This window comes from Metabacillus sp. RB-C-LZQ-3-1 (assembly GCF_058315175.1).
This window is the reverse complement of sequence record NZ_JBZFLI010000013.1, coordinates 1-57,671: the sequence shown is the minus strand read 5'-3', so window position 1 is coordinate 57,671 and position 57,671 is coordinate 1. Positions and strand designations below refer to the sequence as shown.

Annotated in this window: 57 protein-coding genes and 2 pseudogenes (1 of these 59 running past the window's edge); 56 read left to right on the top strand and 3 right to left on the bottom strand. The window is 36.1% G+C overall.

Annotated features, from left to right (window positions below; translation table 11 throughout):
* The 3 genes in view from cobA to AC4GZ8_RS18595 are tightly spaced (each overlapping or abutting the next) and all read left to right on the top strand, a layout consistent with a single transcriptional unit that may run on beyond the window.
* Positions 1–494, top strand: partial view of a uroporphyrinogen-III C-methyltransferase gene (cobA, locus tag AC4GZ8_RS18605; RefSeq protein WP_491083388.1) — the 3' portion only. It extends 286 nt beyond the left edge of the window; 494 of the gene's 780 nt are visible here — the last part of the coding sequence; the start codon falls outside the window, past its left edge; it ends in the stop codon at positions 492–494.
* A complete protein-coding gene (locus AC4GZ8_RS18600; RefSeq protein WP_491083387.1) occupies positions 491–1,279 on the top strand; it encodes a sirohydrochlorin chelatase in 789 nt (262 codons plus the stop codon). The genes cobA and AC4GZ8_RS18600 overlap by 4 nt, the downstream gene beginning before the upstream one ends.
* The gene (locus AC4GZ8_RS18595; RefSeq protein WP_491083386.1) at positions 1,260–1,760 is read left to right on the top strand and encodes an NAD(P)-dependent oxidoreductase; all 501 of its coding nucleotides are present in this window, start codon (positions 1,260–1,262) and stop codon (positions 1,758–1,760) included. Before AC4GZ8_RS18600 ends, AC4GZ8_RS18595 begins: the two co-directional genes overlap by 20 nt.
* 44 nt (positions 1,761–1,804) lie before the next feature.
* Here the strand turns inward: AC4GZ8_RS18595 and AC4GZ8_RS18590 are convergent.
* Positions 1,805–2,667 (bottom strand): annotated as a pseudogene (locus tag AC4GZ8_RS18590) (DMT family transporter).
* Positions 2,668–2,879: 212 nt separating this feature from the next.
* Positions 2,880–4,595 (bottom strand): Rqc2 family fibronectin-binding protein, encoded by a 1,716-nt coding sequence (locus AC4GZ8_RS18585; protein ID WP_491083385.1) that lies wholly within the window; start codon positions 4,593–4,595, stop codon positions 2,880–2,882.
* Positions 4,596–4,834: 239 nt separating this feature from the next.
* On the opposite strand from AC4GZ8_RS18585, the gene AC4GZ8_RS18580 reads away from it, so the two are divergent.
* The 19 genes from AC4GZ8_RS18580 (at position 4,835) to spoVM (ending at position 23,056) form a co-directional block, all read left to right on the top strand.
* Entirely contained in the window at positions 4,835–7,510 is a 2,676-nt protein-coding gene (locus AC4GZ8_RS18580) for a calcium-translocating P-type ATPase, SERCA-type (protein ID WP_491083384.1), read from the top strand.
* Between the two features lie 129 nt (positions 7,511–7,639).
* Positions 7,640–8,515, top strand: a complete 876-nt coding sequence (locus tag AC4GZ8_RS18575; protein ID WP_491083383.1) for a YicC/YloC family endoribonuclease — start codon at positions 7,640–7,642, stop codon at positions 8,513–8,515.
* 74 nt (positions 8,516–8,589) lie between these two features.
* Complete coding sequence (gene remA / locus AC4GZ8_RS18570) at positions 8,590–8,853, top strand: extracellular matrix/biofilm regulator RemA (RefSeq protein ID WP_026559405.1); 264 nt, start codon at positions 8,590–8,592, stop codon at positions 8,851–8,853.
* Between the two features lie 15 nt (positions 8,854–8,868).
* A complete protein-coding gene (gene gmk / locus AC4GZ8_RS18565) occupies positions 8,869–9,483 on the top strand; it encodes a guanylate kinase (protein WP_491083453.1) in 615 nt (204 codons plus the stop codon).
* A gap of 1 nt (position 9,484) precedes the next feature.
* Positions 9,485–9,685, top strand: coding sequence for a DNA-directed RNA polymerase subunit omega (rpoZ, locus tag AC4GZ8_RS18560; protein ID WP_102229649.1), 201 nt, complete (start codon positions 9,485–9,487; stop codon positions 9,683–9,685).
* 184 nt (positions 9,686–9,869) lie between these two features.
* Complete coding sequence (gene coaBC, locus AC4GZ8_RS18555; protein ID WP_491083382.1) at positions 9,870–11,084, top strand: bifunctional phosphopantothenoylcysteine decarboxylase/phosphopantothenate--cysteine ligase CoaBC; 1,215 nt, start codon at positions 9,870–9,872, stop codon at positions 11,082–11,084.
* The gene (gene priA / locus AC4GZ8_RS18550) at positions 11,081–13,498 is read left to right on the top strand and encodes a primosomal protein N' (protein WP_491083381.1); all 2,418 of its coding nucleotides are present in this window, start codon (positions 11,081–11,083) and stop codon (positions 13,496–13,498) included. The genes coaBC and priA overlap by 4 nt, the downstream gene beginning before the upstream one ends.
* A gap of 42 nt (positions 13,499–13,540) precedes the next feature.
* Complete coding sequence (gene def, locus AC4GZ8_RS18545) at positions 13,541–14,023, top strand: peptide deformylase (protein WP_491083380.1); 483 nt, start codon at positions 13,541–13,543, stop codon at positions 14,021–14,023.
* A gap of 7 nt (positions 14,024–14,030) precedes the next feature.
* Positions 14,031–14,990: a methionyl-tRNA formyltransferase gene (fmt, locus tag AC4GZ8_RS18540; protein WP_491083379.1), complete on the top strand. Its 960-nt coding sequence runs from the start codon at positions 14,031–14,033 to the stop codon at positions 14,988–14,990.
* A complete protein-coding gene (gene rsmB, locus AC4GZ8_RS18535; protein WP_491083452.1) occupies positions 14,965–16,311 on the top strand; it encodes a 16S rRNA (cytosine(967)-C(5))-methyltransferase RsmB in 1,347 nt (448 codons plus the stop codon). The genes fmt and rsmB overlap by 26 nt, the downstream gene beginning before the upstream one ends.
* 1 nt (position 16,312) lies before the next feature.
* Positions 16,313–17,410, top strand: coding sequence for a dual-specificity RNA methyltransferase RlmN (gene rlmN / locus AC4GZ8_RS18530; RefSeq protein WP_491083378.1), 1,098 nt, complete (start codon positions 16,313–16,315; stop codon positions 17,408–17,410).
* A 5-nt stretch (positions 17,411–17,415) separates the two neighbouring features.
* Positions 17,416–18,171, top strand: a complete 756-nt coding sequence (locus tag AC4GZ8_RS18525; protein WP_491083451.1) for a Stp1/IreP family PP2C-type Ser/Thr phosphatase — start codon at positions 17,416–17,418, stop codon at positions 18,169–18,171.
* Positions 18,165–20,168 (top strand): Stk1 family PASTA domain-containing Ser/Thr kinase, encoded by a 2,004-nt coding sequence (gene pknB, locus AC4GZ8_RS18520; protein WP_491083377.1) that lies wholly within the window; start codon positions 18,165–18,167, stop codon positions 20,166–20,168. The genes AC4GZ8_RS18525 and pknB overlap by 7 nt, the downstream gene beginning before the upstream one ends.
* 109 nt (positions 20,169–20,277) lie before the next feature.
* A complete protein-coding gene (gene rsgA, locus AC4GZ8_RS18515) occupies positions 20,278–21,162 on the top strand; it encodes a ribosome small subunit-dependent GTPase A (RefSeq protein ID WP_491083376.1) in 885 nt (294 codons plus the stop codon).
* A gap of 1 nt (position 21,163) precedes the next feature.
* A complete protein-coding gene (gene rpe / locus AC4GZ8_RS18510; RefSeq protein ID WP_491083375.1) occupies positions 21,164–21,820 on the top strand; it encodes a ribulose-phosphate 3-epimerase in 657 nt (218 codons plus the stop codon).
* 74 nt (positions 21,821–21,894) lie between these two features.
* Positions 21,895–22,071 (top strand): hypothetical protein, encoded by a 177-nt coding sequence (locus AC4GZ8_RS18505; protein ID WP_491083374.1) that lies wholly within the window; start codon positions 21,895–21,897, stop codon positions 22,069–22,071.
* Between the two features lie 82 nt (positions 22,072–22,153).
* Positions 22,154–22,243 carry an SWIM zinc finger family protein gene (locus AC4GZ8_RS18500; RefSeq protein ID WP_491083373.1) on the top strand — a complete coding sequence of 30 codons (90 nt, stop codon included), beginning with the start codon at positions 22,154–22,156 and terminating at the stop codon, positions 22,241–22,243.
* Positions 22,203–22,829 carry a thiamine diphosphokinase gene (locus tag AC4GZ8_RS18495; protein ID WP_491083450.1) on the top strand — a complete coding sequence of 209 codons (627 nt, stop codon included), beginning with the start codon at positions 22,203–22,205 and terminating at the stop codon, positions 22,827–22,829. Before AC4GZ8_RS18500 ends, AC4GZ8_RS18495 begins: the two co-directional genes overlap by 41 nt.
* A gap of 146 nt (positions 22,830–22,975) precedes the next feature.
* On the top strand, positions 22,976–23,056 hold the full coding sequence (gene spoVM / locus AC4GZ8_RS18490; protein ID WP_003328987.1) for a stage V sporulation protein SpoVM: 81 nt from the start codon (positions 22,976–22,978) through the stop codon (positions 23,054–23,056).
* A gap of 103 nt (positions 23,057–23,159) precedes the next feature.
* On the opposite strand, the gene rpmB is transcribed toward spoVM, so the two are convergent.
* The gene (gene rpmB, locus AC4GZ8_RS18485) at positions 23,160–23,348 is read right to left on the bottom strand and encodes a 50S ribosomal protein L28 (RefSeq protein WP_491083372.1); all 189 of its coding nucleotides are present in this window, start codon (positions 23,346–23,348) and stop codon (positions 23,160–23,162) included.
* Between the two features lie 275 nt (positions 23,349–23,623).
* On the opposite strand from rpmB, the gene AC4GZ8_RS18480 reads away from it, so the two are divergent.
* The 34 genes and pseudogenes from AC4GZ8_RS18480 to codY all read left to right on the top strand — a co-directional run bounded on the left by AC4GZ8_RS18480 (position 23,624) and on the right by codY (position 57,627).
* The gene (locus tag AC4GZ8_RS18480) at positions 23,624–23,986 is read left to right on the top strand and encodes an Asp23/Gls24 family envelope stress response protein (RefSeq protein WP_491083371.1); all 363 of its coding nucleotides are present in this window, start codon (positions 23,624–23,626) and stop codon (positions 23,984–23,986) included.
* A gap of 17 nt (positions 23,987–24,003) precedes the next feature.
* Positions 24,004–25,677: a DAK2 domain-containing protein gene (locus AC4GZ8_RS18475; RefSeq protein WP_491083370.1), complete on the top strand. Its 1,674-nt coding sequence runs from the start codon at positions 24,004–24,006 to the stop codon at positions 25,675–25,677.
* Between the two features lie 231 nt (positions 25,678–25,908).
* A pseudogene (locus tag AC4GZ8_RS18470) lies at positions 25,909–26,107 on the top strand (L-serine ammonia-lyase, iron-sulfur-dependent, subunit alpha); the annotation flags it as partial.
* Entirely contained in the window at positions 26,107–28,158 is a 2,052-nt protein-coding gene (gene recG, locus AC4GZ8_RS18465) for an ATP-dependent DNA helicase RecG (protein ID WP_491083449.1), read from the top strand. The pseudogene AC4GZ8_RS18470 and the gene recG, both read left to right, overlap by 1 nt.
* A gap of 131 nt (positions 28,159–28,289) precedes the next feature.
* A complete protein-coding gene (fapR, locus tag AC4GZ8_RS18460) occupies positions 28,290–28,862 on the top strand; it encodes a transcription factor FapR (RefSeq protein WP_491083369.1) in 573 nt (190 codons plus the stop codon).
* An 8-nt stretch (positions 28,863–28,870) separates the two neighbouring features.
* Positions 28,871–29,851 (top strand): phosphate acyltransferase PlsX, encoded by a 981-nt coding sequence (plsX, locus tag AC4GZ8_RS18455; RefSeq protein WP_491083368.1) that lies wholly within the window; start codon positions 28,871–28,873, stop codon positions 29,849–29,851.
* An 18-nt stretch (positions 29,852–29,869) separates the two neighbouring features.
* Positions 29,870–30,814: an ACP S-malonyltransferase gene (fabD, locus tag AC4GZ8_RS18450; protein WP_491083367.1), complete on the top strand. Its 945-nt coding sequence runs from the start codon at positions 29,870–29,872 to the stop codon at positions 30,812–30,814.
* Entirely contained in the window at positions 30,814–31,554 is a 741-nt protein-coding gene (fabG, locus tag AC4GZ8_RS18445) for a 3-oxoacyl-[acyl-carrier-protein] reductase (RefSeq protein WP_491083366.1), read from the top strand. The genes fabD and fabG overlap by 1 nt, the downstream gene beginning before the upstream one ends.
* 136 nt (positions 31,555–31,690) lie before the next feature.
* Complete coding sequence (acpP, locus tag AC4GZ8_RS18440) at positions 31,691–31,924, top strand: acyl carrier protein (protein WP_026559383.1); 234 nt, start codon at positions 31,691–31,693, stop codon at positions 31,922–31,924.
* A 255-nt stretch (positions 31,925–32,179) separates the two neighbouring features.
* Positions 32,180–32,923, top strand: coding sequence for a ribonuclease III (gene rnc / locus AC4GZ8_RS18435; protein WP_491083365.1), 744 nt, complete (start codon positions 32,180–32,182; stop codon positions 32,921–32,923).
* 240 nt (positions 32,924–33,163) lie between these two features.
* Complete coding sequence (gene smc / locus AC4GZ8_RS18430) at positions 33,164–36,727, top strand: chromosome segregation protein SMC (protein ID WP_491083364.1); 3,564 nt, start codon at positions 33,164–33,166, stop codon at positions 36,725–36,727.
* 21 nt (positions 36,728–36,748) lie between these two features.
* A complete protein-coding gene (gene ftsY / locus AC4GZ8_RS18425) occupies positions 36,749–37,747 on the top strand; it encodes a signal recognition particle-docking protein FtsY (protein WP_491083363.1) in 999 nt (332 codons plus the stop codon).
* A gap of 280 nt (positions 37,748–38,027) precedes the next feature.
* Positions 38,028–38,360: a putative DNA-binding protein gene (locus AC4GZ8_RS18420; protein WP_491083362.1), complete on the top strand. Its 333-nt coding sequence runs from the start codon at positions 38,028–38,030 to the stop codon at positions 38,358–38,360.
* Between the two features lie 12 nt (positions 38,361–38,372).
* Positions 38,373–39,716 (top strand): signal recognition particle protein, encoded by a 1,344-nt coding sequence (gene ffh / locus AC4GZ8_RS18415; RefSeq protein ID WP_491083361.1) that lies wholly within the window; start codon positions 38,373–38,375, stop codon positions 39,714–39,716.
* Positions 39,717–39,864: 148 nt separating this feature from the next.
* Positions 39,865–40,137 carry a 30S ribosomal protein S16 gene (gene rpsP, locus AC4GZ8_RS18410; protein ID WP_121661385.1) on the top strand — a complete coding sequence of 91 codons (273 nt, stop codon included), beginning with the start codon at positions 39,865–39,867 and terminating at the stop codon, positions 40,135–40,137.
* 11 nt (positions 40,138–40,148) lie between these two features.
* Positions 40,149–40,379: a KH domain-containing protein gene (locus tag AC4GZ8_RS18405; RefSeq protein ID WP_491083448.1), complete on the top strand. Its 231-nt coding sequence runs from the start codon at positions 40,149–40,151 to the stop codon at positions 40,377–40,379.
* A gap of 200 nt (positions 40,380–40,579) precedes the next feature.
* A complete protein-coding gene (locus AC4GZ8_RS18400; protein WP_491083360.1) occupies positions 40,580–40,960 on the top strand; it encodes a YlqD family protein in 381 nt (126 codons plus the stop codon).
* 5 nt (positions 40,961–40,965) lie between these two features.
* Positions 40,966–41,487, top strand: coding sequence for a ribosome maturation factor RimM (gene rimM / locus AC4GZ8_RS18395; RefSeq protein WP_491083359.1), 522 nt, complete (start codon positions 40,966–40,968; stop codon positions 41,485–41,487).
* A complete protein-coding gene (gene trmD / locus AC4GZ8_RS18390) occupies positions 41,487–42,221 on the top strand; it encodes a tRNA (guanosine(37)-N1)-methyltransferase TrmD (RefSeq protein WP_491083358.1) in 735 nt (244 codons plus the stop codon). Before rimM ends, trmD begins: the two co-directional genes overlap by 1 nt.
* Positions 42,222–42,357: 136 nt before the next feature.
* Positions 42,358–42,702: a 50S ribosomal protein L19 gene (gene rplS, locus AC4GZ8_RS18385; protein ID WP_072580071.1), complete on the top strand. Its 345-nt coding sequence runs from the start codon at positions 42,358–42,360 to the stop codon at positions 42,700–42,702.
* A gap of 188 nt (positions 42,703–42,890) precedes the next feature.
* Positions 42,891–43,442 (top strand): signal peptidase I, encoded by a 552-nt coding sequence (lepB, locus tag AC4GZ8_RS18380; protein WP_491083357.1) that lies wholly within the window; start codon positions 42,891–42,893, stop codon positions 43,440–43,442.
* Between the two features lie 20 nt (positions 43,443–43,462).
* Positions 43,463–44,323 carry a ribosome biogenesis GTPase YlqF gene (gene ylqF / locus AC4GZ8_RS18375; RefSeq protein WP_491083356.1) on the top strand — a complete coding sequence of 287 codons (861 nt, stop codon included), beginning with the start codon at positions 43,463–43,465 and terminating at the stop codon, positions 44,321–44,323.
* Positions 44,324–44,444: 121 nt separating this feature from the next.
* Positions 44,445–45,215 (top strand): ribonuclease HII, encoded by a 771-nt coding sequence (rnhB, locus tag AC4GZ8_RS18370; RefSeq protein ID WP_491083355.1) that lies wholly within the window; start codon positions 44,445–44,447, stop codon positions 45,213–45,215.
* A 19-nt stretch (positions 45,216–45,234) separates the two neighbouring features.
* On the top strand, positions 45,235–46,473 hold the full coding sequence (locus AC4GZ8_RS18365; RefSeq protein WP_491083354.1) for a hypothetical protein: 1,239 nt from the start codon (positions 45,235–45,237) through the stop codon (positions 46,471–46,473).
* Positions 46,470–46,763: an EscU/YscU/HrcU family type III secretion system export apparatus switch protein gene (locus tag AC4GZ8_RS18360; protein WP_491083353.1), complete on the top strand. Its 294-nt coding sequence runs from the start codon at positions 46,470–46,472 to the stop codon at positions 46,761–46,763. The genes AC4GZ8_RS18365 and AC4GZ8_RS18360 overlap by 4 nt, the downstream gene beginning before the upstream one ends.
* A 222-nt stretch (positions 46,764–46,985) precedes the next feature.
* Complete coding sequence (gene sucC / locus AC4GZ8_RS18355) at positions 46,986–48,146, top strand: ADP-forming succinate--CoA ligase subunit beta (RefSeq protein ID WP_491083352.1); 1,161 nt, start codon at positions 46,986–46,988, stop codon at positions 48,144–48,146.
* 18 nt (positions 48,147–48,164) lie between these two features.
* The gene (gene sucD, locus AC4GZ8_RS18350; protein WP_491083351.1) at positions 48,165–49,067 is read left to right on the top strand and encodes a succinate--CoA ligase subunit alpha; all 903 of its coding nucleotides are present in this window, start codon (positions 48,165–48,167) and stop codon (positions 49,065–49,067) included.
* A gap of 64 nt (positions 49,068–49,131) precedes the next feature.
* Positions 49,132–50,043, top strand: coding sequence for a DNA-processing protein DprA (gene dprA, locus AC4GZ8_RS18345; RefSeq protein ID WP_491083350.1), 912 nt, complete (start codon positions 49,132–49,134; stop codon positions 50,041–50,043).
* 286 nt (positions 50,044–50,329) lie between these two features.
* Positions 50,330–52,405: a type I DNA topoisomerase gene (gene topA / locus AC4GZ8_RS18340; protein ID WP_491083349.1), complete on the top strand. Its 2,076-nt coding sequence runs from the start codon at positions 50,330–50,332 to the stop codon at positions 52,403–52,405.
* Between the two features lie 136 nt (positions 52,406–52,541).
* The gene (gene trmFO, locus AC4GZ8_RS18335; protein WP_491083348.1) at positions 52,542–53,852 is read left to right on the top strand and encodes an FADH(2)-oxidizing methylenetetrahydrofolate--tRNA-(uracil(54)-C(5))-methyltransferase TrmFO; all 1,311 of its coding nucleotides are present in this window, start codon (positions 52,542–52,544) and stop codon (positions 53,850–53,852) included.
* A 71-nt stretch (positions 53,853–53,923) separates the two neighbouring features.
* The gene (gene xerC, locus AC4GZ8_RS18330) at positions 53,924–54,826 is read left to right on the top strand and encodes a tyrosine recombinase XerC (RefSeq protein ID WP_491083347.1); all 903 of its coding nucleotides are present in this window, start codon (positions 53,924–53,926) and stop codon (positions 54,824–54,826) included.
* Between the two features lie 23 nt (positions 54,827–54,849).
* Positions 54,850–55,392: an ATP-dependent protease subunit HslV gene (gene hslV, locus AC4GZ8_RS18325; RefSeq protein ID WP_491083346.1), complete on the top strand. Its 543-nt coding sequence runs from the start codon at positions 54,850–54,852 to the stop codon at positions 55,390–55,392.
* Positions 55,393–55,412: 20 nt separating this feature from the next.
* On the top strand, positions 55,413–56,810 hold the full coding sequence (gene hslU, locus AC4GZ8_RS18320) for an ATP-dependent protease ATPase subunit HslU (protein ID WP_491083345.1): 1,398 nt from the start codon (positions 55,413–55,415) through the stop codon (positions 56,808–56,810).
* 37 nt (positions 56,811–56,847) lie between these two features.
* A complete protein-coding gene (gene codY, locus AC4GZ8_RS18315) occupies positions 56,848–57,627 on the top strand; it encodes a GTP-sensing pleiotropic transcriptional regulator CodY (protein WP_491083344.1) in 780 nt (259 codons plus the stop codon).
* The last annotated feature ends 44 nt before the right edge of the window (positions 57,628–57,671 follow it).

Below are 57,671 nucleotides of genomic sequence, written 5' to 3'. Positions count from 1 at the left end.
GAGGAGAAGAGGCCGAAGCGTTAAGAAACCATCATATACTATATGAAATTGTACCGGGAATTACATCGGGTGTTGCAGCTTCAGCTTATGCTGGAATCCCTGTAACCCATCGAGACTTAAGTGCAAGTGTTGCTTTTATAACCGGACATAGAAGAGAAGGCATTGATGAGGAAATAAAATGGGGAGCCTTAGCAAAAGGAATTGATACCATCGCTATTTATATGGGTGTTAGCAATTTGCCATATATTTCTGAACAGCTTATCAAACATGGGAAAAATAGACATACACCAGTCGCTGTTATACACTGGGGCACTACAAATGATCAAAGAACCGTGACAGGAACTCTTGATGATATTTATGATCGAGTCATCAAAGACAATGTCACAAATCCAAGTATGATTATTGTTGGTGAGGTTGTTTCGTTAAGAGAAAAACTCAGTTGGTTTGAGGAAATAGTTGTAAATAATGAACAAAGTGAGGCTCTAATACTATGAAGCAAGCTGTTTTATATGTTTGTCATGGAAGTCGAGTTCCAAAAGCACGTGAAGAGGCAGTTGAATTTATTGAAAAAGTAAAACCAAGAATTCAGGCTCCCATTCAAGAAGTATGCTTTCTAGAATTAGCAGAACCTTCGATCGAAAAAGGCTTTAAAATATGTGTGGAGAAGGGGGCTACGAATATCGCGGTTATTCCGCTTTTACTATTAACAGCTGCACATGCTAAAATTGATATTCCGGAAGAGGTTGCACATGTATCAGGCGCTTTTCCGAATGTACAAGTTACTTATGGTAGACCTATTGGGGTTGATCCGATCCTTGCCGATATGTTAATTGATAAAATGAGTGAGAAATCACCTATTACGAATTCTTCCACAGCAATTCTCGTAGGTAGGGGAAGTAGTGATATGGATGTTGTTCGGGACTTAAACGAAATTTCTTCTTATTTACAAGAAAAATCAAATTTGAAACAAGTGCGAACTTGCTTTTTAACAGCTGCAGAACCTCGTTTTAAACAAATAATTGTGGATGTTCATCAATCAAATGAGAAATCTATTTTCATCATTCCTTATTTAATTTTTACGGGTTTATTAAAAAGAGAGATTGATCAAACAATAAAAGAATTTAAGTGGGGAGATCGTCATATCGAGGTATGTTCGTATCTTGGACCACACCCTATATTACTTGATCTATTTACAAATCGCGTGCAAGAAGCAATCGAAAATAAAAATGGATCCTATTCATTTGATGGGGGAACATTCAATGCTGCCTCTTCACATTAATGTAAAAAATCGTCCTGTATTAGTTGTTGGTGGAGGGAAAATAGCGTATCGCCGTCTTATACTTTTTTTAGAAGAAGGGGCAAAGGTGACCGTTGTTAGCCCTAACATTATCAAAGATATTGAAGACTTATATTATAAAAAGCTAATTTCTTGGCAGCAAAAAAAGGTCGAACTCTCAGACCTGCAAAATGCCTTTATTATTATCGCAGCTACTAATGATCCTGCCATAAACGAGTGGGTGGCAGCAAACGTAAATGATTTTCAACTGGTAAATGTTGCAAGTAATATGACAAAAGGGAATTTTATTGTTCCAAAATCAGTGAAAAAGGGGAGGCTTTCTATTTCTGTTTCAACGAATGGAGCAAGCCCTAAGCGTGCAAAAGAAATTTGTGAACAGCTTTCAAGTCAATTTGATGAAGAACAAATTGAAGAACTTGATCGATTATTTGAACAAAGACAACAAAAAAAGCAACAAAAATAACGAGGGTATGAATGTTTTAGATTCATGGGTTCCTCGTTTTTTTGTTAAATCACTTCTTTTTTGGTAAAAAGCCTGTTATCTTTATTTGTCTTCTGTTTTTCTTGAACAATAAATACTGCTAATATAACAGCTATAATTCCGATATATTGCCATAAGTTTAAGGTTTCATGAAAGACAAAAAAACCAACTAAAGTTGCAACAACAGGTTCGACTGTTGCCATGATTGATGCGCGGCTTGATTCAACACTTTCTAAGCCTTTTGTGTAAAGCAAAAACGCTAATAGAGTTGAAAAAAACCTAACCCAATAATAGAAAACCAAACTTCTAGTTTTGTAAAGAGAATTCCAACATGCCATAGACTACTAAAAGGGGTTTTGGCAATAGCTGCAAAAACAAAAGTATAGGTCGTGACAGTAACTGATGAGTATTTTGCTAAAGCAAATTTGCCAAAAATACTATATAAGGCATAAAAGAAACCTGAACCTATTCCAACAAGCAGACCATATACAGACACTGCTTCTTTTGTATTAGGGAAAATTCCAATGACGAGTATACACCCAATAAATGTGATAATGAGCGCTGAAACTTTTTTATAAGTTAAAGGTTCCTTAAAAAAAATTTTTGAAAAAATCATAACAAATGCTGGTGCAGTATAAAGTAAAATACTTGCTATTGAGATGGATGTTTCATTAATTGCCTCAAACATATACCAATTAAAGAAAACAATACTAATTATACCTGTTCCTACAAAATAATTACTATCAGAAAGCTTAATCTTTATCGCCTCTCTCTTTTTCCAGGAAACGAAGATGAAAAGAAATATAGAGGCGGATATGGCACGAACAGCAACCACTTGCGTAGGGGTAAAGCCAGCCTCATAAAGAAACGTAACAAATAAACCGATCATTCCCCATAAAGCTGCACCAGATAGGATATATGCATAAGCAATCTTTTTGCTCAATCTAGATTTCCCTCCTTTTCGTAATTTGTTTTGTTACTCTGTATTTTTGTATGAATTGTAGTTATTGAATAGTCTTAAATTTGATCTTTCCAGACGAAAGAATGAAAAAAATAAATATACATAAAACACCGTTTTTAATTAAAAACGGTGTATATACTTTAAGCCTTTCGTAAACGAAAGACAAGATCTTCGTTTGGAGTTACATATACAGTTTGCTGATGATCATAAATGACATATCCAGGTTTAGATCCACTAGGCTTTTTAACATGTCTTATAGCAGTATAGTCAACAGGAACTGAACTGGAATTTTTGGCTTTGCTAAAATACGCTGCGATATTCGCAGCTTCTGCAATTGTTTGTTCAGAAGGGGTGCTGCTGCGAATAACAACATGAGAACCTGGAATATCTTTTGTATGAAGCCAAATATCATCACGAGCAGCAAGTTTATTAGTTAAGTACTCATTTTGTTTATTATTTTTACCTACGATCATTTCTGTCCCATCTGAGGAGAGGTAATGTTCGAGGGTAGGCTTAAGGCTTTTTTTCTTTTTAAAGTTTCTAGACTGTCTTTGTTTTAAATATCCACCTTCGATTAATTCCTCACGAATCTCCTCAATATCTTTTGGAGAGGCTGATTCAATTTGTTGAATTAACCCTTCAAAATAATCGATTTCGGCTTGTGCTAACTGGATTTGTTCATGAACTACCTCAACTGAATTTTTTGCTTTTTGATATTTTGAAAAATATTTTTGGGCATTTTCAGAAGGAGTTTTTTGAACATCTAGCGGAATCGTAACCGTTTCGTTATCTTCATCATAATAATTAATGACTTCAGCGACTTTATCACCTTTTTTGATCGCATAGATATTGGCAGTTATTAACTCACCATATAGTTGAAATTCATTTGCCTTTTCAGCTTGATCTAATGTTGCCTTTAATTTTTTAATTTTCTTTTCATTTTTTTTCTTTTCATTTACCATAAATCGTTCTAAATCATTGCCTTGTTGCTTTACACGATCTCTTTCTGCTTTACCATAATAATAGCGATCCAATAACTCGGAAATCGTTGAAAAGTTTTTTTTGTTTGCGTTTGATAAATGAGAAAGGTGAATCATATAAAATAGTTCTTTTTGATTTTGCTCATAGATGCCAGGAGATATTGTGTTTTCCTTAACTTCCCTTATTAGGGATAAAAAAGCGTCTGGAATCGTTTTACGATTAACAAGACCAGCGCGGTGAATAACTTCACGAGCAAATAATGGAGAAATACCAGAAAATTGCTGTACAATTTGTTGGTCGATTTTCCCCGAATTAAAATCCAATTTCCTAAGTACAAGCTCTTCGTCTGCTTCAAATGGATTTGTTTTTCCTTGTTCCGGTGGTAAAACATAGGGGTGGCCTGGTAATACTGTTCTATGTCGGTTAACAGCTGGTGACAGATGTTTCACACTATCTAATATCATATCCCGTTCTTTATCGACCAAAATAATATTACTGTGTCTCCCCATGATTTCGATCATTAAACGTTTAATAGTCACATCACCTAGCTCATTACGGCTTCTTACATCGATGATCATGATTCTTTCTAAGCCGGGCTGTTCAATACGTTCAATCACACCGCCTTCTAAGTGCTTTCTGAGCAACATACAAAACATAGGAGGCTCACTAGGGTTTTCGTAGCTTTCGTTCGTTAAATGAAGCCGGGCATAACTAGGATGTGCCGAAAGGAATAGTTTATAATTTTTTCCCCCAGATCTCACCTGAAAAATCAGGTCGTATTTGTATGGTTGATGTATTTTTGTGATTTTTCCATTTAAAAGAGATTTTTTCAATTCCTCTGTAATTGTATATGTAAATAGACCATCAAATGACATGGCAATAACTCCTTCTGTTAACAGGCATAATGTTGATAGAAAAGTCATGAACATGTATAACCTGCTATTTGCGGTGCATTGAATAGCTAGGATTCATAACTTTTCTACATGATTATAGCATGTTTTAGGACGAGTCTGAATAAATTGTCTTATAGGCTTGGCAACTACAAGGTCATTCAAAGAAAAAAGAATCCTTGCAAGTAAAAATCTTCGTTTTAAAAGGGGTGTGTAGGTGATTCATGAAGTGGCATGAAATGAGATCAGACGAAGTAATGGATACCATTCATTCAGATCGTGATGTTGGATTAACAAATAAGGAGGTACTAAAGAGAACGGAGAAGTTTGGATTAAATGAACTGAAAGAAGCTGACCGGCCTTCAGCTATGATTATATTTCTTAGTCAATTTAAAGACTTTATGGTGCTTGTTTTATTAGCAGCAACATTAATTTCTGGTCTTTTAGGTGAATATATTGATGCCATTGCGATCATAGCTATTGTGATTGTGAATGGTGTTTTAGGTTTTTTTCAGGAGAGGCGTGCTGAGCGGTCCTTAGAAGCGTTAAAAGAACTATCTGCTCCACAGGTAACAGTATTACGTGAAGGAAAGTGGGAAAAAATTCTCTCAAAGGAACTAGTTCCTGGAGATATCGTTAAGTTTACGAGCGGTGACCGAATTGGAGCAGATATGAGATTAATAGATACAAAGAGTTTAGAGGTAGAAGAATCAGCTCTTACAGGAGAATCCTTGCCTGTTCAAAAATCAACGCAGCCTATAGCAGGAGAAAATGTTGGCCTTGGTGATTTAACAAACATGGTTTTCATGGGAACATTAGTTACAAGAGGTTCCGGTATTGGGGTTGTCATTGGAACAGGAATGAATACGGCCATGGGTCAAATTGCTGATCTTCTTCAAAATGCTGAAGCAATGGAAACACCGCTTCAAAGACGTCTAGAGCAATTGGGGAAAATATTGATTGTTGTTGCACTGTTTTTAACTTTACTTGTTGTCAGTATTGGTGTACTTCAAGGGCATGATCTATATAGCATGTTTTTAGCTGGAGTATCATTAGCAGTTGCAGCGATTCCGGAAGGACTTCCAGCTATAGTAACAGTGGCTTTATCTCTTGGTGTTCAGAGAATGATTAAGCAAAAATCCATCGTACGAAAATTACCTGCAGTAGAAACGCTAGGATGTGCCTCCGTTATCTGTTCAGATAAAACAGGTACAATGACACAAAATAAAATGACAGTTACACATGTATGGGCGGGAGAACAGATTTGGAATGTTACGGGAACAGGATATCATCCTCATGGAGAATTTTTGCGAAATGGTGAGACTGTTGAAGTCGCAAAAACTAAAACCTTGCAACAAATCTTAACCTTTGGCTCTTTGTGTAATACAGCAACTATTAAAGAGACAGATGGGCAATACCAACTTGATGGTGACCCTACTGAAGGAGCTCTATTAGTTGCTGCAATGAAAGCCGGGTTAAGAAAAGAATCATTACTGAAAAATTTTGAAGTAATTGAAGAATTTCCGTTTGATTCAGCACGAAAAATGATGAGTGTGATTGTTCGTGATAAAACCGGAAATCGATTTGTCGTGACAAAAGGAGCACCAGATGTTTTAGCGGGGATTTCAAAATATATCTTATGGAATGAACGGCAGGAGAATTTTGATAACAAGTACGAGGCTAAAGTAAAACAAGCAATTGAATCACTAGCATCACAAGCATTACGGACAATTGCTGTTGCTTTTAAGCCGCTTAAGTCCACTGAAAAAGTAAATACAAGCTTTGAAGCGGAAAAAGACTTGGTATTTATAGGATTGCAAGGTATGATTGATCCACCTCGTCCTGAGGTAAAACAAGCTGTTAAAGAATGCCGTGACGCGGGAATCAAAACGGTGATGATTACTGGAGATCATATTATTACTGCCAAGGCAATTGCACAACAACTTAATATCATTCCTCAAAACGGAAAAGTAATGGAAGGTAAAGAACTATCAAACCTTTCTGTTGATGAGTTAGAGGATATTGTAGATGATGTATATGTGTTTGCCAGAGTTTCGCCTGAACATAAACTAAAAATTGTAAAAGCACTTCAGAACAAAGGTCATATTGTTGCCATGACTGGTGATGGTGTCAATGATGCACCGGCAATAAAGGCTGCAGATATTGGAATTTCTATGGGAATTACCGGTACAGATGTGGCAAAGGAGGCATCCTCATTAGTATTAGTAGATGACAACTTTGCGACAATAAAATCAGCCATTAAAGAAGGTAGAAATATTTACGAAAATATTCGTAAATTTATTCGATATCTTCTCGCATCTAATGTTGGAGAAATTTTGGTGATGCTTTTCGCTATGTTGCTAGCCCTTCCGTTACCGTTAGTTCCTATTCAAATCCTTTGGGTTAATTTAGTAACAGATGGTCTTCCTGCAATGGCTTTAGGATTGGATAAGCCTGAAGGGGATCTAATGAAGCGGAAACCGAGACATCCTAAAGAAGGGGTTTTTGCTAGAGGATTAGGTTGGAAAGTCGTATCTCGTGGATTCCTCATTGGAATCGTCACATTAGCGGCGTTCATGATTGTCTATTATCGAAATCCAGATGAACTTGCTTATGCTCAAACCATTGCTTTTGCAACATTGGTTATGGCACAATTAATTCATGTTTTTGATTGTCGGAGTGAGAAGTCAATTTTTGAACGGAATCCATTTGGCAATTTGTATTTAATTGGTGCGGTTATTTCGTCAATCTTACTCATGCTTGTTGTGATCTATTATCCGCCGCTGCAACCAATTTTCCATACGCTTCCAATATTAGCTCGAGACTGGTTGTTAATTCTTGGGTTATCAGCAATTCCAACTTTTTTACTTGCGGGATCACTTTTAACAAGAAAAAGCTAAAAGACTATGATATAATCCTAAAGGGGGTGACCCAAAAAGTCATCCCCTTTGCTTGTTTGCCATCTTACATGCTATTTTATATATTACAAACATGTTGCTTCCGCCTTTTTAGAAAGAGAGTGATACATAATGGTACAAAGTATGACTGGCTTTGGCCGTGCTAGCGAGCATATTCATTCCTGTCTATTTACAGTAGAAATGAAATCTGTTAATCATCGATTTTTAGATATTCAGTTGAAAATGCCAAAACAGCTTACGAATATGGAAGATAAAATTAAAAAGCTCATATCAAAGTCCATAAGCCGAGGTCGTATTGAGGTATATCTTAATATAGAAGGTGAATTTCTTACAACAAAATCGATACATGTTGATTGGAGTTTATTAGATCAATATATTTCTTCCCTTCAACAAATTAAAGAACGTTTTTCATTGAATGATCACCTTTCATTACATCATATACTTGCTTTAGACGGTGCTATCGATATAAAAGAAGAAGCAATTTCTAGTCATACTTATGAAAATGGTATTCTAGAGCTGGTTAGCGAAGCGGTAAAGGAATTGTCAACAATGAGAAATGTTGAAGGTGAGCAATTAGTTGCTGACTTGAACCAAAGATTAGCATCGCTTAGTCAGATAAATCATCAGCTGGAAAAATTGGCTCCAATCGTTGTTGAAAATTACCGTGAGCGAATAACCAAACGTGTATCAGAATTCGTATCAGGAAAAATAGATGAAAATAGAATTCTGACTGAAGTAGCTCTTTTTGCTGATAGAGCAGACATAAATGAGGAGATTACAAGAATACATAGCCATATTCATCAATTCATAGATACGCTAACATCAAATGAACCCATTGGTCGTAAGTTAGACTTTCTTGTTCAAGAATTAAATCGGGAAGCCAATACAATTGGGTCAAAAGCAAATGACAGCGAGATTGCGAAAAATGTTGTTGAATTAAAAAGTATTATTGAAAAATTGAAAGAACAAGTTCAAAATATTGAATAAGCATCAAAAACCATTGATTATAAAAGAGCTTATAAGGCAAAAATAGTTTTGTCCTGACTAGGGGGAGCATTTGAATGAGCATTAAATTAATCAATATCGGTTTTGGGAACATTGTTTCTGCAAACCGTATTATATCTATTGTTAGTCCTGAATCAGCTCCAATTAAGAGAATCATTCAAGACGCAAGAGATAGAGGAATGTTAATCGACGCTACATATGGGCGTCGTACAAGAGCAGTTGTAATTATGGACAGCGATCATATTATCCTATCTGCTGTTCAGCCAGAAACAGTTGCTCAAAGGCTTTCAAATAAAGATGAGCTATCAGATGAAGGGTAGGGAACAGAAGCATTGATAAAAGAAAGAGGATTATTAATCGTCCTATCAGGACCTTCAGGTGTAGGAAAAGGAACAGTTAGAAAAGAGCTATTTTCACAAGAAGATACAGCATTTGAATATTCCATCTCGATGACAACTAGAAAACCGCGTGAAGGTGAAGTCGACGGTGTTGATTATTTCTTTAAATCAAGAGAAGAATTTGAAGCTTTAATTGAACAAAATAAATTGTTAGAATGGGCAGAGTATGTAGGGAATTATTATGGCACTCCTGTTGACTATGTTGAAAAAACGTTAAGTGAAGGAAAAGACGTTTTTCTTGAAATCGAAGTACAAGGTGCTCTTCAAGTAAGAAATGCATTCCCGGAAGGACTTTTTATTTTTTTAAGTCCTCCTAGTTTAAATGAACTGAAAAATCGAATTGTAACTAGAGGAACTGAGTCAGAAGAATTAATAAATAATCGTATGAAGGTTGCTAAAGAAGAAATCATTATGATGGATGCCTATGATTATGTTGTAGAAAACGACAATGTTCTTTTAGCTTGCGAACGTATTAAAGCAATTGTAATGGCGGAACATTGCCGCCGTGAACGTGTTGCACCAAGATACAAAAAAATGCTGGAGGTTGAATAAGATGTTATACCCTTCTATTGATGTACTTATGAATAAATTAGATTCTAAATATACACTTGTAACAGTTGCTGCAAAGCGTGCCCGTGAAATGCAGGAACTTAGTGATCAACAAATTCAGAAGCCTGTATCATACAAGTATGTAGGTAAAGCACTAGAAGAGATCAATGCTGGCCTTCTAAATTATAAACGTGCTGAAAAATAATGTGCAGTATTAGAGGATGACTAGTAGCTTAAGGGTCAGATCCCACTAAGACAATATATAGAATTTCCTTTAGGAAAAAACCTATATATTCTTGTGTTATGTGGGGTCTGACCCTATTGTGTCATCCTCTTTCTTTATAGTTTCAACAAATTAGTAAAAGTTTATGAAAGTTGGTGGGGAAAGAGTGATATCAGGTAAGAATATATTATTATGTGTGAGCGGTGGAATTGCTGTTTATAAAGCAGCGGCACTAACAAGCAAACTAGTACAAGCTGGTGCAGAGGTAAAAGTGATCATGAGTGATTCAGCGATGGAATTCGTTTCACCATTAACCTTTCAAGCACTTTCTCGTAACGATGTTTTTTTTGATACCTTTGATGAAAAGAACTCAAAAGTCATTGCACATATTGATTTAGCCGATTGGGCTGATCTTGTTTTAGTAGCACCTGCCACAGCAAATGTCATTGGAAAACTAGCGAACGGAATTGCAGATAATATGTTAACAACAACATTGTTAGCTACAACAGCGAAAGTATGGATTGCTCCTGCTATGAATGTCCATATGTATGACCATCCTGCTGTTCAAAAAAACATTAAAACACTATATGAATATGGGTACGAATTTATTGAACCAAGTGAAGGGTTTTTAGCATGTGGTTATGTAGGAAAGGGACGGTTAGAGGAGCCTGACAAAATTCTATCTCTCGTAACAAATTATTTTGAAAAGCTAGAACTTGGTGAACCACTTAAAAATATTAAAGTGTTGATTACAGCTGGACCAACTCGAGAAAAGCTGGACCCTGTCCGTTATTTTACAAACCATTCATCTGGCAAAATGGGGTATGCCATTGCTGAGGAAGCAGCGAAATTAGGAGCAACTGTGACATTAATAACTGGTCCAACGTCTATTTCTCTACCTGATTCAGTTCATGCCATCACTGTTGAATCTGCTGAAGAGATGTATCAGCAAGTAATGAATTATTTTCCTAAAGCTGATGTTGTCATAAAGTCTGCTGCAGTAGCGGATTATCGTCCAATTACAACATATGAACAAAAGATGAAGAAGAGTCATGATCACTTAGTCATTGAAATGGAAAAAAACATAGATATCTTAAAAGAATTGGGAAGGCAAAAAACAAACCAAATTTTAGTAGGATTTGCTGCAGAAACGAATAATCTTGAGCAATACGCTAAAAAGAAAGTTGAAAATAAAAATCTAGATTTGATCGTTGCCAATAATATAACAACTGAAGGTGCAGGTTTTGGAACAGACACAAATATTGTGACAATTTATGATCGGAATTTAAATAAATCTGAGCTTCCTCTTATGTCTAAAAAAGAAGTCGCAAGGAAACTTCTTAAAAAAGTTCATAGCATGTTAAAGGGTGTTAAAGAATGAAGTTTGCAAGTGTCATTGTCGATGTACCTTCTATGCAAACAGACAGGACCTTTGACTATAAAATACCTGAACAGTGGCAAGACTTTTTACAACCTGGTATGCGTGTTATAGTCCCTTTTGGCCCTAGGAAAGTACAAGGCTTTGTTATAGAGACGAAGGAATCTTCTGAATTTGATCGTTTAAAGGCTATATCCGAGTGTTTAGATTTAACTCCTTGCCTTACACCTGAATTATTAAAGGTTGGTCATTGGTTAACGGAAAAAACACTTTGCTTTAAAATTTCAGCATTTCAAGCCATGCTTCCAGCAGCAATGAAGGCAAAATATGAAAAAGTCTTAACGCTTATTTCTGAACAATACCTAGACAATATTTCTGATCAACTTAAGCCTTTTTTTAACAAGAAAAGTCAAGTCGAAATGAAAGAGATTGAACAATCTGTATCACTTCGAACGATTCAAAAGGACATTGAAAAAGGTTATTTAGAACTGATTTATAAGGTGAAGCAAAAAGGGAATAAAAAGAAAGTTAGAATGGTGAGGCTTGATTGTTCATTTGAGCAGTTGGCAAAGCAAATAGAAGGATTTAATGCGAATGCTAAGAAACAGCTAGAGGTAATTAAATATTTAAACGAAAATCAAATTTCTGTTATATCTGTTGCTGATTTATTAGCGGTGACGAATACATCAGATGCATCAATAAAGGCATTGATTTCTAAAGGAATATTAGTGGAAGAATACAAAGAGGTGTATCGAGATCCTTATCAGGATCGGCACTTTGAAAAAACAAAAGCCTTAACTTTAAATAATGAACAGCAGAAAGCAATAGCTCCTATCCTTTCATCAGTTGAAAATAAGGAACATCATGTCTTTCTTATGTATGGAGTAACAGGTAGCGGGAAAACAGAGGTATATCTTCAATCAATTGAAGCTGTTTTAAATAATGGGAAGGAAGCAATTGTGTTAGTACCTGAAATTTCTCTTACTCCGCAAATGGTCAATCGCTTTAAAGGACGTTTTGGTTCAAAGGTTGCAGTCCTTCATAGCGGTCTATCAACAGGAGAAAAATATGATGAATGGCGGAAAATTCAACGAAAAGAAGTTCAATTAGTTGTTGGAGCAAGATCAGCAATATTCGCACCATTTGAAAACCTGGGAATGATCATTATCGATGAGGAACATGAATCTAGCTATAAACAAGAAGAAAATCCACGTTACCATGCCAGGGATGTGGCTATATATAGAGCTAAGCTTCATCAATGCCCTGTTGTTTTAGGAAGTGCAACCCCTACTCTAGAAACATTTGCACGTGCTCAAAAGGATGTGTACAAGCTCTTAACATTAAAAGAACGTGTGAACAAAAGGTCAATGCCTTCTGTTGAAATTGTTGATATGAGAGAAGAGCTAAGAAGCGGAAACCGGACAATGTTTTCGACCTCATTAATTGAAAAGCTAACAAATCGATTAGAAAAAAGTGAACAATCTGTCTTGTTTTTAAATAAACGAGGATATTCATCCTTTGTTATGTGCCGGGATTGCGGGTTTGTTATTCAATGTCCTCATTGTGATATTTCATTGACATATCATCGTTTTGGCCAACAGCTGAAATGTCACTATTGTGGACATGAGGAACATATGCCAAATGTATGTCCAGAATGTCAAAGTGAACATATTCGTTTCTTTGGAACGGGAACACAGCGTGTTGAAGAGGAATTACTAAAAGTATTACCAGAGGCACGAATTATTAGAATGGATGTTGACACGACCGGCCGAAAAGGAGCCCATGAAAAGCTGTTAACGAAGTTTGGAAATAAAGAAGCAGATATCTTACTTGGAACACAAATGATTGCCAAGGGACTTGATTTCCCTGATGTTACATTAGTTGGTGTGTTAACTGCAGATACAATGCTTCATTTACCTGATTTCCGAGCAGCTGAAAAAACATTTCAACTTCTTACACAAGTAAGCGGAAGAGCAGGAAGACATGAATTGCCAGGAGAAGTTATCATTCAAACGTATACTCCTGAAAATTATAGTATTCAATTAGCAAGTATGTATGATTATGATGCTTTTTATGAACAGGAAATGTTTTTAAGAAGGTCACATTCATACCCACCCTACTATTTTCTTGCCCTTGTTACTGTTTCCCATCCTGAAATAACAAAAGTGGTGTCAGTTACTGACAAGATCGTTCAATACTTGAGAAGAAATGTTTCCAATGAAACGAAAATTCTTGGACCAGTCGCATCACCTATTCCCCGTATCAAAGATAGATATCGTTACCAATGCATGGTAAAATACAAACGGGAAAAAAACTTACATGAAACGCTAAGAAAGATTATTGAGCATTTCCAGCAAGAAATGAGCTCAAATGATTTGATGATTACCATTGATTTAAGTCCTAATACAATGATGTAATTGGTTAATTAATATAGAAGTTATTTGTTTGGAGGAATTTTTTTGGCAGTAAAACCGATTGTGATGTATCCGGCTGAAGTTTTAGAGGTGCCATGTGAAAAGGTCACTGTATTTGATAAAAAGCTTTCAAAACTTTTGGCAGACATGTATGATACGATGATTGAGAATGATGGTGTAGGATTAGCAGCTCCGCAAATAGGGCTTTCTAAGCAAATCGCCATTGTTGATATTGATGATCATCATGGAACGATTGAATTAATAAATCCTGTTATCCTAGAACAGCGTGGGAAACAAACCGGCCCAGAAGGCTGTTTAAGCTTTCCCGGTTTATATGGTGAAGTTAGCAGGGCTGATTATGTAAAAGTAAGAACCTTTAATCGCAAAGGAAAAGTGAGAATAATAGAAGCTGAGGGATTTTTAGCAAGAGCCATTCAGCATGAGATTGATCATTTAGAAGGTATTCTTTTTACATCTAAAGTAGAAAGGTACATAAAGGAAGATGAACTAGAAAGTACGGAAGGATGACACACATATGACAAAGATTGTGTTTATGGGAACACCAGATTTTTCAGTTCCTATTTTAAGGAGCCTTATTGAAGAAGGCTATAATATTGTCGGGGTAGTAACACAACCCGATCGCCCAAAAGGAAGAAAAAGGATACTAACGCCACCTCCTGTAAAGGTAGAAGCGCAAAAACATAACCTAAAAGTGCTTCAACCTGAAAAAATTCGTCATGAAATTCAAGATGTATTGGCGTTAGAACCGGATCTAATTGTTACAGCGGCGTTTGGACAAATTTTACCATTAGAGCTTCTAGAAGCCCCAAAACATGGTTGTATTAATGTTCATGCTTCCCTTTTACCAGAATTAAGAGGCGGTGCACCAATTCATTATTCAATCCTTCAAGGGAAGACTAAAACAGGTATCACCATTATGTATATGGCTGAAAAGCTTGATGCAGGTGATATTTTGACGCAAATCGAGGTTGAAATTGATGAAAGAGATACGGTTGGTACTTTACATGACAAGTTAAGTGCAGCAGGCGTGAAATTATTATTAGAAACGGTGCCTGCATTATTAGATGGCAAATTAATACCTCAAAAACAAGATGATGCAAAAGCAACATTTGCTTCAAATATTAAAAGGGAACAAGAACGAATCGATTGGTCTAAGTCTGGTGAGGAAATATACAATCAGATTAGAGGACTAAATCCTTGGCCAGTTGCTTTTACAACCTATCAAAATCAATTGATAAAGATATGGTGGGGTGAAAAACTACAAAGTAATCAAGATGCCCCTTCAGGTGCGATTCTCCGCTTTGACGATGATGGAATAGTTGTTTCAACTGGGAATGCTACGGCAATCAAAATTACGGAACTTCAGCCCTCAGGTAAAAAGAAGATGACGGGAGAAGAATTTCTGCGAGGTACAACCATGAATGTGGGTGAAAGATTTGGCGATGAAAATGAAAAAACAAATGACCGTACGTGATGTTGCGGTAGAAATATTATTGCAAATAGAAAAAAACCAAGCCTATAGTAACTTGTTATTAAATTCTATGATAAAAAAACATCAAGTAAATGCAAAAGACATTTCTCTCTTAACTGAGATTGTGTATGGAACACTTCAAAGAAGAGATACACTTGATTTTTATTTAGAGAGTTTTTTGAAAAAGGCAAAGAAAATTGAGCCTTGGGTAAGAGTATTGCTTCGGATTTCGATTTATCAAATGGTGTATTTAGATAGAGTTCCAGAGCGTGCTATTTTCTTTGAAGCAGTAGAAATTGCTAAGAAGAGAGGACATAAAGGAATTTCATCCTTTGTAAATGGAGTGCTAAGATCTGTTCAACGAGAAGGGATTCCTGATATCAACCAAATTAAGGACCCGGTAGAAAGACTGTCAATTAGAACTAGTCATCCTAAATGGATGGTAGAAAAATGGATAAATCAATTTGGTTATGATGAAGCTGAAAAGATGTGTGAGACAAATTTAATTCCACCTTCTCAAACTGCCAGAGTCAATCAAATGAAAGCATCGGTTAATGAAATAATTGAAGAGTTACAAAACAGCGATATAAGCGTTGAGCATGGAGATTTAGCTGTTGATGCTATTAAAGGATTGAAAGGAAATCTTGCCCTTACAGAAGCTTTTGCGCAAGGATTTTTAACGATTCAAGATGAAAGTTCTATGTTAGTTGCTCGTGCCCTTAATCCTAAGGTTAATGAAACTATTTTAGATTCCTGTGCAGCACCAGGTGGGAAATCCACCCATATTGCGGAATTAATGAATGGTACCGGCACTATCCATTCCTTGGATTTACATGAGCATAAAGTGAAGTTAATTAAACAGCAGGCTGAGCGTTTAGACCTAACAAATATTCAAGCAGAACCACTAGATAGTAGGTTGGCAGGGGATCGATTTGCAAAAGGGAATTTTGATCGAATACTAGTAGATGCACCATGTTCAGGATTTGGTGTCATTCGAAGAAAGCCAGACATTAAATATACAAAATCACCAGAAGATGTATTAAAGTTAGCGGAACTACAAAAGAAAATTTTAACATCTGTTGCGCCTTTATTGAAATCTGACGGTGTGTTAGTTTATAGTACATGTACTGTAGATATAGAAGAAAATCAAATGGTAGTTGAAGCATTTTTAAACGAAAACCCTGAGTTTGAACGAGATGAATCAGCAAAAAATAATTTTCCTGAAAAACTTCATTCTTATGTACAAAATGGAGAGGTACAATTACTCCCACATTACTTTGGAACGGATGGATTTTTTATAGCATGTTTACGAAAGAAGGGTTAAAATGGAACAGATAAAAACAACAAGAACAAAAAAAGACAGCGTGGAGACGGAAACGAAACCCTCCATTTATTCATTAGAGCTACATGAACTTGAGAACTGGCTAAAAGAACAAGGAGAAAAGGCATTTCGAGCAAATCAAATCTTTGATTGGCTCTATTCAAAGCGTGTAACTAGCTTTGAAGATATGTCTAATTTATCCAAAAGTCTTCGCACACTCTTAAATAATCATTTTACATTAACAACACTGAAGACGATTATTCAGCAAACATCTAAGGATGGTACGATTAAATTTTTATTTGAACTTCATGATGGATATTCGATCGAAACGGTTTTAATGAGGCATGATTATGGCAATTCTGTATGTGTAACCACTCAAGTAGGCTGTCGAATTGGTTGTACATTCTGTGCTTCAACACTAGGTGGACTTAAAAGAAACCTTGAAGCAGGAGAAATCGTTGCACAAGTCGTAAAGGTACAGCAAGCACTTGATGAGTTTGATGAGCGTGTTAGTCATGTTGTTATTATGGGAATCGGCGAACCGTTTGATAATTATGATGAAATGATGTCTTTCTTGAAAATTATCAATCATGATAAAGGTTTAAACATTGGGGCAAGACATATTACCGTATCGACAAGTGGAATTATTCCGAAAATCTATAAATTTGCCGATGAAAAGCTCCAAATCAATTTTGCGGTTTCATTACATGCTCCAAACACAGAATTACGATCAAAGCTAATGCCAATAAATAGAGCATATAAACTTCCAGACTTGATGGAAGCAATAAAATACTATGTAAACAAGACAGGAAGACGTGTTAGTTTTGAGTACGGTTTATTTGGTGGAGAAAATGACCAAGTCGAGCATGCTGAAGAGCTTGCAAAGTTAGTAAAAGGTTTAAAGTGTCATATTAATCTTATTCCAGTGAACTATGTACCTGAAAGAAACTATGTGCGTACTCCGAAAGAACAAATTACATTATTTGAAGATACGCTTAAAAAGCACGGTGTAAATGTCACGACAAGAAGAGAACAAGGGCATGATATAGACGCTGCGTGTGGGCAACTTCGAGCGAAGGAGCGAAAAGAGGAGACGAGGTGACCAAGTTGGAGTTTGTTTATCTGTCAGATAGGGGAAAAGTTAGGCAGCAAAACGAAGATTCTGTTGGTGTATTTGAAAACAAATCCGGATTACTAGCCATTGTTGCAGATGGAATGGGTGGTCATTTGGCAGGTGAGGTTGCTAGTCAAATGACAATTTCAACCTTTAAGAAATTCTGGGAGGAAGGTCCAGTTATTAATGGGCCGAGTGATGCAGAAAACTGGTTGACTGAGAAAGTAATTGAAGTAAACAAAGCTGTTTACGAGCACTCTTTATCCCATCCAGAATGCCAGGGGATGGGGACAACAATTGTGACTGTATTAGTTACATCAACGTATGCCACAATTGGTCATATTGGTGACAGCCGCTGTTATCTATTTAATAATAGTGGCTTCAACCAAGTCACACAGGATCATTCTCTGGTTAATGAACTTGTTAAATATGGACAAATATCTAAGGAGGATGCAGAGCATCATCCTCGTAAAAATGTCCTTATACGATCACTGGGAACAGAGGAAACTGTTGAGTTGGATGTAAGGACAATAGAATTGGACGATCATGATCTATTATTGTTATGTTCTGATGGATTGTCGGATAAAGTTTCTGATGAAATACTAGAAAAAGAGCTTGTATCAGCAGATAACCTTGAACAAACAGCTAATAAATTGGTGCAGCTAGCAAATGATAATGGTGGAGAAGACAATATCTCTTTAATCATGATAAAAAAGACAGCACATGAATTAGGTGAAGACTCGTGCTAATAGGTAAAAGAATTAGTGGCCGTTATAAAATTCTAGAAGTAATCGGTGGAGGCGGGATGGCGAATGTCTACCTTGCACGCGATATGATTCTAGAAAGAGAAGTGGCAATGAAAGTATTGCGCTTTGATTTTTCTAATGATGATGAATTCATTAAGCGGTTTAGAAGAGAGGCCCAATCAACAACAAGCTTGGCTCATCCCAATATCGTAAGTATTTATGATGTAGGTGAGGAAGATGGCATTTATTATATCGTCATGGAATATGTAGAGGGTCAAACACTAAAGCAATACATACAGCAATTTGCTCCTGTTCACCCTAGAAAAGCTGTTAGCATTATGGTCCAAATTGCATCTGCCATTCAACACGCACATGATAATCAAATTGTTCATCGTGATATTAAACCTCATAATATTTTGATTGATCATCATGGGAATGTAAAAGTAACAGACTTTGGAATTGCTATAGCATTAAGTGCAACAACCATCACACAAACAAACTCTGTTTTAGGATCTGTCCATTACCTATCACCTGAACAAGCAAGAGGCGGTTTAGCAAATAAAAAATCTGATATCTATTCTATCGGAATTGTGTTATTCGAATTATTAACTGGAAGATTGCCTTTTGACGGTGAGTCTGCTATTTCTATTGCACTAAAGCACCTGCAATCTGAAACACCATCACCTAAGAGATGGAATCCGGATATCCCTCAGAGCATCGAAAATATTATTTTAAAATCAACAGCTAAAGACCCTTTTCATCGGTACGATTCTGTTGAAGAGTTGGAAAAGGATTTGGAAACAGCTTTTGATGTTAATCGAATTTCAGAGCCGCGTTTTGTTATTCCTGATGATGATGAGGCAACAAAGGCTATTCCAATCATTACAAATGAAAATATGGAAAACTACAAGGTCGATGATACGATTATAAGAAATACTGCAAGTGAACCTGTTCTTACCCAACAAAATAATGATTTTGAAAAAGGAAAAAAGGGTAAAAAAGAAAAAAAGCCAAAAAAGAAAAAGAGCAAACTTGCTACTTTTATTATTACCACTTTTATCATAATCATTATGGCAATAATTGCTGCATTTACAATTGTTCCTTCCTTCCTATTACCGAAAGATGTTGAAGTGCCGGACCTAACAGGAGAATCATATGAAGAGGCTGTTACAATCCTGCTTGAACAAGGTTTTGATGTAGGAGAAGAACCAATTCTACTATCTGACGAGGAAATAGAAGAAGGTCATGTTATTAAAACGGAACCAGAAGCAAATTCTGTTGTCAAAGAAGGTTCTGTTGTTACAATTTATGAGAGCACTGGTAAAGAAAAAATTGTTTTAGACGACTATGTTGGCCGTTCAATAGATCGGGTTCGAACAATTCTTCAGTTAAAGGGATTTAAGAATATAAAGGTGACAGAAGAAACACATGATACTGAAGATCCTGGTAGGATCTTATCTCAGGATCCAGAAGTAGGTGAGGAAGTCGTTCCTTCTGAAACAGAGATTGAATTCATTGTTAGCAAGGGCCCTCCTCAAGTGAAAATTGAGGACTTAATTGGGAAAAATAGATCTGAAGTTGATGAATATGTATCAAAATATGGCTTTATTCCAAACGTATCAGAAGAAAATTCTGACACAGTTCCAGAAGGAAAGCTAATTTCTCAATCACCAGAGCCAGGGACTGAAGTTGTTCCGAAAGATACAACATTAAAATTAGTCTATTCATCTGGTCCAAAAGCTAAACCACCAAAAAAAGTAACAAAAACAGTTGAAATTCCATATGAACCAGAAGTAGAAGGAGAAGAATTAACAGTAGATATTTTGATTGATGATGCAACACATTCAATTTCCGACGTGTTTGCTTCATTCCAAATTACAAGTTCACAAGAGAGAACTTTAGAATTCACCATCAATCCAGAAGATGTAGCATATTATCAAATTATTGTTGATGGAAAAGTACGCTCATCTGAAAAAATTGAGTACCCTGCTGATGAGTAACATACAATTCCTAAAACTCTATTTTAAATAATGAACGATTAGTTAAGTAAAACTCCCTAAATGGGAAAAATAATGAGAAATTTGATGACAATCATCAAGGAGGTTTTCCATGCCACAAGGGAAAATTGTGAAGGCTCTTAGTGGTTTTTACTATGTGCAAGACGATGAAAAATTGATTCAATGCCGAGGAAGAGGTGTGTTTCGAAAAAATAAAATTACACCTCTTGTAGGCGATGAAGTTGAGTATCAAGCAGAAAATGATCTAGAAGGTTATATTTTAGAGGTTTTTGAACGCAAAAATGAATTAGTCCGACCGCCGATTTGTAATGTTGATCAAGCAATTCTTGTTTTCTCAGCTGTTGAGCCTGATTTTAGTCCAACTTTGCTAGACCGTTTTTTGGTCCTAATTGAAGCAAATGAAATTAATCCTATTATTGTCATTAGTAAAGCGGATCTTATACCTTCAAATGAAATACGAGAAAAGGTTGACTCTTATGCAAAGGACTATCAAAATGCAGGATACACGGTTCTTTTAACATCAACTGTTGAATCAACAGTTGAAAAGGACTTGTTACCTTATTTAAATGATCATATCTCGGTTTTTGCTGGACAATCAGGAGTTGGGAAATCTTCGTTATTAAATGTCTTAAGGCCTGATCTGGAATTAAAAACAAATGATATTTCTTCCCATCTTGGTCGAGGAAAGCATACAACAAGGCATGTAGAACTCATTCCGGTAGGCACAGGATTTGTTGCAGATACTCCAGGTTTTAGCTCTTTAGATTTTACTGGAATAGAGGTTGAAGATCTTACATATTGTTTCCCGGAAATGAGGGAAAGAAGTGGAGATTGTAAATTCAGAGGATGCACTCATGTAAAAGAGCCGAAATGTGCAATAAAAGAAGCCGTAGAAGCAGGAGAAATTCCTCAGTATCGATATGATCATTATTTAACGTTTGTTGAAGAAATTAAAGATAGAAAGCCGAGGTATTAGTATGATAAAAATTGCTCCATCTATTTTATCGGCAGATTTTGCAAAATTAGGAGAGGAAATTAAAGATGTAGAGAACGGAGGCGCAGATTACATCCATGTTGATGTAATGGATGGACACTTTGTACCAAATATTACAATTGGTCCTTTAATCGTGGAGGCCATTCGTCCCATTACAAAGCTTCCTCTTGATGTTCATTTAATGATTGAACAGCCAGATTTATATATTAAAGAATTTGCAAAAGCCGGTGCAGATATCATTACTGTTCATGTTGAAGCTTGTACACATTTACACCGAACATTACAATTGATCAAATCAGAAGGGATAAAATCAGGTGTTGTATTAAATCCGCACACCCCAATAGAAACGATTGTCCACATTCTTGAGGACATTGACATGGTTTTATTTATGACCGTAAATCCTGGATTTGGTGGACAAACATTTATCCCTCAAGTTTTACCAAAGATCAAGCAATTATCAAACTTAGTGAAAGAGAAACAGCTTACGATTGATATTGAAGTTGATGGTGGAGTAAATGAAGAAACAGCAAAATTATGCGTTGAAGCGGGCGCAAATGTCCTTGTTGCAGGATCATTCATCTACAACAATCCTGATCGACATCAAGCTATTCAAAGTTTAAAACAAGCTGTTCTTTCCTAACTTATTAATAAATTCATTGAAAATAAACCATCCTATTTAATGTAAAGATGTAAAGTAAATAGGGGGTTAAAGCCATGAATTTTTCAAAGGAAGATATGGCCATCATTGAACAAGCACTAAAAACTGTTTCGAAAAATAGCTCTGATTATCAAGAGATTGAACAATATGAAACAGTCCTTCAAAAGTTTAAAAACATTGGGGAAAACAACCAACTAGATGGCTTTAGATATGATTATGATGATAATATGTAAGAAGATGAAAGTTCTGACATGGTGATTGTGTCAGGCTTTTTTCTTATTTTTACGGCTTTCATTCATATATTAATTAGCTATATTGATAATATTATTGGGAGAAGGAAGAACGTATGACAACAATTGCTCTTGTGGCAGGTGGTCCAAGGGAAAACCTTGCCAACTTAACTAAATATCATACAGAAGAAATGATTTGGGTTGGAATTGATAGGGGATCTCGCTATCTATTAGATCTTAATTTACCTTTACATTATGCATTTGGTGATTTTGATTCAATATCAGAAAAAGAACATGAAAATTTAAAGGCGAAAATTCCGGATTTAAATACATTACCTTCTGAAAAGGATAAAACGGATACTGAAATCGCATTAGATTGGGCAATTTCTCAAAAGCCGGATCAGATATTTATTTTTGGTGCAACAGGTGGAAGGCTTGATCACTTATTAGGGAATATTCACCTTCTTACGAAATCCACTTTAACTTTATCGAAAATTGACTTAATTGATCAACAAAATCGAATCACGCTCTATACACCAGGTACATATACAGTTAAGAGGCAAATGGAGTGGAACTACATTTCATTTATTGCCATAAGTCCTGATATACATGGCTTAACTTTAGACGGATTCAAGTATCCTTTGAAAAACTGTCATATCAGGCTTGGGTCCACATTATGTATTAGTAATGAACTCATTGGTGATGTAGGTACTTTTTCTTTCCAAGATGGCATATTATTAATGATAAGAAGCCGTGATTAACTTGCTAACAATGAACAAGATAGCGTCATTTTTTTAAAAGAGACTGAATATAATCTAAAGAACTGATTCATACCATTTTTTGACGCTTCTAGCACCTTTGAACAAGCTTTTATCCTTGTTTAATGATTTGGTTGAGGAGGGAAATAATGAAATTTTATACAATTAAGCTACCGAAGTTTTTAGGAGGAATTGTTCGAGCAATGCTCGGTTCGTTTAAAAAAGATTAAGAAAAAAGCACCGATATATCGGTGCTTTTTCCTATTGTTTCGCTTTATAAGAATCTATATTCTCGAAGGTAAGAGAATAAGTTTTGAGTAAGCTTAATAAAAATTAAACTCGCTCAACTTTACCTGATCTTAAAGCGCGAGCAGATACATATACTCTTTTTGGTTTTCCGTTAACTAAGATGCGAACTTTTTGAAGGTTTGCGCCCCAAGAACGTTTGTTAGCGTTCATCGCGTGTGAACGAGAGTTACCTGAGCGAGTTTTTCTACCAGTAACAACGCATTTACGTGCCATGTTATTCCCTCCTTACTACAAAAAAACACTACATATTTTACGATAATCATGTACATAGCCATGAGATACTTTAATAATTTATCATAACTGCCAATAGAATGCAATACTTCTACAATAGTCTTTCAAGAATTTTTCCTTGACATAGTATTTTATGTATTGTTGTATATAATAGTAGTACTTGTATTTTACCTCGGACTTATAATCGCTTTTAAAATGTGTAGGCTTATAGTAAAATAACTATAGCCAGTGCGAACAATTCCAAAGGGGGAACTAATATGTCCATTGAATTAAAAACAATGTACGGACAAATCGATATTTCCAACGAAGTCGTTGCTACTGTTGCAGGTGGTGCAGCCATTGACTGCTATGGTATTGTTGGAATGGCATCAAAGAATCAAATAAAAGACGGTCTTACCGATATCTTAAGAAAAGAAAACTTTAGCAGAGGCGTAATCGTTCGCCAGGATGACGATTCGATTAATATAGATATGTATATCATCGTCAGCTATGGTACAAAAATTTCTGAAGTCGCACATAACGTTCAAACGAAAGTGAAGTATACGTTAGATCAGACGGTTGGACTTGCTGTTGATTCTGTAAATATTTTTGTACAAGGAGTTCGTGTTGCGAACCCGTAGTAAGGAGGAAACTACCTGTGTCTAATACAACCTTAGATGGTAAGCAGTTTGCGGAGATGATTTTGCAAGGTGCGAACCACCTATCAAATAATGCGAAATTTGTCGATGCACTCAATGTGTTTCCAGTTCCAGATGGAGATACTGGTACAAACATGAATTTATCAATGACATCAGGCGCAAATGAAGTTAGAAATAATCATTCCGACCACATAGGGAAAGTTGGGAATGCGCTTTCAAAAGGGCTCTTAATGGGTGCAAGAGGAAACTCTGGTGTTATTCTTTCACAATTGTTTAGAGGGTTTTCTAAATCGATTGAGGCTAAAGCAAAAATAAATGCAACTGAGTTCGCAGCAGCTCTTCAAGCTGGTGTAGATACAGCTTATAAAGCTGTTATGAAACCAGTTGAAGGTACAATTTTAACAGTTGCTAAAGATGCCGCAAAAGCTGCAGTCCTTGCTGCTGATACGGAGACATCGATCACAAAGGTTATGGAGTTGACATTAAAGGAAGCGGAAGCATCCTTAAAACGGACTCCTGAGCTGTTACCTGTTTTAAAAGAAGTTGGTGTAGTGGATAGTGGTGGTCAAGGCTTAGTGTTTGTGTATGAAGGCTTTTTATCAGTTCTAAAGGGAGAAAAACTTGATACAACACATGTCAGAACACCATCAATGGATGAGCTCGTAAACGCAGAACATCATAAGAGTGTCCAAGGCCATATTAATACAGAAGATATTGAATTCGGATATTGTACGGAATTTATGGTTCGCTTTGAAGCTGACAAAACACCATTTCATGAGGAAACGTTTAGAAAGGACCTTAGTCAATTCGGTGATTCATTATTAGTTATTGCAGATGATGAGTTGGCAAAAGTACATATACATGCAGAGCACCCTGGTGAAGTTCTATCTTATGGACAAAAATATGGAAATCTTATAAATATGAAAATAGAAAATATGAGACAGCAACATACAGATATAGTTGGAGAAAAAGCTCAGTCGACTCCATCTGTGAACACAGAAGAGAAAAAGGAAAAAAGTAAGTATGGCATTGTGACTGTTTCTATGGGTAAAGGAATTGCTGAATTATTTAGAAGCATTGGAGCAAATGAGGTCATTGAAGGCGGTCAAACAATGAATCCGAGTACAGAGGACATTGTTAAGGCGATTCATGACGTTAATGCTGAAAATATTATCATCCTTCCAAACAACTCTAATATTGTGATGGCTGCTCAACAAGCTGCATCTGTTGTAGAAGAAAATGTGATTGTAATCCCGTCGAAGACTGTTCCACAAGGAATGGCGGCATTACTAGCGTTCAACCCTACTGTGGAATCAGAAGAAGTTGAGGGGTTGATGAATGAAGCCTTACAACATGTGAAGAGTGGTCAAATCACATACGCAGTACGTGATACAAATATTGATGGACTCGACATTTCAAAAGGCGATTTTATGGGAATTTCAAATGGTAAAATCGTTATTACAGATAGAGAACAATTAGCAGCTTCTAAAAAGCTTCTCACAGAAATGATTTCAGATGATGATGAAATTGTCACTATTATTCAAGGAGAAGATGCATCAGACGAGGAAACAGACCAGCTGCTGCAATATGTTGAAGAGATGTTTGAAGATGTTGAAGTTGAAGTGCACAAAGGTGACCAGCCTTTATATTCATATATCTTTTCAGTTGAATAACAAACAACAAAAACCCAGATTTTCTGGGTTTTTTGTTGTTCATAGATATATATCTACAGTAAATTGTTTGAATAATTCCTCAATTCTTCAAATCATGCTGTTTCAGCTGAAATCTGTTAAACTAACATTGTAGGAAACGAATGTTCCCTAATCATTAGTTACTAGCATATAATAATGAAAAATCTTTATCTATAATAACATACAGCGGGTTCAGAAAGAATTGGAAGGACGGCAAATGCTATGATTGCTGCAAATATGGCTTTGACAGGTATTAGCTAGTAGAATTCCATGTGATGAAGAGATAGAGGTTATGTTTAAAAAAGGCCAAACAATGTATACCGTACTGAAAGAAACTGCACAAGGAGGGGGAGCTGCGACTCCAACAGGTCAACAGCAAAAGGCTCGGATCTTTGGAAATACGCAAAAATGATGGTGGAAAATAAATTATTAGAACCAATTTCTGTTTTAAAAGGTGTAGGAAGTGAAACCGAAGAATCATTGAATGATGTTGGAATCTACACAATTCAAGATCTTCTGGAATATTTTCCATACCGTTATGATGATAATAGCTTGCGAGATTTGGAAGATGTAAAGCATGAAGAGCGTGTAACCGTAGAGGGGAGGGTGCACAGTGAACCTTCTCTTACCTTTTTTGGGAAAAAGCGTTCTCGTTTAACTTTTAGATTGCTAGTAGGGCGATATCTATTGTCAGTTGTTTGCTTTAATCGTCCATATTTTAAAAATAAACTTGCTATTGATTCGACTGTCACTGTTACTGGAAAATGGGACAAGCATAGACAAACTATTACCGTCCAACAATTAACGTTCGGACCTAAGCAAGAATTATCTGGCATAGAACCGATTTACTCTGTAAAAGGAAAACTTACAGTAAAGGGAATGCGAAAATTTGTTTCACTGGCACTATCAAATTATTTACAGGATATCGAGGAAATCCTCCCAATTGATTTATTACAAAAGTATAAGTTGATGACAAGGAGAGAAGCACTTCAAACGATTCACATGCCAGAAGAAAAAGAATACTTAAAATTAGCTCGCAGGCGTTTTGTGTACGAAGAATTTTTATTATTTCAACTTAAAATGCAAGCGCTAAGGAAAGTACAACGTGAACAATCCAAAGGTGCTGTACATCAATACTCAAAGGAGAAACATCAAAAATTTATTGATGCATTACCATTTCCACTCACAAACGCTCAATCAAAGGTAGTGAATGAAATTTTACAGGATATGACGTCGCCTTATCGAATGAATCGTTTATTACAGGGAGATGTTGGATCGGGTAAAACCGTTGTAGCAGCTATTGCTATTTATGCAGCGGTGCTATCTGGTAATCAAGCTGCACTTATGGTTCCAACCGAAATTTTAGCGGAGCAGCATGCCGATTCACTTTTTAGACTTTTTGAGCCATTTGATGTAACAGTTGCATTGCTGACAAGTTCAGTAAAAGGGAAAAAGCGAAAAGAATTGCTTGAAAAAGTAGCAAACAATGAAATTCATCTATTGATTGGTACTCATGCCTTAATCCAAGATGAAATAAAATTTCATAACCTTGGCCTTGTCATAACAGATGAACAACATCGCTTTGGTGTGGAACAAAGACGAATGCTCCGCGAAAAAGGCGCGTATACGGATGTCTTGTTCATGACTGCAACACCTATTCCTAGAACATTAGCGATTACAGCATTTGGAGAAATGGATGTATCGATTATTGATGAACTACCTGCCGGAAGAAAAACAATTGAAACATATTGGGTTAAGCCTACAATGCTCGAGCGGATCTTAGCTTTCATTGAAAAGGAATTATCAAAAGGCCGCCAAGCATATGTTATTTGTCCATTAATCGAGGAATCTGATAAATTAGATGTTCAAAATGCTCTTGATGTTCATAGTATGTTAACTCACTATTATCAAGGTAGATTTCAAGTCGGACTTATGCATGGACGTCTCTCATCAGAAGAAAAAGATTCTGTTATGAGAGATTTTAGCCAAAATGAAATTCATGTATTAGTTTCAACTACTGTTGTTGAAGTTGGGGTAAATGTACCAAATGCAACAACAATGGTTATTTACGATGCAGAACGATTTGGCCTTTCTCAACTCCACCAATTAAGAGGACGTGTAGGGCGAGGCAGTGAACAATCATATTGTATTTTACTTGCAGATCCTAAATCAGAAACAGGAAAAGAACGAATGAAAATCATGACAGAGACAAATGATGGATTTGTCCTCTCAGAACGTGATTTAGAGTTAAGAGGACCTGGAGACTTTTTTGGAAAAAAACAAAGTGGAATGCCAATCTTTAAAGTTGCTGATATGGTGCATGATTATCGTGCATTAGAAGTGGCAAGACAAGATGCAACAGAACTAATTCAGTCGAATGCATTTTGGCATGACGAAAAATATGAATTATTAAGAGACTACTTATATCAATCAGGCATTTTAGATGGTGAAAAACTAGATTGATTATATGCCTTTTTAATAGAATTAAAACATTTTCTAGAAAACAGATGGCAATACAGTTGCAATCTGTTTTCTTTATCTATATACTACTATTAGTACCTAGTCTTAATAGTTCGGACGGTGTCATTGAAATCATGAGAAAAAATAAAAAAGAGAGACAGCTGTTATTACAGGAAACAATCGCTAACACACCATTCATAACCGATGAAGAACTAGCTGAAAAGTTTCAAGTTAGTATTCAAACGATACGCTTGGATAGGTTAGAATTATCTATTCCTGAATTAAGAGAACGAATAAAACACGTAGCTGAAAAGAAACTAGATGATGAAGTAAGGGCATTACCGATAGAAGAAGTAATAGGAGAGATTATTGACTTGCAACTAGATGAGTCGGCTATCTCTATTTTAGAAATAAAAAAAGAGCACGTTTTTAGTAGAAATCAAATTGCCAGAGGTCACCACTTATTTGCACAAGCAAACTCATTGGCTGTCGCGATGATTAATGATGAATTGGCGTTAACTGCAAAGGCTAATATTCGTTTTACAAGACAAGTAAAAGAAAATGAGCGGGTAATCGCTAAGGCCAAAAAGGTGAAAACTGACTCTGAACCTAAACGAACTACTGTTGAGGTAAATAGTTATGTCGGCAATGAATTAGTTTTTTCTGGTGAGTTTGAAATGTATCGCTCAAATCAAACACAAAGGTAGGTTACATAATGAAGCTAGCGATCGATGCAATGGGCGGAGATCATGCACCGCAAGCAATTGTTGAAGGTGTTATGAAAGCTATTTCCGCTTTTCCTGATTTAGAGGTTACACTAGTTGGTCAAGAAGAGAAAATAAAAGCCTATTTAACAGATGCAACTAGAATTACAATTATACATACTGATGAAGTAATTGAAGGAACAGATGAGCCTGTTCGTGCAGTTAGACGTAAAAAAAATGCGTCAATGGTTTTAATGGCAAATGAAGTCAAAGAAGGCAGAGCAGATGGGTGTATTTCAGCAGGAAACACGGGAGCACTTATGACTGCTGGATTATTTGTTATAGGAAGAATTGAAGGAATTGAAAGGCCTGCATTATCCCCAACATTGCCAACTTTGGATGGGAAAGGATTTTTGTTTTTAGATGTCGGAGCAAATGTTGATGCAAAACCAGAACATTTATTACAATATGCCATCATGGGATCGGTATATGCAGAAAAAGTTAGAGGTATTAAAAATCCTCGAGTAGGCCTATTGAATGTCGGGACAGAAGATAAAAAAGGGAATGACTTAACAAAGCAAACCTTTGAACTATTAAAAGAAACAAATCTTAATTTTATTGGAAATGTTGAATCACGGGATTTGATGGAATCTGTGGCAGACGTTGTTGTAACCGATGGATTTACAGGAAATATAGCCCTCAAGACAATCGAAGGTACAGCTCTTTCTGTATTCTCTATGTTAAAGTCTGCTTTAACAAGCAATTTTACTTCAAAGCTTGCTGCAGGGATATTAAAACCTCAATTAAAGGTTATTAAACAGCAAATGGATTATTCAGAGTATGGCGGAGCTGCTTTATTTGGGTTGAAGGCTCCTGTAATAAAAGCTCACGGTTCGTCCGATGCAAATGCGATTTATAATGCTATCCGTCAAACAAGAGAAATGGTATCGAATGATGTATCCGGTACAATTCTTTCTTCATTAAATGGTTAGGAAACGGAGGAATTCTAGATGACAAAGATTGCATTTTTATTTCCTGGTCAAGGCTCACAGATTGTTGGCATGGGAAAGGACTTCTATCAAGAAATTGTAGAGTCAAAAGAAATCTTTGATAAAGCCGACAAAAAATTAGGACAAGAACTAAAAGAACTAATTTTTGAAGGACCGCAAGATACATTAACTTTAACTTATAATGCACAACCGGCATTACTAACAACAAGTATGGCTATATTAGAATATGTAAAAAAATTCAACATTCACGCTGACTTTGTTGCAGGTCATAGCTTAGGTGAATACTCAGCACTTGTCGCAGCAGGAGTATTGAATTTTGAAGATGCAGTTTATGCTGTGAAAAAGCGTGGAGAGTATATGGATGAAGCTGTACCAGCAGGTCAGGGGGCAATGTCAGCTATTTTAGGTATGTCCGCTGAAGAATTAGAAAAAATCACAAATGAAGTGACTGAAAATGGTGATTCTGTTCAGTTGGCGAATTTAAATTGTCCAGGACAAATTGTTATTTCTGGAACAGCTAACGGTGTTGAAAAAGCATCAGCGCTTGCAAAAGAAAATGGAGCAAAAAGAGCAATACCTCTAGTTGTAAGTGGTCCATTTCATTCTGAATTAATGAAACCTGCCGCTGAAAAATTTGATCAGGTACTATCTGAATTAAGCTTTAAGGATGCAGCTATTCCGGTGGTTGCAAATGTAACAGCACAGCCAGTACAAAGTCACCAAGAGATTAAGGATTTACTTGTAAAACAGTTATACTCACCTGTAAGATGGGAAGAATCAGTAAGAACAATGATTGAAAATGGTGTGACAACTTTTGTAGAAATTGGACCTGGTAAAGTATTAACTGGTTTAGTGAAAAAAATTAACCGTTCTGTAACTGTTCATAATATTTTCGACCTTGACTCCTTAAAGGGTACGGTAGATAAATTGAAGGGGGAAGCCTAATGTTGAGCAATAAAGTAGCTCTAGTGACTGGAGCATCACGGGGAATTGGAAGAGCAATTGCTTTAGATCTTGCAAAGAATGGTGCAAGTGTTGCGATTAACTATGCTGGAAATGAAGCAAAGGCAAATGAGGTCGTAGATGAAATTAAAGGAAATGGCGGACAAGCTATAGCGATTAAAGCAGATGTGTCGGATAGTGATGATGTTCAGCAAATGGTAAAAGAAGTGATCAAGGAATTTGGTCAGTTAGATATTCTTGTAAACAATGCGGGAATTACAAGGGATAATCTCCTAATGCGGATGAAAGATTCGGAATGGGATGATGTCATTGATACAAATTTAAAGGGAGTATTTCTTTGCACAAAAGCAGTTACAAGGCAAATGATGAAGCAAAGAAATGGTCGTATAATTAACATTACATCTGTTGTTGGTGTAAGTGGAAATCCAGGCCAAGCAAATTATGTAGCAGCAAAAGCGGGTGTGATAGGATTAACAAAAACGACAGCAAAAGAATTAGCATCAAGAAATATTACCGTAAATGCGGTTGCTCCTGGTTTTATCACAACAGATATGACTGATGAGCTAAATGACGAAATCAAAGCAGATTTGCTTAAACAAATTCCGTTAGCAACTTTGGGAGAACCAAGTGATATAGCTAATATGGTCACATTTCTTGCTTCAGAGAAAAGTAAATATATTACAGGTCAAACGCTTCATGTTAATGGCGGAATGGTCATGTAAGTTTCTTTCTTTTTGTATTTCCTTTAACCATTTAGGAAAACTAGTAATAAAATAAGATTTTTAAAGAAAATACTAGAATGAAACCTAGTTTTTCACAATGAAATCATCTATAATACTTGAGGGGAGGTGAAGGAAAATGGCAGATGTTTTAGAACGTGTAACAAAGATTATCGTTGACCGCTTAGGTGTTGATGAAGCTGAAGTAAAGTTGGAGTCTTCATTTAAAGATGATCTTGGAGCAGATTCCCTAGATGTAGTTGAGCTTGTTATGGAACTTGAAGATGAGTTCGATATGGAAATTTCTGACGAAGATGCAGAAAAAATCGGTACAGTGGGTGACGCTGTTAACTACATAAATAGCCAACAGTAATGTTGCTGATAAAGTCCCGTATGTATTACGGGACTTTACCCCTTTTATTTAGCCTTTTCAAACTCAATATTTTTACGTAATATTAGACTTCTATGCTTAATTATAAGCATACTGTATACTAGAGAAAACAAATTTGGAATAACATAAGCTACTTCATAATTCAAGGGAACAAAAACAATTACCTTCAATTATGAAGTGTCTTATATAAGGTTAAACAAGGAGTTACTTTCGCATCTAAATTGGAGGTACCAAGCTATGGCAAGACATATTAATTATAAAGAGAGACGTTCTTTTGCTAAAAAAGCGGAAGAGTTTAAAAAATTTCAAGAGAATATTGGTCATACGTTCGCGAATGAAAAACTCTTGTATCAAGCTTTCACTCATTCATCATATGTTAATGAGCATCGAAAAAAACCATATGAAGACAATGAGAGGTTAGAATTCTTAGGTGATGCTGTTCTTGAATTGACAATTTCTCAATACCTATATAAGAAATATCCTATGATGAGCGAAGGAGAACTAACGAAACTACGCGCTGCAATCGTGTGTGAACCATCACTTGTTGGTTTTGCTAATTCCCTATCATTCGGTAATTTGGTGTTATTAGGAAAAGGAGAAGAAATGACTGGTGGGCGCACTCGACCTGCATTACTTGCTGACGTTTTCGAAGCATTCATTGGAGCACTATATTTGGATCAAGGACTTAATGCGGCAGTCCAATTTTTGGAAAAGTTTGTCATTCCTAAAGTAGATGAAGGAGCTTTTTCACATGTGATGGATTTCAAGAGTCAACTTCAAGAGCTTGTTCAAAGAGATACAAAAGGGACATTAGAGTATAAAATTCTCCATGAAAAAGGGCCTGCACATAACCGTGAATTCGTCTCAACTGTATCGTTAAATGGTGAGGTGTATGGAACAGGAAGCGGCAAATCAAAAAAAGAAGCCGAACAGCATGCTGCACAAGAAGCTCTATCAAAGCTCCAACAAATCAATAAATAATGTCTAGTTTAAAGGACAACCTCATGATCGTATGTGATGAAAAAACACACGAAATGAAGGAGTTGTCCTTTTTTAAGGTTTATCTTTCTATAATCATGCAAGGTTTAAAAAAACTATCAGTTATATCGACATATTATGATAAAATATGAAATAGTTTGTCATAAATATGAAGCATAAAGAAAGTCGTTTACAACACAATTGACGATTACATCATAAAAAGAAAAAGTAAGGAGGATCACAATGTTCCTCAAACGTTTGGATATTGTTGGATTCAAGTCCTTTGCTGAACGAGTCACCGTAGATTTTGTCAAAGGTGTTACCGCAGTAGTAGGACCTAATGGCAGTGGAAAAAGTAATATTACCGACGGTATAAGATGGGTGCTTGGAGAACAGTCGGCAAAATCTTTACGCGGTGTAAAAATGGAGGATATTATTTTTGCAGGTAGCGATTCTAGAAGGAGTCTTAATGTTGCAGAAGTAACCCTAACATTAGATAACGAAGACCATTTTCTTCCAATTGATTATCATGAGGTGAGTGTTACTCGCCGCGTGTACCGTTCAGGAGAAAGTGAGTTCTTTATCAATAAACAAAGCTGTCGATTAAAGGATATAGTAGACCTGTTTATGGATTCGGGTTTAGGAAAAGAAGCATTTTCAATCATAAGCCAAGGGAAAGTAGAAGAGATTCTTAGCAGCAAATCAGAGGAACGACGTACGATTTTTGAAGAGGCTGCAGGAGTATTAAAATATAAATCTCGAAAAAAGAAGGCAGAATATAAACTTGCTGAAACCCAGGAAAATCTAAATCGTGTCAATGATATTCTTCATGAATTGGAAGGGCAGGTTGAACCATTAAAGATACAAGCTTCAATTGCCAAGGACTACTTGGAAAAAAAGGAAGAACTTGAACAGATTGAAGTGGCTTTAACAGTATATGAGATAGAGGAGCTTCATCAAAAGTATGAAACTCTTTCTAAATCTGTTGAAAAAAATAAGGACCTTGAGGTAAACCTTTCTGCTACAATGCAGAAAAAAGAAGCTGCTGTTGAACAAATGAAAGATCATGTGAGTGCATTAGACGACTCTATAGATGATCTTCAACAGGTTCTTCTCTTAGCAAGTGAAGAGTTAGAAAAGCTAGAAGGTAGAAAAGAAGTACTTAAAGAAAGAAAGAAAAATGCTCATCAAAATAAAGCGCAATTAGAAAAGACAATTGAAGAATTAACAACACAAATTTCTCAATTACGTAATGAAAAATCAGAACAGGAAATGCTTCTTGAAGTCTATACAAACGAATTAGAGATTATAAAAAAAGATTTGTCAGAAAAACAAAAGATGGCATTGTCATATGATCAAAATATCGACGAGCTAATTGAAGAATTAAAAAGCGAATATTTTGAACTACTAAATGAGCAAGCAACTGCTCGTAATGAGATTCAATATTTAAATGAACAATTATCTCAGCAAGAAAGAAAAAATGAGAGATTGCTAGACTCGAATAAACGTTATGTGGAAGAGCGTCAAGAAATCTTAGAGAAAAAATTAAAGATTGAAGCTAATTATTCTCTTGTAGAAAAACAATTATCAGATCAAATCAAGAGTTTTCGCGACACATCTAATAAACTAGAAAACCTTAAAAATTCTTTTCAAAAAAAGGAATCTGCATTATATCAGGCATATCAATTGTTACAACAAACTCGTTCACGAAAAGAAGTATTAGAATCAATGCAAGAAGACTATGCAGGTTTTTTCCAAGGAGTTAAAGAAATCCTTAAAGCAAAAGATAAGCTCGGAGGAATTCATGGAGCTGTCGCAGAATTAATTACAACAGACAAGGACTTTGAAACAGCAATTGAAATTGCGTTAAGCAGCTCCATGCAGCATGTGGTTGTTGAAGATGAAGGAGCTGCAAGAAAAGCGATCCAATTCTTAAAGCAAAATTCTTATGGTCGAGCTACTTTTCTCCCTCTGTCTGTTATAAAAGAGCGTGCCATCAACCAGCATGACTTAAATTTGATTCAAAATCATCCTGCTTTTATTGGGATAGCCAAGAATCTAGTGAAATACGAACCTATGTTTAAATCCATTATCGCTAATCTTCTTGGAACAGTCATTGTTACCTCTGATCTTAAAGGAGCAAATGATATCGCAAAGTTAATGAATTATCGTTATCGACTTGTAACACTGCAAGGAGATGTTGTAAATCCTGGAGGCTCGATGACTGGTGGAGCTGTTAAGCAAAAAAACAATTCTTTATTAAGTCGACAACGAGAAGTTGAACAAATTGTGGAAAAATTAGCGGTGATGGAAGAGAAAACGGAAGAGTTAGAAAAAGATGTGAAGGCAACGAAGAGCATGATAGTAGAGCAAGAAAATTTGCTTGAGAAATTACGATCTAAAGGTGAAACCCTCAGGTTAGAAGAACAAAGAATTCGGGGCGAAATTCGGGAAATCGAATTGAATGAAAAAAATGTAAATGATCATTTAACTTTATATGATGCAGAACGTGAAGCATATGACGCTGAAAAGGATCGAATGGAACGGCGCAAAAAAGAGCTTGAGGTCAAACTACAAGAAGTGTCAACAAAAATAGTTGAACTAGATCAAAAAATTGAAGAAATGTCTAAGAAGAAAAGTTCACAGCAAACCTCAAAAGATGAACTGCAAGGTGAACTAACGGAATTAAAAGTTGTGCTAGCAGGCAAACAACAGTTATTTGAAAATCAGAAGGAAAAAGTAGAAAGAATTAATGCAGAACTAATACAGGCACAACAAAAACATGATGAGGCAGCAGAAGATTATTCTCTACTTTCGAATGAAATGTCATCAAGCTCATCAGGAGAAGAAAAACTAGAAGAAGCAGCAACAAAAAAGCTTCAAGATAAGAATAAAACAATTGAATTAATTGCAAGCAGGAGAGAGGAACGTTTGCATTTGCAAGGAAAACTTGAATTTGAAGAAAATGAGCTAAAAGAGTTGAAACGTCAGGATAAACAATTGCAGGATATCCTAAAAGATGAGGAAGTGAAGCTAAACAGACTTGACGTCGAACTTGATAATCGCTTAAATCATTTACGTGAGGAATATCTCTTAACCTATGACGGAGCAAAAGAGAAATACTCACTTGAGGTTGAAGTAGAGGAAGCGAGAAAGCGTGTTAAGCTGATCAAACTTGCAATTGATGAATTAGGAACGGTAAACTTAGGGGCGATTGATGAATATGAACGTGTTTCTGAACGATTCACCTTTTTGACAGAGCAGCGTGATGATTTATTAGAAGCAAAAGATACACTTTATCAAGTGATCGATGAAATGGATGACGAAATGAAAAAAAGGTTTGAACAAACCTTTAATGCGATTCGCTCACACTTCGAATCTGTATTCCAAGCACTATTTGGCGGGGGAAGAGCAGAGCTTAAACTAACGGATCCTAGTGATTTGTTAAACACAGGTGTAGAAATTGTTGCACAGCCGCCAGGAAAAAAACTGCAAAATCTTGGCTTGCTTTCCGGGGGAGAACGTGCGCTAACAGCTATTGCTTTACTATTTTCCATCCTGAAAGTCCGACCTGTTCCGTTTTGTGTACTAGATGAAGTAGAGGCAGCTCTTGATGAGGCCAATGTACATCGATTTGCCCAGTATTTAAAGAAGTTCAGTCATGAAACTCAATTTATCGTCATCACACACCGGAAAGGCACAATGGAAGAAGCTGATGTATTATATGGAGTAACGATGCAAGAGTCAGGTGTTTCAAAACTTGTGTCAGTTAGACTAGAAGAGACAAAAGAATTAGTTCAATCTTAACCGAAAGGACGATTTATTAGAATGAGTTTTTTTAAAAAATTAAAGGAAAAAATCACCCAACAAACAGATGCAGTAACGGAAAAATTCAAAGAGGGCTTAACAAAAACTCGAGATTCATTTGCAGGTAAAATGAATGATTTAGTTGCAAGATATCGAAAAGTAGACGAGGATTTTTTCGAGGAGCTTGAAGAACTTTTAATAAGCGCGGATGTTGGTGTCGCTACTGTAATGGATTTAATTGATGAGTTAAAAATGGAAGTGAAAAAACGCAATATTCAAGATACAAAGGAAGTTCAATCTGTAATCTCAGAAAAGCTTATCGAAATCTATGAAGGTGACAGTGATGAAGACCTCATTAACAAATTAAATCTTGAACAGGGCAGACTTAATGTCATTTTATTTGTTGGTGTTAATGGTGTTGGAAAAACAACTACAATTGGCAAATTAGCTCACAAGTTAAAAAGTGAAGGAAACACTGTTCTTTTAGCAGCTGGGGACACATTTAGGGCAGGAGCAATCGAACAACTAGAGGTTTGGGGTGACAGAGTCGGAGTGGATGTGATTAAACAATCAGAAGGCTCAGATCCTGCAGCAGTCATGTATGATGCTGTACAAGCTGCAAAAGCAAGACAGGTTGATGTTCTATTATGTGATACAGCTGGCCGTCTGCAAAATAAAGTAAATCTCATGAAAGAGCTTGAAAAGGTAAAACGTGTGATTGAACGTGAAATCCCTGGGGCCCCACATGAGGTATTACTTGTACTTGATGCAACAACAGGTCAAAACGCGATGACACAAGCCAAACAATTCTCACAAGCAACAGATGTTTCAGGTATTGTTCTCACTAAGTTAGATGGTACGGCGAAAGGTGGAATTGTTTTAGCCATAAAAGGCGAACTAGATATTCCGGTAAAGTTCGTTGGTTTAGGTGAAAAAATGGATGATTTACAAGAGTTTAATACAGAGCAATATGTTTACGGGTTGTTCTCAGGAATTATTGAGGAGCAAGAAACGGAATAAAGTGAAACTTCCATCAGTGGGGGAGTTCTTCATCCCCCAGTGATGGCTAGTTGAACCAATCGTATCTTTACGGGCAAACTATCTTGTTTGTAAACTCAGAAGCTTAAGTTGGGGGTTACTGCCCGTTAAGAGTGGGATAAATCAGAATGAAAGCTAACCTCATATTGGTTAGCTTTTTCAAATTACTATTCTTTACCTTTATACTACTTGACAAGAAAATACTTCGTATGTAGACTTATATGTTGTAAAGGTAATTCACTTAACAAAGGGGTGGATCGGCATGATGCTTGAAAAAACGACGAGGTTAACGTATCTTTTTGATTTTTATCAATCGTTGTTAACCCCTAAGCAGAAGAGCTATATGTCCTTATACTATCTTGATGATTACTCCCTTGGTGAAATTGCGGAAGAGTACAGTGTTAGTAGACAAGCTGTTTACGATAACATTAAACGGACTGAAGCAATGCTGGAGCAATATGAGAAAAAGCTACTATTATTTCAGAAATTTCAAGAGCGCCAGAAGATCATGACACAGCTGCGCGAATTCTCTGCTGAAGTGGATAATCGTAATCAGTTTGATGTCTTGCTTCAAGAGCTTGAGAAATTAGATTAGGAGGCGGCATTTATGGCTTTTGAAGGATTAGCCGACCGACTGCAGAATACAATGGCCAAAATTCGCGGCAAAGGAAAAGTAACGGAAGCGGATGTTAAGGAAATGATGCGCGAAGTGCGCCTTGCCCTTCTAGAAGCAGATGTTAACTTCAAGGTCGTAAAGGATTTTATTAAGCGCGTAAGTGAACGTGCTGTTGGTCAAGAGGTTATGAAAAGCTTAACTCCTGGTCAGCAGGTCATTAAAGTAGTTAAAGATGAGCTAACCGAATTAATGGGTGGAGAGCAAAGTAAAATTGCGGTATCAAATCGACCACCTACAGTGATTATGATGGTTGGGTTACAAGGTGCAGGTAAAACAACAACTACTGGTAAGCTAGCGAATCTCTTAAGAAAAAAGCATAATCGAAGCCCATTGCTTGTTGCGGCAGATATTTATCGTCCTGCAGCTATTAAGCAGCTTGAAACATTAGGTAAACAGTTAGATATGCCTGTTTTTTCGATGGGAGATCAAGTAAGTCCAGTTGAAATCGCAAAGAAAGCTTTAGAGCATGCAAAACAAGAGCACCATGATTATGTGATCATTGATACAGCTGGTCGACTTCATATTGATGAAAATCTAATGGAAGAGCTTGAACAGGTAAAAGAAATTGCTAAACCTGATGAAATTTTCCTTGTTGTCGACGCGATGACTGGTCAAGATGCTGTAAACGTAGCCAAAAGTTTTAATGAACAGCTCGGTTTAACAGGTGTTGTTTTGACAAAGCTTGATGGGGATACACGTGGCGGAGCTGCATTATCTATTCGCTCTGTGACAAATACACCTATAAAGTTTGTTGGTTTAGGAGAAAAGCTTGATGCATTAGAAGCTTTTCATCCAGAACGAATGTCATCAAGAATTCTAGGCATGGGTGATGTGTTAACACTCATCGAAAAAGCCCAAACAAATGTTGATGCTGAAAAAGCAAAAGAATTAGAACAAAAAATGCGCACAGCATCTTTTACATTTGATGACTTCCTTGAGCAGCTTGGACAAGTGCGTAATATGGGTCCCTTAGAGGATCTTATAGGCATGTTACCCGGTGCGAACAAGGTTAAGGGATTAAAAAACCTACAGGTTGATGAAAAACAAATAAGTCATGTTGAGGCAATTATTAAATCCATGACTAAGGCTGAAAAACTCAACCCTGAAATGATGAATGCTTCTCGTAAAAAACGAATTGCGAAAGGCAGCGGTACCACTGTCCAAGAAGTGAATCGCTTATTAAAGCAATTTGAAGACATGAAAAAAATGATGAAGCAAATGACAAACATGACAAAAGGAAAGAAAAAAGGTGGAATTAAATTTCCATTTATGTAATGGAGTAGATGGGTTAAATTCCGCAAAATAAAGAATTTACTTTGTTTTTTTAAGTTTTTTTTAAACTGACAAGAAAAAAACCTTTACATCATATAACTTATTTGATAATATACTATCTTGTTGAAACATTTTCGGAGGTGCTTTATAAATGGCAGTTAAAATTCGTTTAAAACGTATGGGAGCAAAAAAATCTCCTTTTTATCGTATCGTAGTAGCAGATTCTCGTTCACCACGTGATGGACGTTTCATTGAAGTTGTAGGTACTTACAACCCAGTTGCTCAACCAGCAGAAGTTAAAATCAATGAAGAATTAGCTCTTAAATGGATGTCAAATGGTGCAAAACCATCTGATACAGTTCGTAACTTGTTCTCTAAAGAAGGCATTATGGAAAAATTCCATAACGCTAAAAACAGCAAGTAATGACTGTTGAGATGAAAGAGTTAATCGAGGCAATTGTGAAGCCGCTTGTTGATAAGCCAGAACAAATTGAGATCACTGAACATGAGCAGGAGCATCAAATGATTTATCGCCTTTCAGTTCATAAAGATGATGTCGGTAAAGTAATTGGCAAGCAAGGACGGATCGCAAAAGCCATTCGAACTGTTGTTTACGCAGCGGGATCTAATTCATCTAAAAGAATTCAACTAGAGATTAATGACTAAAAAAAGGGTGAGGAGGTTCCTCCCCTTTTTTTGTACTATTAGAACATATAAATATTATATGGATGATCATATATAGTAACCATTCGCCAATAGGACCTGGTTATAAACAAAGTTTTTCTAATACATCTTCTATTTATAAAATGGAGTTGGTGTGGCTTACTTTTTTATACGTATTAAGCTTGAATAGGGGAGGAACAATAATGAAGATACTCCACCGTGTGACTGTTAAACAAATGATAACGGAAACTAGTAAGCAATCATTAATAAAAGAATTTTCTTCACGGAAAAAAATGATCGAGCAAGAATGTGATCAATTGTATTTTGAATACAAAAAGGTGGAGAAAACAAGTAAACAACTCTCTACGCAATTTTTAAAAGAAATAGAAAAACGTCGTGAAAAAATCAAACTAGTTGAGTTTCAATTAGAACAAGTACATACATTACCAATTGGTAGTGAAATAAAAGAAAAAGAAGTAGATGCAATAGTAGACATAACTGTTGGTGACAATTGGGATGAATTAATGAAGGAGAAAACCATTGTCATAAAAGACGGTATAGTGGATCAAATACGCCTGAGGTGATAAATATGGCCGAGAAATGGTTTAATGTTGGAAAAATTGTCAACACACATGGAATTAAAGGAGAAGTGCGCGTAATTTCAAAAACGGATTTTGCTGAAGAAAGATATGAGCCTGGAAATACATTATATATTTTCAAGGAAGGCTCTGCTGAACCAGTTGAAGTTGTTGTTGATAGTCACCGTGTACATAAAAATTTTGACCTCTTAACTTTTGAGGGAATGCACTCTATTCAAGACGTTGAGCCATTTAAGGGTTCTTTATTAAAGGTATCTGAATCTCAATTATCAGAACTTGAAGAAGGTGAATATTACTTCCATGAAATCATAGGATGCAAAATGTTTACAGATAGTGGGGAAGAAATCGGAACAATTCGTGAAATTCTGGCAACAGGGGCAAATGATGTTTGGGTTGTCAAAAGAAAAGAAGGAAAAGACTTGCTCGTTCCATACATTGATGAAATTGTAAAAGAAATCAACATTGATGAAAAGAAAATCATCATTACACCAATGGAAGGGTTACTAGAATAATGAAGATTGATTTTTTAACACTATTTCCAGAAATGTTTCATGGAGTATTAAATGAGTCAATTCTTAAAAAAGCTCAGGAGAAAGAGGCTGTCACATTTAATGTGATAAATTTTCGTAAGTATTCCTCGAATAAGCATCAAAACGTTGATGACTATCCATATGGTGGAGGAGCCGGAATGGTGTTGACACCACAGCCGATATTTGATGCTGTTGAAGATATTCGTAAACAAGGAAATTCAGAGCCGAAAGTGGTATTGGTATGTCCTCAGGGTGAACGGTTTACACAAGGGAAAGCAGAAGAATTAGCTAGAGAGGACCACCTTCTTTTTATTTGCGGTCACTATGAGGGCTATGATGAAAGAATTAGAGAACACCTTGTAACAGAAGAAATTTCTATAGGTGACTTTGTTTTAACAGGTGGAGAGCTTGCATCTATGGTTATAACAGATAGCGTTGTTCGGCTGCTTCCTGGTGTTCTAGGAAATGAAGATTCACCTATTTTAGATTCGTATAGTTCTGGCTTGCTTGAACACCCGCACTACACAAGACCAGCCGATTTTAGAGGGTTTAAAGTCCCTGAAGTACTTTTATCAGGAAATCACAAATTAATTGCTGAGTGGCGTGAGGAACAGTCTTTAAAAAGAACCTATGAACGACGTCCGGATCTATTAGAAAAGTACCCATTATCTGATAAACAAAAATCTCTCATAAAAAAGTGGCAAAGTGAAAACTAGCTATTGCACCCAATGATGCGTTATGGTAAGATAAATCTCGTGACTTGCTGATGTATAAGATGCAGTCTTTTAAAACGATGTTCCGCTGCAATGAATAAATATTGGAATGAGCATCTGTTGGAAGGAGTTGAAAACGATGCAAAAACTAATTGAAGAAATCACAAAAGAACAATTAAAAACTGATTTACCTGCTTTCCGTCCTGGTGATACTGTACGTGTACACGTAAGTATCGTTGAGGGTACTCGTGAGCGTATTCAGGTATTTGAAGGTGTTGTGATTAAGCGTCGTGGTGGTGGAATTAGCGAGACATTTACAGTTCGTAAGATCTCTTACGGTGTAGGTGTTGAACGTACTTTCCCTGTACACACACCAAAAATCGCGAAGCTAGAAGTTATTCGTCGCGGTAAAGTTCGCCGTGCTAAACTTTACTACTTACGTCAATTACGTGGTAAAGCCGCGCGTATTAAAGAAATTCGATAAGACAGCTTAGTTTTTACTAAGTCTCAAATATATGGGTCAGCCGTTCTGTCCGTATAGTTGAAAAGGAGCTTGTTGCTTAACAAGCTCCTTTTTCAATAATATGGTCAAACTTATGATCTTCTTAACTAAATAAGTGTATATCAAGAAATAGTCAATGGACATAATGATTGCTAGAAGCAGGTGATAGTATGACAAAAAAGAAAAATGAATTTCTAGAGTGGATAAAAGCTTTAGCTATTGCGGTCATTTTAGCAGCAATCATAAGATCCTTCTTTTTTGCACCTATTGTAGTTGATGGATATTCAATGATGCCAACACTACATACACAAGATAGAATGATTGTGAATAAATTTTCTTATAAAATTGGTGAACCGGAACGGTTTGATATTGTTGTTTTTCATGCTACTGTTGATAAAGATTATATTAAACGTGTAATAGGTTTACCGGGAGATCATGTTGAATATAAAGACGATACCCTTTATATAAATGGCGAAAAGTATGAAGAGCCCTATCTTGATGAATATAAAAAAGAACTAATAGACGGCCCATTAACAGAGCCCTTTGATTTAGAAAGCATTACAGGGCAATCTACGGTGCCTGAAGGACATTTGTTTGTTATGGGTGATAATAGACGGCAAAGTAAAGATAGTAGACATATAGGAACGATACCAATCGAAGAGGTTATGGGGGAAACAAGTTTAGTTTATTGGCCATTCTCTAGTATTCGTATCGTTGAGTAAGAAAAAAAGAAGGTGTTATTATGACAATACAATGGTTTCCAGGACATATGGCAAAGGCAAGAAGACAAGTCACAGAAAAACTTAAACTAATCGACATTGTCTTTGAACTGGTTGATGCTAGAATTCCAATGTCATCGAGAAATCCAATGATTGATGACATTGTTTCGTCAAAGCCAAGAATTGTGTTATTAAATAAAGCAGACAAGGCCGATGAGGCAATTACAAAAAAGTGGATTGAATATTTCAAAGATCGCGATATTCCTGCAATTGCGATTGATGCTCAATCAGGAACAGGATTAAAGCAAATTACGTCCTTATCAAAAACTCTTTTGAAAGAGAAATTTGATAAAATGGCTGCAAAAGGAATTAAACCTCGTGCAATTCGAGCTTTAATTATTGGTATACCAAATGTCGGTAAGTCAACGCTAATTAACAGGCTTGCAAAGAAAAACATTGCAAAAACAGGAGATCGGCCAGGTGTCACAACTGCTCAACAATGGGTTAAGGTAGGGAATGAGCTAGAGCTATTAGATACACCTGGAATTCTTTGGCCTAAGTTTGAGGATCAGTTAGTAGGTCAAAAACTTGCAACAACAGGTGCAATAAAGGATGCTATTTTGAACCTGCAAGATATCACCGTGTTTGCTTTGTCATTTTTAAAAGAACACTATCCAAACAGATTGCTTGAACGATTTCATTTAGAAGAGCTGCCGGATGAAATTGTCCCTCTATTTGATGAAATAGGGAAGAAACGCGGTTGCATGATGTCTGGTGGATATATTGATTATGATAAAACATCTGAGCTTATTTTAAGAGAAATTCGAACAGATAAATTAGGAAGATTATCGTTTGAAACACCAGAAGACTTTTTAAATGATTAATAAACCATCGACTCGCTAATTAAACGCGAGTCTTTATTTATTTCATTGAGAACCGATATAATATATATATAATTTGTACATACAAAATCAAATATGTAGCAGAAATAGGGAGAAACAGCAAATGCAATTAACGACAAATGAAATTAAACAAAAGCTTTCTACGATTAAAAACGAAAATGATCCATTTCTCAATGAGTGCCTGACTGATCATAGAAAAGGAGTTCAGCAATTAGTTGAAAAGTGGTTCAAACAGTATGAACATGAGAAAAAACTTCAAAATCAGTTTTACAGCATGCTTCGGTTTGAAAGAGAAGCCAAAAAAAATGGCTTTCATCTTATTGCAGGTATTGATGAAGTTGGCAGAGGACCATTAGCAGGACCGGTTGTTGCGGCTGCTGTTATATTAAAAGAGGAATGCTATATACCAGGATTAACTGATTCTAAGAAGCTCACGTCAACAATGAGAGATCGTTTCTATGACATGATTTATGAACAAGCAGAAGCAATAGGGGTTGGAGTTGTTTCTCCTTCGATAATTGATGAGATAAATATTTATGAAGCAACGAAACTTGCAATGACAAAGGCTATTAAAAAACTTTCCAAAGCTCCGGCTTATTTATTGTTAGATGCTATGAAACTTGATTTGCAAATTCCACAAACATCAATTATTAAAGGTGACTCGCAAAGTATATCTATAGCAGCAAGTTCAGTCATCGCAAAGGTTACTAGAGATCGATTAATGGAGGATATTTCGGAGCAGTACCCGGAGTATGGATTTGATCAACATATGGGGTATGGAACAAAACAACACTTATCAGCTCTAAAAAAATATGGAGTTACAGAACATCATCGGAAAAGCTTTGCACCGGTTAAGGAACTTTTAATACCTTGAAATAAAGTGGGGAAAGAAAATGATACAATTGTCAGCAATGGAACGCTTGTTTCGTGATTCTATCACACAAATGAATATGACTACAAATAAGTTGGCATTAGTCGATAATCAAGTGATTCAAGGACAAGTTCTTAAACTCTTTCCTGATCAAAAAGCACTTATTCAAGTTGGCCAAACAAAGCTTGTTGCTCAGCTCGAAGCTTCAATAAATGCTTTAGATCGCTATTGGTTTCGGGTAAAGGGATTTGAACAACAAGGACTTCATCTAAAAATAATGAAGCAAGTAGACGTTGGTCCTTTAACAAAGCAATCAGTCGCAAAAGATTTGCTTACGATGTTTCAACAAAAAACGTCGAAAGAAAATATATTATTAGCAAGTGAACTTGTAAAAGACCATATTCCCATTTCAAAGGAGCAGCTGCTAACAGCACTAGAGTTGCTGAAGAATACCTCTAAAAAGGACATACCGCTATTAATAGATGCGACAAAATTTGCAATTAAGCAGCAATATCCGTTATCAGAAAATGTGATAAAGTCCCTTGTTCAAACACAATCCAATATCCCTTTGGCACAACAAATTGATAGTCTATTTCATTTACTACAAGGTTTGAATGAACCAACAAGTTTGGTCAAACAATTGCAACAATCATTATTAAACATTATATCAAGAAAGCAATTTAAATTAGATTCTGCCAATGGTCTGACGTTAAAAGAAGTTTCACAGGAGTTACAAGCACTAAGAGAAATGCTGTTAGAAGTAAGTAAAGAAGGAGTAGTTGAGGGAACAGTAAAAGATCAGATTGATTCACTTAGACTTCGTATAGACGGTCAACCATTGCTTCAACAAGATTTTGGACCAACATCACAAATGATCACTCAGATTCCGTTATTTTCATTAAACAATACTGATTTAATAATTCAGTGGAACGGAAAAAAACAAGAAAATGGAAAAGTTGATCCATCCTTTTGCCGGATTATTTTCTTTTTGCAGCTACCAATTCTCGAAGAAACTTTTGTTGATGTTCAAATACAAAACAGGGTGATGACAATTACCATTACAAACAATCTTGAGGCTTTAAAACCATTAGTCATCGAACATACAGAAAAGCTGAAAGAACATTTACATAAAATGGACTATCATTTAACTTCAATCAAAGTTAAGTCTTTTGAACTACCAGCAAATCAAAAACATCCCCAAAAGCAATTTAACATAACAGGTAGTATTGAATCTTATACAGGGGTTGATGTAAAAATATGATGGAAAAGGATTCTATAAAAAAAGTGATTGCTTTAAGATATGATCATGTTAAGGAACAAGCTCCAAAGGTTATTGCAAAAGGTAGTGGATTACTAGCTGATGAAATACTTGAGGCAGCAAAACATCATGATATTCATGTTCATGAGGACAAGGCCCTTGTTGAGCTCTTATCAAAATTGGAGGTGCATCAGCAAATCCCTGAAGAATTATATGAAGCAGTAGCTGAAATATTTTCTTTTGTGTATAACATAGAAAAAGAATTAATCTCGAAAGAACATCGTAATATATAAGCCTATTGTATGAGGTAATTTCTTGTATTCTCTCTACTAGTGTTTTTTTGATTTTTCTAAGTTAAAAGTCCTGAGTTTTATTATTTTCTTTTATACTAAAAAAATAAAAATTAACTTGAATTTTACTATTTTATGTGTAAATGTAGACAAGGTTCAAACTATTATATAAAATGAAAGCGCAGTCTAATTTTTATTCATGCAAATTGGTTAGGAGGATGGCAAATGAATATCCATGAGTACCAAGGAAAAGAACTCCTTCGTAAATACGGAGTTTCTGTACCGAATGGCCGAGTTGCTTTTTCTGTAGATGAAGCAGTTGAAGCTGCGAAAGAACTTGGAACAGATGTAGTAGTAGTAAAAGCTCAAATCCATGCAGGTGGACGCGGGAAAGCAGGCGGGGTAAAAGTTGCGAAAAACCTTGACGAAGCACGTACATATGCAGAAGAAATTTTAGGGAAAACGCTTGTTACACACCAAACTGGCCCAGAAGGTAAGGAAGTAAAACGTCTACTTATCGAAGAGGGCTGTGATATCAAGAAGGAATATTATGTGGGTCTTGTATTAGATCGCGCTACTTCTCGAGTGGTTCTAATGGCTTCTGAAGAGGGTGGAACAGAGATTGAGGAAGTAGCGGAAAAGACTCCTGAGAAAATCTTTAAAGAAGTAATTGACCCAGCTGTTGGTCTACAAGGCTATCAAGCTAGAAGAATTGCATTTAACATTAATATTCCAAAAGAATTAGTTGGACAAGCAGTTAAATTCATGATGGGATTATATCAAGTATTTGTTGAAAAAGATTGTTCAATTGCTGAGATTAACCCATTAGTAGTAACTGGTGACGGAAAAGTTATGGCTCTTGATGCAAAACTAAATTTTGATTCAAATGCATTATATCGCCATAAAGATATTGTAGAATATCGTGATCTTGATGAAGAAGATCCAAAAGAAATTGAAGCTTCTAAATATGACTTAAGTTATATCTCGTTAGACGGTAATATTGGCTGTATGGTAAATGGAGCTGGTCTTGCTATGTCAACAATGGATATTATTAAGTATTATGGCGGCGAACCTGCTAACTTCCTGGATGTTGGGGGCGGTGCAACGGCAGAAAAAGTAACAGAAGCATTCAAGATTATTCTTTCTGATCAAAATGTAAAAGGAATTTTTGTTAATATCTTTGGTGGAATCATGAAATGTGATGTTATTGCTGAAGGTGTAGTAGAAGCTACAAAGCAAGTTGGCTTAGAAATTCCACTTGTTGTACGTCTTGAAGGTACAAACGTTGAATTAGGTAAGAAAATTTTAAATGAATCTGGATTAAATATTACTTCTGCAGAGTCTATGGCTGACGGCGCACAAAAAATCGTTTCATTAGTGAAGTAAGAAAGGCAGGGGACAAACATGAGTGTATTTATTAATAAAGATACAAAAGTTATTGTACAAGGTATAACTGGATCAACAGCGTTATTCCATACAAAGCAAATGCTAGAGTATGGGACTAATATTGTTGGTGGTGTAACACCTGGTAAAGGTGGTACAGAAGTAGAAGGTGTACCTGTATTTAATACAGTTCAAGAAGCAGTTTTAGCAACTGGTGCAAATGCATCTGTTATCTATGTGCCTGCTCCTTTCGCTGCTGATGCGATTATGGAAGGCGTAGACGCGGAACTAGATTTGGTCATTTGTATTACAGAGCATATTCCTGTAATGGATATGGTAAAAGTGAAACGCTACATGGAAGGGAAGAAAACTCGCCTAGTAGGACCGAACTGCCCAGGTGTTATTACTCCTGAAGAGTGTAAAATTGGTATAATGCCTGGATATATTCATAAAAAAGGACATGTGGGAGTTGTATCTCGTTCTGGTACTCTTACGTATGAAGCAGTTCATCAATTATCACAGGCAGGTATTGGCCAATCAACTGCAGTAGGAATTGGTGGAGACCCTGTTAATGGGACAAACTTTATCGATGTACTAAAAGCATTTAACGAAGATGAAGATACGTATGCTGTTATCATGATTGGAGAAATTGGTGGTACAGCCGAAGAAGAAGCTGCGGAATGGGTTAAGGCAAATATGACAAAGCCTGTAGTAGGCTTCATTGGTGGTCAAACTGCACCTCCAGGTAAACGTATGGGACACGCTGGTGCGATTATTTCTGGTGGTAAAGGGACTGCGGAAGAAAAAATTAAAACGATGAATGCTTGTGGAATTAAAGTGGCAGATACTCCATCAGTGATGGGAGAAACACTTATTTCTGTATTAGAAGAGCAAGGCTTACTTGAAAAATGTAAAACACATTAATCAATATAATAGTAGGAACAGGTGCTAACCTGTTCCTATTTGTCATGTGAAAATGGAGGAAGCTATGAAAAAAGATACGACGAAAAGATTGTTTCTATTAGCACATTGCAAGGGGATTAGTCAGCAGATTCTACGAAAAATCATGAATGCAGACGCTACACTTGAACTTTTTTTTCATTTGAAAGACCATGAATGGGAAACGTATTTTCAAGTAAAAAAAGAAAAGATTCAAGCTATAAAAGAAGAATATCACTCATTGTCATTCCACTACCTTAATAAAATGTATCAAAAAGATAATATTAAGTTCCTGCCTCTTTTTGACCATGAGTATCCTCCTTTGTTAAAAGAAATACCTGATCCGCCTCCTTATTTGTTTTATAAGGGTGATATTAAAATGTCTCATTCTCCCCAAATTATCAGTATTGTAGGCACTAGGAATCCGAGTCAATATGGTCAATTAGCACTAGGTGATATAATAAAACCATTAATCATTAATGATTGGGTAATTGTAAGTGGATTGGCAAAAGGAATTGATGCATTAGCCCATACTCATACAATTAATCAAAAAGGGAAAACCATCGCAGTGATTGCTGGAGGTTTTTATCATTTATACCCTAAGCAAAATTACACTTTAGCAGAACAAATCATGTCCTCACATCTTATCTTTTCTGAACACCCTCCCTCAACTCCTCCTCAGAAATGGCATTTTCCACTGAGGAACCGAATCATTAGCGGTCTTTCCATGGGAACGATTATCATACAAGCTAAGAAAAGAAGTGGATCTCTAATTACAGCCCAGCAGGCCCTTGAACAAAATCGAGAGGTATTTGCGGTTCCGGGCTCCATATTTGATGAATGTTGTGCTGGTACAAATGAGTTAATTCAAAACGGGGCAAAACTAGTTCAAGATGCTTCACATATTATTGAAGAATTTCCTATCTTTCACAATAAGAACAGTATAAGGGAAACAAAATAACGAAGAAAATGCTAATTCAGTAAAAATATTCATGTTTTTTCTTAAAGAATTAGTATATGATTAGGGTAATTTATTTCTAATATGTTTGACAAACCTTATAGGAATATTTAATAATAGTGGAGATTTCAGTATAGGATTAGCGAATTTTACCGCTCTAAACATTTAGGCGAGAGCTTTTTACCCACATATTGAATAAAATTCATTTATATTTATAAACAATTTAAATAAAACGTTAAAGTGAAGAGAGATATTAAAGAGAGAATACCTCTTAAGGAGGATACCAGGTATGTCGGACTATTTAGTGATTGTGGAATCGCCTGCAAAGGCAAAAACGATCGAGCGTTATTTAGGGAAAAAATATAAAGTAAAGGCCTCAATGGGACATGTACGTGATTTACCAAAGAGTCAAATTGGTGTAGATATCGAGCATAACTTTGAGCCGAAATATATTACAATTAGAGGAAAAGGCTCTGTACTAAAAGAGTTAAAATCAGCTGCAAAAAAGGCGAAAAAAGTCTATTTAGCTGCTGACCCGGATCGTGAAGGGGAAGCGATTGCGTGGCATTTAGCACATAGTCTTGATGTGGATATTAACTCCGATTGTCGAGTTGTGTTTAATGAAATTACAAAGGATGCTATAAAAGAATCTTTTAAACATCCTCGTTCGATTAATATGGATTTAGTTGATGCACAACAAGCAAGACGTGTGTTAGATCGATTGGTAGGCTACAAGATTAGCCCAATATTATGGAAAAAAGTAAAAAAAGGTCTAAGTGCTGGTCGTGTACAATCTGTAGCAGTAAGACTAATTATTGATAGAGAAAACGAAATAAAAGAATTTGTCCCTGAAGAATATTGGTCCATTGAAGGGCAATTTTTAAAAGGACAAAAAGAATTTGAAGCATCATTTTATGGCGTAAATGGTGAGAAAAAAGCATTAAATACAGAATCTGAAGTAAAAGAGATCTTAGAAATTATAAAAGAGAACAAATTTAAAGTTGAGAAAGTAACGAAGAAAGAGAGAAAAAGAAATCCAGCAGTTCCGTTTACGACTTCAACTTTACAGCAAGAGGCAGCTAGAAAATTAAATTTTAGAGCAAAGAAAACGATGATGATTGCTCAGCAGCTTTATGAAGGAATTGATTTAGGAAAAGAAGGTACAGTTGGATTAATTACGTATATGAGAACTGATTCAACTAGAATTTCGGATACTGCACAAACCGAAGCAACTCAGTATATTACAGATAAATATGGTAAAGAGTATATTGGTACTACCGCAAAGTCAGCTAAAAAGAATACAAATGCTCAAGATGCCCATGAAGCGATTCGCCCAACATCAACCTTACGAGACCCAGCTAGCATTAAAGAATATTTAAGTAGAGATCAATTAAGATTATACAAGCTGATTTGGGAACGCTTTGTATCCAGTCAAATGGCTTCGGCAGTATTAGATACAATGAGTGTGGATTTAGTAAACAATGGCGTATTGTTTAGAGCGAACGGTTCAAAAATTAAGTTTCCTGGTTTTATGAAAGTATACGTTGAGGGTAACGATGATCAGGTAGAGGAAAAGGATCGTTTGCTACCAGATTTAAAAGAAGGTGATGAGATCTTTTCTAAAGATATTGAACCATCACAGCACTTTACACAGCCACCTCCGCGTTATACGGAAGCAAGGCTTGTAAAAACACTTGAAGAACTTGGAATAGGTCGACCTTCAACTTATGCGCCTACACTTGATACGATACAAAAAAGAGGCTATGTAACATTAGATAATAAACGGTTTATTCCAACTGAGTTAGGCGAAATTGTGTTGGAGTTAATCAGAGAGTTTTTCCCGGAAATTATCAACGTTGAATTTACCGCTAATATGGAAAACAGCCTAGATGAAGTAGAAGAAGGACATATTGAGTGGATCAAAATCATCGATAATTTTTATAAAGATTTTTCTCCAAGGCTTGAAAAAGCAGAAAATGAAATGGAGAAAATTGAAATTAAAGATGAGCCAGCGGGTGTTGATTGTGAGGAATGCGGACACCCTATGGTATACAAAATGGGTAGATTTGGGAAATTTATGGCGTGCTCTAACTTTCCAGATTGTCGCAATACAAAACCGATTGTAAAAGAAATTGGGGTGAAATGCCCGAACTGTGAGGAAGGCATGATCGTTGAGAGAAAATCTAAAAAACGCAGAATTTTTTATGGTTGTAACCAATACCCAGAATGTGAATTTCTCTCATGGGATAAGCCTATTGCAAGAAGCTGTCCAAAATGTGACAACATGCTTGTAGAGAAGAAGTTGAAAAAAGGTGTTCAAGTACAGTGTATGGAATGTGACTATAAAGAGGAACAACAACAATAGGTGAGCGACATACCGCTCACTTTTTTTAGGGAAAGAATGAGAATACATAAAGATAACATGGATGATTACAGCAACCTAAATGGAAAATACATATAGATAGATTTTATTGTCACTTAAGTGTGGAGGGTTAGATAAAATGAGTCAGGAAGCAGTTGTAAATGTTATAGGTGCTGGTTTAGCAGGTAGTGAAGCAGCATGGCAGTTAGCGAAAAGAGGAATAAAGGTTAACTTATATGAAATGAGACCTGTTAAGCAAACACCGGCACATCATACGGATAAATTCGCAGAGTTGGTATGCAGCAATTCATTAAGAGCCAATAATTTAACAAATGCTGTTGGTGTATTAAAAGAAGAAATGCGGATATTAGATTCAGTCATTATAAAAGCAGCTGACGAATGTGCAGTACCAGCTGGCGGTGCACTAGCAGTTGATCGACATGAATTCGCAGGTAAAGTAACGGAGCTAGTTAAAGGGCATCCCAATGTAACGGTAGTGAATGAAGAAGTTGAAGAAATCCCAACTGGTCCAACAATTATCGCTACAGGTCCTCTTACATCAAAAAATCTATCCGAGAAATTAAAGGTATTGACCGGTGAGGAATATTTGTATTTTTATGATGCAGCAGCACCTATTGTTGAGAAAGATAGCATTGACATGGATAAGGTTTATTTAAAATCTCGATATGATAAGGGAGAAGCAGCTTATTTAAATTGTCCAATGACAGAGGAAGAATTCGATCGATTTTATGAAGCGTTAATTGCTGCCGAAACAGTTCCATTAAAAGAATTTGAAAAAGAAATTTTCTTTGAAGGTTGTATGCCAATAGAAGTTATGGCACAAAGAGGAAGAAAAACGATGCTTTTTGGACCCTTAAAACCAGTCGGGTTAGAAGACCCTAAAACGGGGAAAAGACCATTTGCAGTTGTTCAACTGCGTCAAGATGATGCAGCTGGGACTTTATATAACATCGTTGGCTTCCAAACGCATTTAAAATGGGGACCTCAAAAAGAAGTGCTTTCTCTTATTCCGGGACTAGAGAATGTTGAAATTGTACGATACGGTGTAATGCATCGTAACACGTTTATCAACTCTCCGAGACTTTTAAAACCAACATACCAATATATTGATCGTAAAGATCTGTTCTTTGCAGGGCAAATGACAGGTGTTGAAGGTTATGTAGAATCTGCAGCATCAGGATTAGTTGCAGGAATAAATGCAGCACACCTTGTTTTAGAAAAAGAATTAATAGAATTTCCAAATGAAACAGCAATTGGAAGTATGGCGAAATATATCACATCAACAAATGCTGATAATTTTCAACCAATGAATGCTAATTTTGGAATATTTGCTCCACTTCCAAAACAAATAAAAGGTAAAAAAGAACGAAATGATATGCATGCAAAGCGAGCGTTAGAAACAATTCAAAAGATTTCGAAAAATTTATAGAAATAATTTGCAAGGGCTACTACTGTTGTGATAACATTTAGTAGCCCTTTTGTTGTAGTGAGGTGTAAACTGTGACAAATGTTAAGAATTATTTAAATTTGTTTATTGAATATTTACAAATTGAGAAAAATTATTCAAAATATACAATTGTGAATTATTCCAAAGACATTGAAGATTTTTTTTCCTTTATGAAAGAACAAGCAATCCTACATCTAGAAGAAATTACATATAATGATATACGGTTATATTTAACGCAGTTACATACAAGAAAGTATTCTAGGAAAACAATTTCAAGGAAAATTTCTTCATTGAGAAGCTTTTATAAATTTCTTATTAGGGAAGGAATTCTTCATGAAAACCCTTTTTCACTTGTTTCGATTCCTAAGAGGGAGAAAAAAATTCCTCAGTTTCTTTATGAAGATGAGGTTAAGCAATTATTCACCGTATCGGATATTCACACTCCTTTAGGACAAAGAAACCAAGCACTAATTGAAATTTTATATGGCACTGGAATTCGTGTTAGTGAATGCTGTGAGATTAAGCTATCTGATATTGACTTTTTTATCGGTACAATTCTTGTCACCGGAAAAGGTGGAAAACAACGTTATATTCCATTTGGTAGTTATGCTCATAATGCGATTGATCAATATATAAATGATGGTAGAAAGGCCTTGGTGAGCAAGGTGAAGGAAGACCATTCTTATTTATTTGTTAATCACCGTGGTGCAGCGCTAACTGACCAGGGAGTTAGACATATCCTAAACAAGATGATAGAAAATGTTTCTTCGGTCCTACATATTCACCCGCATATGTTCAGGCATACTTTTGCTACTCATTTATTAAATGAAGGTGCTGATATGAGAAGTGTTCAAGAATTGCTAGGTCATGCACATTTATCATCGACACAGGTTTATACACATGTAACGAAAGAGCATCTAAAGAAAATGTATATGACCCATCATCCTCGAGCTTAATGCTTAAAACAGGAGGTAGAAAAATGTCTCAATTTCACGCGACAACAATTTTTGCTATACATCATAATGGAAAAGCTGCTATGGCAGGTGACGGACAAGTAACATTAGGTAATGCTGTTGTGATGAAACATACTGCTAAAAAGGTAAGAAAATTATTTAATGGAAAAGTAATTGCAGGATTTGCCGGATCAGTTGCAGATGCTTTTACATTATTTGAACTCTTTGAAAGCAGACTGGAAGAATATAATGGGAATTTACAACGTGCTGCAGTCGAACTAGCAAAAGAATGGCGAAGTGACAAGGTGTTAAGACGTCTTGAGGCAATGTTGATCGTCATGAATGAGAAGGATTTATTATTAGTATCTGGAACAGGTGAAGTGATTGAGCCGGACGACGGAATCCTAGCTATTGGCTCTGGGGGAAATTATGCTTTATCTGCAGGCCGTGCTTTAAAACGTTTTTCGGGTGATCAATTAACAGCAAAGGAAATCGCAGAGGGTGCTCTAACAATTGCTGGAGAAATTTGCGTTTATACCAATCTAAATATTATTGTTGAGGAACTTTAATTTAAGGGAGGCAGAGCCAATTGAATAACCAGCTAACACCAAAACAAATTGTTGAACGCTTAGATCAATATATTGTGGGACAAAAGGATGCCAAAAAAGCGGTAGCGGTTGCATTAAGAAATCGTTATAGAAGAAGTTTATTAAGTGAGAAGCTCCGTGAAGAAGTTGTTCCAAAAAACATTCTTATGATTGGACCTACAGGTGTTGGGAAAACGGAGATCGCTAGAAGGATTGCAAAGCTTGTTAATGCACCATTTATTAAAGTTGAGGCAACAAAGTTTACTGAAGTTGGATATGTAGGTAGAGACGTTGAGTCGATGGTCAGAGATTTAGTTGAAACAGCAGTACGTTTAGTGAAGGAAGAAAAGATTGCCGGGGTAAAAGGGCTTGCTGAGGAAAATGCAAATAAGCGCTTAATTGAACTCCTTGTTCCCGGTAAGAAAAAAAATAGCACTGCTAAAAACCCCCTTGAAATGCTTTTTGGTGCAGCGAATCAGCAACAGGAGCAAGATGAACAGGCTTTTGATGATACATCAATGCAAGAAAAACGACGTCGTATTGCCCATCAATTAGCATTGGGTGAGCTTGAAGATCATTATGTTACCGTAGAGATTGAAGAACAACAAGCATCAATGTTTGATATGCTTCAAGGATCGGGTATGGAACAAATGGGCATGAATATGCAGGATGCATTAGGAAGCTTAATGCCAAAGAAAAAGAAAAAAAGAAAATTAACAGTTCGCGAGGCAAGAAAAGTATTAACAAATGAGGAAGCAAGTAAGCTGATTGATCTTGATGAAGTGTCTCAAGAAGCTGTCATTAGAGCAGAACAAACAGGTATTATCTTTATCGATGAGATCGATAAAGTTGCTGGGAAGTCAAAGGGAGGATCTGCTGACGTTTCCCGTGAAGGTGTACAAAGAGATATTCTTCCTATTGTTGAAGGATCAACAGTTGTAACAAAATATGGATCAGTGAAGACTGATCATATGTTATTTATTGCAGCTGGTGCATTCCATATAGCAAAACCATCTGATCTCATACCGGAGTTACAAGGAAGATTTCCAATTAGGGTTGAACTAACAAAACTTAGTGTTGAAGATTTTGTTAAGATTTTAGTAGAGCCTGATAATGCACTGATTAAGCAATATAAAGCTTTAATTGAAACTGAAGGTATAGAATTAGAATTTTCTGACGAAGCTATTCGTAAAGTAGCTGAAGTGGCCTTTGATGTAAATCAGGACACTGATAATATTGGTGCGCGAAGATTACATACGATACTTGAACGACTTTTAGAGGATCTATCTTATGAAGCACCTGATATTAACCTTGAAAAGATTGTGATTACACCGCAATATGTAGAAGATAAACTAGGGAAAATATCGAAAAATAAAGATTTAAGCCAATTTATATTATAGTATTTACAATTTCATATGTTACAGGAGGAACCATTATATGTCTTTATTACAAAAAACTCGTAAGATTAATGCCATGCTCCAAAGAGCAGCAGGAAAACCAGTAAATTTTAAGGAAATGTCTGAGAAACTAAGTGAAGTGATTGAAGCGAATATATTTGTTGTAAGCCGTAGAGGAAAGCTTTTAGGCTTTGCGATTAATCAACAGATTGAAAATGAACGCATGAAAAAAATGCTTGAAGATCGTCAATTCCCTGAGGGCTATACAAATAACCTTTTTAACATTACTGAAACATCATCAAATATTGATGTTTATAGTGAATATACCGCTTTCCCTGTTGAAAACCGTGAGTTATTTAAAAATGGTTTAACAACAATTGTCCCGATTATCGGCGGAGGGGAACGCCTTGGGACACTTATATTAGCAAGGGTCCAAGAGCAATTTGCTGATGAGGATTTAATTTTAGCAGAATACGGTGCTACTGTTGTAGGTATGGAAATCCTTCGAGAAAAAGCAGATGAGATTGAAGAGGAAGCTCGTAGTAAAGCGGTCGTCCAAATGGCGATTAGCTCACTGTCTTATAGTGAATTAGAAGCAATTGAACATATCTTTGAAGAATTAAATGGTAATGAAGGTTTATTAGTTGCAAGTAAAATCGCTGATCGTGTAGGGATTACAAGATCTGTTATTGTGAATGCATTACGTAAATTAGAGAGTGCTGGTGTTATTGAATCTCGTTCCCTTGGTATGAAAGGAACATACATTAAGGTATTAAATGCAAAATTCTTAGTTGAATTAGAAAAAATAAAAACAAATTAATGATTTAGTAAAAAGAGGATGATCAATATTTGATCATCCTCTTT

What these genes read in the sequence shown, in the direction of transcription:
- rnc (WP_491083365.1), top strand. Translation starts at nt 32,180, where the DNA reads ATGGCAAGACATATTAATTATAAAGAGAGACGTTCTTTTGCTAAAAAA.
- AC4GZ8_RS18420 (WP_491083362.1), top strand. Translation starts at nt 38,028, where the DNA reads ATGATGCTTGAAAAAACGACGAGGTTAACGTATCTTTTTGATTTTTAT.
- AC4GZ8_RS18580 (WP_491083384.1), top strand. Translation starts at nt 4,835, where the DNA reads ATGAAGTGGCATGAAATGAGATCAGACGAAGTAATGGATACCATTCAT.
- sucC (WP_491083352.1), top strand. Translation starts at nt 46,986, where the DNA reads ATGAATATCCATGAGTACCAAGGAAAAGAACTCCTTCGTAAATACGGA.
- AC4GZ8_RS18405 (WP_491083448.1), top strand. Translation starts at nt 40,149, where the DNA reads ATGAAAGAGTTAATCGAGGCAATTGTGAAGCCGCTTGTTGATAAGCCA.
- rlmN (WP_491083378.1), top strand. Translation starts at nt 16,313, where the DNA reads ATGGAACAGATAAAAACAACAAGAACAAAAAAAGACAGCGTGGAGACG.
- AC4GZ8_RS18585 (WP_491083385.1), bottom strand. Translation starts at nt 4,595, where the DNA reads ATGTCATTTGATGGTCTATTTACATATACAATTACAGAGGAATTGAAA.
- AC4GZ8_RS18365 (WP_491083354.1), top strand. Translation starts at nt 45,235, where the DNA reads ATGATACAATTGTCAGCAATGGAACGCTTGTTTCGTGATTCTATCACA.
- topA (WP_491083349.1), top strand. Translation starts at nt 50,330, where the DNA reads ATGTCGGACTATTTAGTGATTGTGGAATCGCCTGCAAAGGCAAAAACG.
- rpsP (WP_121661385.1), top strand. Translation starts at nt 39,865, where the DNA reads ATGGCAGTTAAAATTCGTTTAAAACGTATGGGAGCAAAAAAATCTCCT.
- plsX (WP_491083368.1), top strand. Translation starts at nt 28,871, where the DNA reads ATGAAGCTAGCGATCGATGCAATGGGCGGAGATCATGCACCGCAAGCA.
- fabG (WP_491083366.1), top strand. Translation starts at nt 30,814, where the DNA reads ATGTTGAGCAATAAAGTAGCTCTAGTGACTGGAGCATCACGGGGAATT.
- fapR (WP_491083369.1), top strand. Translation starts at nt 28,290, where the DNA reads ATGAGAAAAAATAAAAAAGAGAGACAGCTGTTATTACAGGAAACAATC.
- AC4GZ8_RS18360 (WP_491083353.1), top strand. Translation starts at nt 46,470, where the DNA reads ATGATGGAAAAGGATTCTATAAAAAAAGTGATTGCTTTAAGATATGAT.
- trmFO (WP_491083348.1), top strand. Translation starts at nt 52,542, where the DNA reads ATGAGTCAGGAAGCAGTTGTAAATGTTATAGGTGCTGGTTTAGCAGGT.
- AC4GZ8_RS18595 (WP_491083386.1), top strand. Translation starts at nt 1,260, where the DNA reads ATGCTGCCTCTTCACATTAATGTAAAAAATCGTCCTGTATTAGTTGTT.
- lepB (WP_491083357.1), top strand. Translation starts at nt 42,891, where the DNA reads ATGACAAAAAAGAAAAATGAATTTCTAGAGTGGATAAAAGCTTTAGCT.
- dprA (WP_491083350.1), top strand. Translation starts at nt 49,132, where the DNA reads ATGAAAAAAGATACGACGAAAAGATTGTTTCTATTAGCACATTGCAAG.
- ftsY (WP_491083363.1), top strand. Translation starts at nt 36,749, where the DNA reads ATGAGTTTTTTTAAAAAATTAAAGGAAAAAATCACCCAACAAACAGAT.
- AC4GZ8_RS18600 (WP_491083387.1), top strand. Translation starts at nt 491, where the DNA reads ATGAAGCAAGCTGTTTTATATGTTTGTCATGGAAGTCGAGTTCCAAAA.
- rpe (WP_491083375.1), top strand. Translation starts at nt 21,164, where the DNA reads ATGATAAAAATTGCTCCATCTATTTTATCGGCAGATTTTGCAAAATTA.
- smc (WP_491083364.1), top strand. Translation starts at nt 33,164, where the DNA reads ATGTTCCTCAAACGTTTGGATATTGTTGGATTCAAGTCCTTTGCTGAA.
- rplS (WP_072580071.1), top strand. Translation starts at nt 42,358, where the DNA reads ATGCAAAAACTAATTGAAGAAATCACAAAAGAACAATTAAAAACTGAT.
- trmD (WP_491083358.1), top strand. Translation starts at nt 41,487, where the DNA reads ATGAAGATTGATTTTTTAACACTATTTCCAGAAATGTTTCATGGAGTA.
- rpoZ (WP_102229649.1), top strand. Translation starts at nt 9,485, where the DNA reads ATGTTATACCCTTCTATTGATGTACTTATGAATAAATTAGATTCTAAA.
- AC4GZ8_RS18575 (WP_491083383.1), top strand. Translation starts at nt 7,640, where the DNA reads ATGGTACAAAGTATGACTGGCTTTGGCCGTGCTAGCGAGCATATTCAT.
- sucD (WP_491083351.1), top strand. Translation starts at nt 48,165, where the DNA reads ATGAGTGTATTTATTAATAAAGATACAAAAGTTATTGTACAAGGTATA.
- recG (WP_491083449.1), top strand. Translation starts at nt 26,107, where the DNA reads ATGGTGGAAAATAAATTATTAGAACCAATTTCTGTTTTAAAAGGTGTA.
- fmt (WP_491083379.1), top strand. Translation starts at nt 14,031, where the DNA reads ATGACAAAGATTGTGTTTATGGGAACACCAGATTTTTCAGTTCCTATT.
- priA (WP_491083381.1), top strand. Translation starts at nt 11,081, where the DNA reads ATGAAGTTTGCAAGTGTCATTGTCGATGTACCTTCTATGCAAACAGAC.
- acpP (WP_026559383.1), top strand. Translation starts at nt 31,691, where the DNA reads ATGGCAGATGTTTTAGAACGTGTAACAAAGATTATCGTTGACCGCTTA.
- rnhB (WP_491083355.1), top strand. Translation starts at nt 44,445, where the DNA reads ATGCAATTAACGACAAATGAAATTAAACAAAAGCTTTCTACGATTAAA.
- fabD (WP_491083367.1), top strand. Translation starts at nt 29,870, where the DNA reads ATGACAAAGATTGCATTTTTATTTCCTGGTCAAGGCTCACAGATTGTT.
- codY (WP_491083344.1), top strand. Translation starts at nt 56,848, where the DNA reads ATGTCTTTATTACAAAAAACTCGTAAGATTAATGCCATGCTCCAAAGA.
- remA (WP_026559405.1), top strand. Translation starts at nt 8,590, where the DNA reads ATGAGCATTAAATTAATCAATATCGGTTTTGGGAACATTGTTTCTGCA.
- hslV (WP_491083346.1), top strand. Translation starts at nt 54,850, where the DNA reads ATGTCTCAATTTCACGCGACAACAATTTTTGCTATACATCATAATGGA.
- AC4GZ8_RS18480 (WP_491083371.1), top strand. Translation starts at nt 23,624, where the DNA reads ATGTCCATTGAATTAAAAACAATGTACGGACAAATCGATATTTCCAAC.
- rsgA (WP_491083376.1), top strand. Translation starts at nt 20,278, where the DNA reads ATGCCACAAGGGAAAATTGTGAAGGCTCTTAGTGGTTTTTACTATGTG.
- AC4GZ8_RS18400 (WP_491083360.1), top strand. Translation starts at nt 40,580, where the DNA reads ATGAAGATACTCCACCGTGTGACTGTTAAACAAATGATAACGGAAACT.
- spoVM (WP_003328987.1), top strand. Translation starts at nt 22,976, where the DNA reads ATGAAATTTTATACAATTAAGCTACCGAAGTTTTTAGGAGGAATTGTT.
- ylqF (WP_491083356.1), top strand. Translation starts at nt 43,463, where the DNA reads ATGACAATACAATGGTTTCCAGGACATATGGCAAAGGCAAGAAGACAA.
- AC4GZ8_RS18505 (WP_491083374.1), top strand. Translation starts at nt 21,895, where the DNA reads ATGAATTTTTCAAAGGAAGATATGGCCATCATTGAACAAGCACTAAAA.
- rimM (WP_491083359.1), top strand. Translation starts at nt 40,966, where the DNA reads ATGGCCGAGAAATGGTTTAATGTTGGAAAAATTGTCAACACACATGGA.
- ffh (WP_491083361.1), top strand. Translation starts at nt 38,373, where the DNA reads ATGGCTTTTGAAGGATTAGCCGACCGACTGCAGAATACAATGGCCAAA.
- rsmB (WP_491083452.1), top strand. Translation starts at nt 14,965, where the DNA reads ATGAAAAAACAAATGACCGTACGTGATGTTGCGGTAGAAATATTATTG.
- rpmB (WP_491083372.1), bottom strand. Translation starts at nt 23,348, where the DNA reads ATGGCACGTAAATGCGTTGTTACTGGTAGAAAAACTCGCTCAGGTAAC.